This is a genomic window from Alteromonas sp. 5E99-2, assembly GCF_017368475.1.
Lineage (GTDB): Bacteria > Pseudomonadota > Gammaproteobacteria > Enterobacterales > Alteromonadaceae > Alteromonas_F.
Genome location: NZ_JAFNJE010000007.1, coordinates 1 through 57,671 on the forward strand (window position 1 = coordinate 1; position 57,671 = coordinate 57,671).

The 57,671-nt window shown below is 41.5% G+C and carries 52 protein-coding genes, 1 tRNA gene and 1 pseudogene (1 of these 54 running past the window's edge); 15 read left to right on the forward strand and 39 right to left on the reverse strand.

The features are described from left to right. The 15 genes and pseudogenes from J3L16_RS08715 to J3L16_RS08785 all read right to left on the reverse strand — a co-directional run. Positions 1-77, reverse strand: a pseudogene (locus J3L16_RS08715) (elongation factor Tu); the annotation flags it as partial. A 59-nt stretch (positions 78-136) separates the two neighbouring features. Continuing rightward, the gene (gene fusA, locus J3L16_RS08720; RefSeq protein ID WP_207612589.1) at positions 137-2,239 is read right to left on the reverse strand and encodes an elongation factor G; all 2,103 of its coding nucleotides are present in this window, start codon (positions 2,237-2,239) and stop codon (positions 137-139) included. A 27-nt stretch (positions 2,240-2,266) separates the two neighbouring features. Beyond that, positions 2,267-2,737 carry a 30S ribosomal protein S7 gene (rpsG, locus tag J3L16_RS08725; protein ID WP_207612590.1) on the reverse strand — a complete coding sequence of 157 codons (471 nt, stop codon included), beginning with the start codon at positions 2,735-2,737 and terminating at the stop codon, positions 2,267-2,269. 74 nt (positions 2,738-2,811) lie between these two features. Further along, complete coding sequence (rpsL, locus tag J3L16_RS08730) at positions 2,812-3,186, reverse strand: 30S ribosomal protein S12 (RefSeq protein WP_013786326.1); 375 nt, start codon at positions 3,184-3,186, stop codon at positions 2,812-2,814. A gap of 170 nt (positions 3,187-3,356) precedes the next feature. Continuing rightward, a complete protein-coding gene (gene rpoC, locus J3L16_RS08735) occupies positions 3,357-7,529 on the reverse strand; it encodes a DNA-directed RNA polymerase subunit beta' (protein WP_207612591.1) in 4,173 nt (1,390 codons plus the stop codon). An 82-nt stretch (positions 7,530-7,611) separates the two neighbouring features. Then, on the reverse strand, positions 7,612-11,640 hold the full coding sequence (gene rpoB / locus J3L16_RS08740) for a DNA-directed RNA polymerase subunit beta (RefSeq protein ID WP_207612592.1): 4,029 nt from the start codon (positions 11,638-11,640) through the stop codon (positions 7,612-7,614). A 280-nt stretch (positions 11,641-11,920) separates the two neighbouring features. Next, entirely contained in the window at positions 11,921-12,295 is a 375-nt protein-coding gene (gene rplL, locus J3L16_RS08745) for a 50S ribosomal protein L7/L12 (protein ID WP_207612593.1), read from the reverse strand. 57 nt (positions 12,296-12,352) lie between these two features. Next, complete coding sequence (gene rplJ, locus J3L16_RS08750; RefSeq protein WP_207612594.1) at positions 12,353-12,871, reverse strand: 50S ribosomal protein L10; 519 nt, start codon at positions 12,869-12,871, stop codon at positions 12,353-12,355. 225 nt (positions 12,872-13,096) lie between these two features. Further along, positions 13,097-13,792, reverse strand: coding sequence for a 50S ribosomal protein L1 (rplA, locus tag J3L16_RS08755; RefSeq protein ID WP_207612595.1), 696 nt, complete (start codon positions 13,790-13,792; stop codon positions 13,097-13,099). Positions 13,793-13,796: 4 nt separating this feature from the next. Next, positions 13,797-14,225: a 50S ribosomal protein L11 gene (gene rplK / locus J3L16_RS08760; RefSeq protein ID WP_207612596.1), complete on the reverse strand. Its 429-nt coding sequence runs from the start codon at positions 14,223-14,225 to the stop codon at positions 13,797-13,799. A 219-nt stretch (positions 14,226-14,444) separates the two neighbouring features. Further along, on the reverse strand, positions 14,445-14,978 hold the full coding sequence (gene nusG, locus J3L16_RS08765; RefSeq protein WP_207612597.1) for a transcription termination/antitermination protein NusG: 534 nt from the start codon (positions 14,976-14,978) through the stop codon (positions 14,445-14,447). Between the two features lies 1 nt (position 14,979). After that, the gene (gene secE, locus J3L16_RS08770) at positions 14,980-15,357 is read right to left on the reverse strand and encodes a preprotein translocase subunit SecE (protein ID WP_207612598.1); all 378 of its coding nucleotides are present in this window, start codon (positions 15,355-15,357) and stop codon (positions 14,980-14,982) included. 37 nt (positions 15,358-15,394) lie between these two features. Beyond that, positions 15,395-15,471 (reverse strand) — tRNA-Trp (locus J3L16_RS08775). 152 nt (positions 15,472-15,623) lie between these two features. Then, positions 15,624-17,465 carry an ABC transporter ATP-binding protein gene (locus tag J3L16_RS08780; RefSeq protein WP_207612599.1) on the reverse strand — a complete coding sequence of 614 codons (1,842 nt, stop codon included), beginning with the start codon at positions 17,463-17,465 and terminating at the stop codon, positions 15,624-15,626. Positions 17,466-17,483: 18 nt separating this feature from the next. Continuing rightward, positions 17,484-17,891, reverse strand: coding sequence for an MAPEG family protein (locus tag J3L16_RS08785; protein WP_207612600.1), 408 nt, complete (start codon positions 17,889-17,891; stop codon positions 17,484-17,486). A 126-nt stretch (positions 17,892-18,017) separates the two neighbouring features. Between J3L16_RS08785 and J3L16_RS08790 the strand changes: the two genes are divergently transcribed. Further along, positions 18,018-20,087 (forward strand): M13-type metalloendopeptidase, encoded by a 2,070-nt coding sequence (locus J3L16_RS08790; protein WP_207612601.1) that lies wholly within the window; start codon positions 18,018-18,020, stop codon positions 20,085-20,087. 65 nt (positions 20,088-20,152) lie between these two features. Here J3L16_RS08790 and J3L16_RS08795 read toward each other — a convergent pair whose 3' ends face one another. The 5 genes from J3L16_RS08795 to pyrC all read right to left on the reverse strand — a co-directional run bounded on the left by J3L16_RS08795 (position 20,153) and on the right by pyrC (position 25,525). Next, positions 20,153-21,121: an alpha/beta fold hydrolase gene (locus J3L16_RS08795; protein WP_207612602.1), complete on the reverse strand. Its 969-nt coding sequence runs from the start codon at positions 21,119-21,121 to the stop codon at positions 20,153-20,155. A gap of 65 nt (positions 21,122-21,186) precedes the next feature. Continuing rightward, positions 21,187-22,734: a polyamine aminopropyltransferase gene (locus J3L16_RS08800; protein WP_207612603.1), complete on the reverse strand. Its 1,548-nt coding sequence runs from the start codon at positions 22,732-22,734 to the stop codon at positions 21,187-21,189. A gap of 2 nt (positions 22,735-22,736) precedes the next feature. Further along, entirely contained in the window at positions 22,737-23,123 is a 387-nt protein-coding gene (gene speD / locus J3L16_RS08805; RefSeq protein WP_207612604.1) for an adenosylmethionine decarboxylase, read from the reverse strand. Between the two features lie 20 nt (positions 23,124-23,143). Then, entirely contained in the window at positions 23,144-24,487 is a 1,344-nt protein-coding gene (locus J3L16_RS08810; protein WP_207612605.1) for a DEAD/DEAH box helicase, read from the reverse strand. 3 nt (positions 24,488-24,490) lie between these two features. After that, on the reverse strand, positions 24,491-25,525 hold the full coding sequence (gene pyrC / locus J3L16_RS08815) for a dihydroorotase (protein WP_207612606.1): 1,035 nt from the start codon (positions 25,523-25,525) through the stop codon (positions 24,491-24,493). A gap of 140 nt (positions 25,526-25,665) precedes the next feature. Between pyrC and J3L16_RS08820 the strand changes: the two genes are divergently transcribed. Further along, positions 25,666-27,405, forward strand: a complete 1,740-nt coding sequence (locus J3L16_RS08820; protein ID WP_207612607.1) for a GNAT family N-acyltransferase — start codon at positions 25,666-25,668, stop codon at positions 27,403-27,405. Between the two features lie 4 nt (positions 27,406-27,409). On the opposite strand, the gene J3L16_RS08825 is transcribed toward J3L16_RS08820, so the two are convergent. Together J3L16_RS08825 and folE are read right to left on the reverse strand one after the other, a co-directional pair. Further along, complete coding sequence (locus J3L16_RS08825; RefSeq protein WP_207612608.1) at positions 27,410-27,925, reverse strand: DinB family protein; 516 nt, start codon at positions 27,923-27,925, stop codon at positions 27,410-27,412. Positions 27,926-28,159: 234 nt separating this feature from the next. Continuing rightward, positions 28,160-28,849, reverse strand: coding sequence for a GTP cyclohydrolase I FolE (folE, locus tag J3L16_RS08830; RefSeq protein ID WP_207612748.1), 690 nt, complete (start codon positions 28,847-28,849; stop codon positions 28,160-28,162). A 120-nt stretch (positions 28,850-28,969) separates the two neighbouring features. Here folE and folM point away from each other — a divergent pair, with 120 nt between their 5' ends. After that, positions 28,970-29,692: a dihydromonapterin reductase gene (gene folM / locus J3L16_RS08835; RefSeq protein ID WP_347564654.1), complete on the forward strand. Its 723-nt coding sequence runs from the start codon at positions 28,970-28,972 to the stop codon at positions 29,690-29,692. Positions 29,693-29,785: 93 nt separating this feature from the next. Further along, entirely contained in the window at positions 29,786-30,574 is a 789-nt protein-coding gene (locus tag J3L16_RS08840; RefSeq protein WP_207612609.1) for a hypothetical protein, read from the forward strand. A gap of 39 nt (positions 30,575-30,613) precedes the next feature. Here the strand turns inward: J3L16_RS08840 and ubiG are convergent, their stop codons facing one another. After that, on the reverse strand, positions 30,614-31,387 hold the full coding sequence (gene ubiG / locus J3L16_RS08845; RefSeq protein ID WP_207612610.1) for a bifunctional 2-polyprenyl-6-hydroxyphenol methylase/3-demethylubiquinol 3-O-methyltransferase UbiG: 774 nt from the start codon (positions 31,385-31,387) through the stop codon (positions 30,614-30,616). 105 nt (positions 31,388-31,492) lie between these two features. On the opposite strand from ubiG, the gene J3L16_RS08850 reads away from it, so the two are divergent. Beyond that, positions 31,493-31,855: a DUF2237 domain-containing protein gene (locus J3L16_RS08850; protein ID WP_207612611.1), complete on the forward strand. Its 363-nt coding sequence runs from the start codon at positions 31,493-31,495 to the stop codon at positions 31,853-31,855. A gap of 39 nt (positions 31,856-31,894) precedes the next feature. On the opposite strand, the gene J3L16_RS08855 is transcribed toward J3L16_RS08850, so the two are convergent. The 12 genes from J3L16_RS08855 to tsaE form a co-directional block, all read right to left on the reverse strand. After that, positions 31,895-33,328, reverse strand: a complete 1,434-nt coding sequence (locus tag J3L16_RS08855; protein ID WP_207612612.1) for an aldehyde dehydrogenase family protein — start codon at positions 33,326-33,328, stop codon at positions 31,895-31,897. 9 nt (positions 33,329-33,337) lie between these two features. Next, the gene (locus tag J3L16_RS08860; RefSeq protein ID WP_207612613.1) at positions 33,338-34,978 is read right to left on the reverse strand and encodes an acetolactate synthase large subunit; all 1,641 of its coding nucleotides are present in this window, start codon (positions 34,976-34,978) and stop codon (positions 33,338-33,340) included. 119 nt (positions 34,979-35,097) lie between these two features. Beyond that, positions 35,098-35,466, reverse strand: coding sequence for a DUF4112 domain-containing protein (locus tag J3L16_RS08865; RefSeq protein ID WP_242698766.1), 369 nt, complete (start codon positions 35,464-35,466; stop codon positions 35,098-35,100). Continuing rightward, the gene (gene hemH, locus J3L16_RS08870) at positions 35,463-36,542 is read right to left on the reverse strand and encodes a ferrochelatase (protein WP_207612614.1); all 1,080 of its coding nucleotides are present in this window, start codon (positions 36,540-36,542) and stop codon (positions 35,463-35,465) included. Before hemH ends, J3L16_RS08865 begins: the two co-directional genes overlap by 4 nt. A 125-nt stretch (positions 36,543-36,667) precedes the next feature. Then, complete coding sequence (hflC, locus tag J3L16_RS08875; protein ID WP_207612615.1) at positions 36,668-37,549, reverse strand: protease modulator HflC; 882 nt, start codon at positions 37,547-37,549, stop codon at positions 36,668-36,670. Positions 37,550-37,552: 3 nt separating this feature from the next. Beyond that, positions 37,553-38,698, reverse strand: coding sequence for an FtsH protease activity modulator HflK (hflK, locus tag J3L16_RS08880; RefSeq protein ID WP_207612616.1), 1,146 nt, complete (start codon positions 38,696-38,698; stop codon positions 37,553-37,555). 64 nt (positions 38,699-38,762) lie between these two features. After that, positions 38,763-40,052 (reverse strand): ribosome rescue GTPase HflX, encoded by a 1,290-nt coding sequence (hflX, locus tag J3L16_RS08885; RefSeq protein WP_207612617.1) that lies wholly within the window; start codon positions 40,050-40,052, stop codon positions 38,763-38,765. A 36-nt stretch (positions 40,053-40,088) separates the two neighbouring features. Continuing rightward, on the reverse strand, positions 40,089-40,337 hold the full coding sequence (gene hfq, locus J3L16_RS08890; protein ID WP_207612618.1) for an RNA chaperone Hfq: 249 nt from the start codon (positions 40,335-40,337) through the stop codon (positions 40,089-40,091). A gap of 84 nt (positions 40,338-40,421) precedes the next feature. Next, a complete protein-coding gene (gene miaA, locus J3L16_RS08895) occupies positions 40,422-41,363 on the reverse strand; it encodes a tRNA (adenosine(37)-N6)-dimethylallyltransferase MiaA (RefSeq protein ID WP_207612619.1) in 942 nt (313 codons plus the stop codon). Beyond that, entirely contained in the window at positions 41,360-43,063 is a 1,704-nt protein-coding gene (mutL, locus tag J3L16_RS08900; protein ID WP_207612620.1) for a DNA mismatch repair endonuclease MutL, read from the reverse strand. The genes miaA and mutL overlap by 4 nt, the downstream gene beginning before the upstream one ends. Positions 43,064-43,093: 30 nt before the next feature. Continuing rightward, positions 43,094-44,407 (reverse strand): N-acetylmuramoyl-L-alanine amidase, encoded by a 1,314-nt coding sequence (locus tag J3L16_RS08905; RefSeq protein ID WP_207612621.1) that lies wholly within the window; start codon positions 44,405-44,407, stop codon positions 43,094-43,096. A gap of 4 nt (positions 44,408-44,411) precedes the next feature. After that, positions 44,412-44,906: a tRNA (adenosine(37)-N6)-threonylcarbamoyltransferase complex ATPase subunit type 1 TsaE gene (gene tsaE / locus J3L16_RS08910; protein WP_207612622.1), complete on the reverse strand. Its 495-nt coding sequence runs from the start codon at positions 44,904-44,906 to the stop codon at positions 44,412-44,414. A 157-nt stretch (positions 44,907-45,063) separates the two neighbouring features. Here tsaE and queG point away from each other — a divergent pair, with 157 nt between their 5' ends. Continuing rightward, positions 45,064-46,206, forward strand: a complete 1,143-nt coding sequence (queG, locus tag J3L16_RS08915) for a tRNA epoxyqueuosine(34) reductase QueG (RefSeq protein WP_207612623.1) — start codon at positions 45,064-45,066, stop codon at positions 46,204-46,206. A gap of 1 nt (position 46,207) precedes the next feature. On the opposite strand, the gene hemE is transcribed toward queG, so the two are convergent. After that, a complete protein-coding gene (gene hemE / locus J3L16_RS08920) occupies positions 46,208-47,269 on the reverse strand; it encodes a uroporphyrinogen decarboxylase (protein WP_207612624.1) in 1,062 nt (353 codons plus the stop codon). Between the two features lie 53 nt (positions 47,270-47,322). Further along, positions 47,323-48,147: an NAD(+) diphosphatase gene (nudC, locus tag J3L16_RS08925; protein WP_207612625.1), complete on the reverse strand. Its 825-nt coding sequence runs from the start codon at positions 48,145-48,147 to the stop codon at positions 47,323-47,325. A 127-nt stretch (positions 48,148-48,274) separates the two neighbouring features. Between nudC and J3L16_RS08930 the strand changes: the two genes are divergently transcribed. Genes J3L16_RS08930 through J3L16_RS08940 form a run of 3 tightly spaced genes read left to right on the forward strand, consistent with a single transcriptional unit; the run spans position 48,275 to position 50,360 of the window. Next, complete coding sequence (locus J3L16_RS08930) at positions 48,275-48,721, forward strand: transcriptional repressor (RefSeq protein WP_207612626.1); 447 nt, start codon at positions 48,275-48,277, stop codon at positions 48,719-48,721. 1 nt (position 48,722) lies between these two features. Then, positions 48,723-49,187 carry a chemotaxis protein CheX gene (locus tag J3L16_RS08935; protein WP_207612627.1) on the forward strand — a complete coding sequence of 155 codons (465 nt, stop codon included), beginning with the start codon at positions 48,723-48,725 and terminating at the stop codon, positions 49,185-49,187. Between the two features lie 48 nt (positions 49,188-49,235). Further along, entirely contained in the window at positions 49,236-50,360 is a 1,125-nt protein-coding gene (locus J3L16_RS08940) for an OmpA family protein (RefSeq protein ID WP_207612628.1), read from the forward strand. Positions 50,361-50,406: 46 nt separating this feature from the next. On the opposite strand, the gene dnaB is transcribed toward J3L16_RS08940, so the two are convergent. Then, positions 50,407-51,786 carry a replicative DNA helicase gene (gene dnaB, locus J3L16_RS08945; RefSeq protein ID WP_207612629.1) on the reverse strand — a complete coding sequence of 460 codons (1,380 nt, stop codon included), beginning with the start codon at positions 51,784-51,786 and terminating at the stop codon, positions 50,407-50,409. Positions 51,787-52,104: 318 nt separating this feature from the next. Between dnaB and J3L16_RS08950 the strand changes: the two genes are divergently transcribed. The 6 genes from J3L16_RS08950 to J3L16_RS08975 all read left to right on the forward strand — a co-directional run bounded on the left by J3L16_RS08950 (position 52,105) and on the right by J3L16_RS08975 (position 56,578). After that, positions 52,105-52,521 carry a type IV pilin protein gene (locus tag J3L16_RS08950; RefSeq protein ID WP_207612630.1) on the forward strand — a complete coding sequence of 139 codons (417 nt, stop codon included), beginning with the start codon at positions 52,105-52,107 and terminating at the stop codon, positions 52,519-52,521. A 5-nt stretch (positions 52,522-52,526) separates the two neighbouring features. Continuing rightward, on the forward strand, positions 52,527-52,991 hold the full coding sequence (locus tag J3L16_RS08955; protein ID WP_207612631.1) for a GspH/FimT family pseudopilin: 465 nt from the start codon (positions 52,527-52,529) through the stop codon (positions 52,989-52,991). After that, the gene (locus J3L16_RS08960) at positions 52,982-53,386 is read left to right on the forward strand and encodes a prepilin-type N-terminal cleavage/methylation domain-containing protein (RefSeq protein WP_207612632.1); all 405 of its coding nucleotides are present in this window, start codon (positions 52,982-52,984) and stop codon (positions 53,384-53,386) included. Before J3L16_RS08955 ends, J3L16_RS08960 begins: the two co-directional genes overlap by 10 nt. Then, positions 53,386-53,901, forward strand: coding sequence for a prepilin-type N-terminal cleavage/methylation domain-containing protein (locus J3L16_RS08965; RefSeq protein ID WP_207612633.1), 516 nt, complete (start codon positions 53,386-53,388; stop codon positions 53,899-53,901). The genes J3L16_RS08960 and J3L16_RS08965 overlap by 1 nt, the downstream gene beginning before the upstream one ends. Further along, positions 53,901-55,778 carry a hypothetical protein gene (locus tag J3L16_RS08970; RefSeq protein ID WP_207612634.1) on the forward strand — a complete coding sequence of 626 codons (1,878 nt, stop codon included), beginning with the start codon at positions 53,901-53,903 and terminating at the stop codon, positions 55,776-55,778. Before J3L16_RS08965 ends, J3L16_RS08970 begins: the two co-directional genes overlap by 1 nt. A gap of 149 nt (positions 55,779-55,927) precedes the next feature. Next, positions 55,928-56,578, forward strand: coding sequence for a LiaF domain-containing protein (locus J3L16_RS08975; RefSeq protein WP_207612635.1), 651 nt, complete (start codon positions 55,928-55,930; stop codon positions 56,576-56,578). Between the two features lie 57 nt (positions 56,579-56,635). Here the strand turns inward: J3L16_RS08975 and J3L16_RS08980 are convergent, their stop codons facing one another. Further along, on the reverse strand, positions 56,636-57,671 hold the 3' portion of the coding sequence (locus J3L16_RS08980; RefSeq protein WP_207612636.1) for a TonB-dependent siderophore receptor. Its footprint extends 1,067 nt past the window's final position; only the last 1,036 of its 2,103 coding nucleotides appear in the window; the start codon falls outside the window, past its right edge; its stop codon occupies positions 56,636-56,638.

A 57,671-nucleotide genomic window follows, 5' to 3' on the forward strand; every position in this document is an offset into this window, starting at 1 on the left:
GTTTTACCATGGTCAACGTGTCCAATTGTACCTACGTTGACATGGGGTTTTGTGCGTTCAAACTTTTCTTTTGCCATTTCTCTCGTTTCCTAATGTTAAAAGTCCGACCCAAAACAGACCGGACCGAACCTTCAATTTAAACTCTAGATTCGATAATCGCCTTTGCTACTGCATTTGGCGTTTCCGAATAATTAAAAAATTCCATTGAGTATGACGCTCTTCCTTGCGTTTGTGAACGCAAATCTGTGGCATACCCAAACATTTCAGACAATGGTACTTTCGCACGTACAATTTTTACGCCGGCAATACCATCTTCCATTCCATCTATCATACCGCGACGGCGATTTAAGTCGCCAACAACATCACCCATCCAATCTTCTGGGGTAGTGACTTCCACTTTCATGGTTGGTTCTAATAAAACTGGATCAGCTTCTGCTGAACCTTTTTTAAAGCCCATCGACCCCGCGATTTTAAACGCCATTTCAGAAGAGTCAACATCATGATACGAACCATCGTACAAAGTAACCTTTACATCTAGAACAGGATAACCTGCTAACACGCCGCTACGCATCTGTTCTTGAATGCCTTTGTCTACCGCAGGAATGAATTCTTTTGGCACCACACCGCCAACGATATCGTTAACAAACTCGTAGCCTGCGCCTTCTTCTTGAGGTTCAATCTTAAGCCACACATGACCAAATTGCCCTCTTCCTCCCGACTGACGAACAAATTTACCTTCAACTTCAACCGCTGAACGAATCGTTTCACGATAGGCAACTTGAGGCTTACCTACGTTACATTCGACACTAAATTCTCGTTTCATTCTGTCGACAATAATATCAAGGTGTAGCTCACCCATTCCAGAAATAATTGTCTGACCGGTTTCATCATCTGTTTTAACTTTAAAAGAGGGGTCTTCAGCAGTTAATTTTCCTAGCGCAATGCCCATTTTTTCTTGATCTGCTTGAGAGCGAGGCTCTACCGCAATAGAAATTACAGGATCTGGGAATTCCATACGCTCAAGGGTAATAATATTACTTGGGTCACATAGTGTGTCACCCGTAGTAACATCTTTAAGACCAATAGCTGCGGCAATATCTCCCGCACGAACTTCTTTAAGCTCTTCTCGGTCTTTAGAATGCATTTGAACAATTCGCCCAAAACGCTCTCGTTTTCCTTTCACAGGGTTGTATATAGTGTCGCCGGTTTTCACCACACCCGAATAACAACGGAAGAAGGTTAAGGTTCCAACGAAAGGGTCTGTAGCAATTTTAAATGCTAATGCAGAGAAAGGTTCATCATCGCTTGATTGACGTTCTGCTTCAGTTTCATTTTTATCGTCTAGTACACCCGTGATTGCTTTCACCTCTGTAGGCGATGGCAAAAACTGAACAACAGCGTCGAGCACCGCTTGAACACCTTTGTTCTTAAATGCACTACCGCAGGTCGCAAGCACAATTTCGTTATTTAACGTACGTGTTCGCAAACCTTCAATAATTTGTTCTTCGCTTAACTCTTCGCCTTCCAAATAGGCGTTCATTAAGTCGTCATTTGCTTCCGCAGCTGCTTCTACAAGCTCGGTGCGGTATTGCCGCGCATTTTCTAATAGCTCAGCAGGAATGTCTTCATAGGTAAATGTCATACCTAAGTCTTCAGCATTCCAATTAATTGCTTTCATCTTGATAAGGTCGATGACACCTTGAAACTCTTCTTCAGCACCAATGTTTAGGTGAATAGGAACACAAGTCGCCCCTAATCGCTTGCGGATTTGCTCCACAACACGCTCGAAGTCAGCACCTGCTCTGTCCATCTTATTAACGAACACTAAACGAGGTACTTCGTATTTATCGGCTTGACGCCATACGGTTTCAGATTGAGGCTCTACACCTGAAGAACCGCAAAATACAACAACCGCACCATCTAAAACTCGCAAAGAACGTTCAACTTCAATAGTGAAGTCTACGTGTCCTGGAGTGTCAATAATGTTGATGCGGTGTTGGTCGAACTGTTTCTGCATACCTTGCCAAAAGCAGGTAGTAGCAGCCGAGGTAATAGTTATGCCTCGCTCTTGTTCTTGCTCCATCCAATCCATGGTTGCAGCACCGTCGTGAACCTCACCAATTTTGTGAGATAAACCTGTATAGAACAAAACACGCTCTGTGGTCGTGGTTTTACCCGCGTCCACATGAGCAACAATACCAATATTGCGATATCGTTCGATAGGAGTTTTACGAGGCATAGCGGTTTCTTATTCCTTAAACCTTGATTACCAACGGTAATGCGCGAACGCTTTGTTCGCATCAGCCATACGGTGAACGTCTTCACGTTTCTTAACCGCAGAACCTTTGTTATCCGCTGCATCGAGCATTTCTGCAGCTAGGCGCTGAGCCATTGATTTCTCACCACGTTTACGCGCAGCTTCTACTAACCAACGCATACCTAACGCGTTACGACGAACTGGACGAACTTCAACTGGTACTTGGTACGTTGAACCACCAACACGACGAGATTTAACCTCGACAGTAGGGCGGATGTTGTCTAGTGCTTCTTCGAACACGTCAAGATGGTCTTTGCTAGTTTTTTCAGCAACTATATCAAGCGCACCGTAAACGATTTTTTCAGCTGTGGACTTTTTACCGTCCAACATAACAACGTTCATAAATTTAGCTAGTAACTGTGATCCGAACTTAGGATCAGGTAGGATCTTTCTTTGACCTACGACTCGTCTTCTTGGCATCTTAAATCTCCGTAGACTTTCAGGTATAACCCAAAACAATAATTATTCAGTTTGGCCTTACTAACGGAGTACCGTTAAGACTTAGGCTTCTTCGCACCGTATTTAGAACGGGCTTGTTTACGATCGTTTACGCCAGCGCAATCTAATGTGCCGCGTACGGTGTGATAACGCACACCTGGTAAGTCTTTAACACGACCACCACGAATTAGTACAACACTATGCTCTTGCAAGTTGTGGCCTTCACCACCAATGTATGAAGAAACTTCAAAACCATTGGTTAGACGCACACGACATACTTTACGCAGTGCTGAGTTTGGTTTCTTTGGCGTAGTAGTATATACACGAGTACATACACCACGACGTTGTGGACAAGCTTGCAATGCAGCTACGTTGCTTTTTTCAACGGGCTTTTTGCGGGGCTTGCGCACTAACTGGTTAACTGTTGCCATTAACTAGCTCCTGATTAAAAAACTACAAAAACCCAACATTCGTCGGGTCATTCACACGGTTTTTTGCTCGACCTTTATATATAAAGAAAAACCGCGACCAAAATTTGGTCGCGGAATATTAAAGATCAAGTACCGCTGTGTCAAGAATTATACAGTCTCCTGTACAATAATTACTCTTGACCGTCTTGCTCTACTTCAGCATTTAATGCTTCAGATAGAGCTTGCTCTGCTTCTTCCGCAGATACAGACATCTCAGCCATTTCAGATGCGCGCTGCTCTGCACGTTTCTGATGGTAAGAGAAACCAGTACCCGCTGGAATAAGTCGACCAACGATTACGTTTTCTTTCAGACCACGTAAATCATCTTCTTTACCTTGAACCGCTGCTTCCGTAAGAACACGAGTGGTTTCTTGGAAAGAGGCCGCAGATATAAACGACTCAGTAGACAGTGATGCTTTCGTAATACCTAGTAGCTGTGTTTCATACAAAACAGGTAGCTTGCCTTGGCGTTCTAATTCTCGATTCGCTATCTTAACTGCTGATACTTCAACTTGTTCACCCTCAAGGAAACGGCTGTCTCCAGGAGCAGTAATCATGCACTTACGAAGCATTTGTCTAATAACAACTTCGATATGCTTATCGTTAATTTTCACCCCTTGTAGGCGGTAAACTTCTTGTACTTCATTAACGATATAGTTAGAAACGGCACTGATACCACGTAGACGTAATATGTCATGTGGAGACTCAGGACCATCAGCAATAACTTCACCTTTTTCTACCGACTCACCTTCAAATACGTTTAGTTGACGCCACTTAGGAATCATTTCTTCGTACGGATCGCCGTCTTTAGGTGTAATAACTAGACGTTTCTTACCTTTAGTTTCTTTACCGAAACCAATGGTACCCGATACTTCAGCTAATATTGCAGGCTCTTTAGGCTTACGCGCTTCGAATAGATCGGCAACGCGAGGTAGACCACCCGTAATATCACGAGTTTTCGAACTCTCTTGAGGAATACGTGCTAATACATCACCTGCATTTGCAATTTTTCCATCAATGGCTTCGATTGTCGTAAAGCTTGGTAAACGAATTTCTTGTAAGCCATGCTCATCGCTATCAAGAATAAGCTTAGGCTCTTTAGTGTTAACCTTAGCAAGATCTTTAACTACAACACGGGTCAAACCAGTAAGTTCGTCTTGTTGCATTTCTGTGTTGCTGTCATCTATGTCAGCAAAACTGATCTTCGCTTCTCTCTCAAGAACGATTGGGTGACTATGTGGGTCCCAGTTAGCAACAATGTCGCCAGCTGATACGCTTGCACCATCATCAATAGTAAGGATGGCACCATAAGGCACTTTATAACGCTCACGCTCACGACCTTGACTATCAATCATAGTCAATTCAGTTGAACGAGAAACAATAACAACTTTGTTATCAGAGTTACGTACAAACTTCGCATTATGAAGTTTTAAGTTACCATCACTCTTAACCTGAACACTGTTTTCAGCAGACGCTCTTGATGCCGCACCACCGATGTGGAATGTACGCATGGTAAGCTGTGTACCTGGTTCACCGATAGATTGTGCTGCAATAACACCAACCGACTCACCCATACCAACGATATTACCGCGGGCTAGGTCACGACCATAACAGTTAGCACATACACCGAAGTCGTTATCACAAGTGATAACAGAGCGTACTTTCATTTGGTCAACAGAGTTTGCTTCAAGCATATCAACCAGCGCTTCATCTAGAATCTGGTTACGCTCTACTAATACTTCATCAGTACCAGGTTTAACAACGTCTTCTGCTACAACTCGACCCAACACACGTTCGCGTAACGGTTCAACAACGTCACCACCTTCAATAAGTGGAGTCATTGTTACACCTTCAAACGTGCCGCAATCAGCTTTAGTAATAACTAAATCTTGTGCAACATCAACTAGACGACGAGTTAGGTAACCCGAGTTAGCAGTTTTCAATGCGGTATCGGCCAAACCTTTACGAGCACCGTGAGTAGAAATAAAGTACTGAAGTACGTTTAGACCTTCACGGAAGTTTGCTGTAATCGGTGTTTCAATGATTGAACCATCTGGTTTCGCCATCAGACCACGCATACCCGCCAATTGACGAATCTGTGCAGCACTACCACGAGCACCTGAATCGGCCATCATGTAAACTGAGTTGAATGAAGATTGCTCTTCTTCTTCACCGTCACGGTTGATAACTGTTTCTGTTTTCAAGTTATCCATCATGGCTTTTGCGACCTTTTCGTTCGCATTTGACCAAATATCGATAACTTTGTTGTATCGCTCACCTGCAGTTACAAGACCATTTTGGAATTGCTCTTGAATCTCGATAACTTCGGCTTCAGCCTCGTCGATGATTTCTTTCTTGGCAGCAGGGATAACCATGTCGTCAATACCTACAGATGCACCCGCAATCATTGCGTAGTGGAAACCTGTATACATAACTTGGTCAGCCGCGATAACCGTATCTTTCAAGCCCAAAGTACGGTAACAAGCATTCAGCAATTTAGAAATTTGCTTTTTACCCATAGCTTGGTTAATGATTTCGAACGGTAACCCTTTTGGCAGGATTAACGAGAAAATTGCACGTCCAACGGTAGTATCCGTTAAGGTAACTCTTTCAGACTTGCTGCCATCTTCAGCGATATCATATTCAGTGATACGAACTTTAACCCGTGAATGCAGCTCAGCATTACCTGTACGGTACGCTTTTTCTGCTTCATGTGGGCTGGTGAAAAGCATGCCTTCACCGCGTCCGTTCACTTTATCACGTGTCAAATAATAAAGACCTAATACAACGTCCTGTGAAGGTACGATGATCGGCTCACCATTTGCAGGTGAAAGAATGTTATTGGTAGACATCATCAAAGCACGAGCTTCAAGCTGAGCTTCAATAGTCAAAGGTACGTGTACAGCCATTTGGTCACCATCGAAGTCGGCGTTATATGCCGCACAAACGAGTGGGTGAAGCTGAATTGCTTTACCTTCAATTAGGGTAGGTTCAAACGCTTGAATACCCAAACGGTGAAGTGTAGGTGCACGGTTAAGCATAACTGGGTGTTCACGAATAACATCGTCGAGTACATCCCAAACTTCCGGCGCTTCACGTTCAACTAATTTCTTAGCCGCTTTAATGGTAGTTGCAAGACCACGCCCTTCTAATTTACCGTAAATAAATGGCTTGAATAATTCCAATGCCATCTTCTTCGGTAAACCACACTGATGAAGACGTAATGTAGGACCAACAGTAATAACTGAACGACCAGAGTAATCAACACGCTTACCTAGTAAGTTCTGACGGAAACGACCCTGCTTACCTTTAATCATATCGGCAAGAGATTTCAATGGACGCTTGTTGGAACCCGTAATCGCACGACCGCGACGACCGTTATCAAGTAGGGCATCAACCGCTTCTTGTAACATACGCTTTTCGTTACGTACGATGATATCTGGTGCAGCAAGGTCTAGAAGACGCTTAAGACGGTTATTACGGTTAATAACACGGCGATACAAATCGTTAAGGTCAGACGTTGCAAAACGACCACCATCCAAAGGTACTAATGGACGTAAATCAGGTGGAAGAACTGGAAGCACTGTTAGGATCATCCACTCAGGCTTGTTACCTGATTGTTGGAATGATTCAAGTAACTTCAAGCGCTTAGTGATCTTCTTACGTTTTGTTTCAGAGTTGATCGAAGGCAACTCTTCACGCATAGACGCAACGTCGCCGTCAACATCCAATGCTAGTAACAATTCAAAAACTGCTTCTGCACCCATTTTGGCGTCGAATTCATCACCGTGCTCTTCAAGTGAATCCAAATATTCTTCTTCAGTAAGAAGTTGGCTTCGCTCTAGGGTAGTCATACCCGGCTCAGTCACTACATAGCTTTCAAAATAAAGCACGCGTTCTATGTCACGCAACGTCATATCTAGCATTAAGCCGATACGAGACGGTAGTGATTTCAAGAACCAAATGTGAGCAACTGGGCTTGCCAGTTCGATGTGACCCATGCGTTCACGACGCACTTTAGTTAACGTAACTTCAACGCCACATTTCTCACAAATTACACCACGGTGCTTAAGTCTTTTATATTTTCCACACAAGCATTCATAGTCTTTTACTGGACCAAAAATACGCGCACAAAAAAGACCGTCACGTTCTGGTTTGAACGTACGGTAGTTGATCGTTTCAGGTTTTTTAACCTCACCAAATGACCATGAACGGATCATATCTGGTGATGCAAGACCAATTCGAATATTGTCGAATTCTTCAGTCTTATTTTGTTGCTTTAGAAACTTAAGTAAGTCTTTCACATTTTTCTCCCAGCGGAGTCAGTTTCTTAAGGCTTAGTAACCTATCGATTACCAAGCCCCCTGTCTTATATCGTACTTCGGCTTAGTTTTCTTCAAGCTCGATGTTGATACCCAATGAACGAATTTCTTTCAACAATACGTTGAAAGATTCAGGCATGCCTGGTTCCATTCTATGGTCTCCGTCTACGATGTTTTTATACATCTTAGTACGGCCGTTAACGTCATCCGACTTAACAGTCAACATTTCTTGAAGTGTATACGCAGCACCATATGCTTCAAGTGCCCACACTTCCATCTCTCCGAAGCGCTGACCACCGAACTGAGCTTTACCGCCCAGAGGTTGCTGTGTAACCAAACTATATGAACCTGTAGAACGCGCATGCATTTTGTCATCAACCAAGTGATTCAGTTTCAACATATACATGTAACCTACGGTAACTGGACGCTCAAAAGAGTTACCAGTACGGCCGTCAAACAAGGTAATTTGTCCACTTTCTGGAATATCACCTAGTTTAAGTAGGTCTTTAATTTCACGCTCAGTTGCACCATCAAATACTGGTGTTGCAACAGGTAGTCCTTTACGTAGGTTTTCAGCAAGACGTTTTACTTCGTCATCGGTAAATGACGCAATATCCACTTCTTGTCGTGAATTACCTAACTCGTATACCTCTGTAAGGAACGAGCGCAATTTAGCCATTTCTTGCTGCTCTTTAATCATGGCGTCAATTTTCACACCAATACCACGAGCTGCCATACCTAAATGCGTTTCAAGGATCTGACCAATGTTCATTCGCGACGGAACCCCTAGTGGGTTCAACACGATGTCAACAGGTTCGCCGTTATCATCGTATGGCATATCTTCTACCGGTTGAATAGCAGAGATAACACCTTTGTTTCCGTGACGACCAGCCATTTTATCACCAGGCTGGATATGACGCTTAACCGCTAAGTACACTTTTACAATTTTCAATACACCCGGTTGTAAATCATCACCTTGTGTAATCTTACGACGCTTGATTTCATACTTCTTATCGAAGTCGGCTTTAATTTCACCGTGCTGTTCAGCAATTTGATCAAGTGCTTCTTGTGCACTTATTTCTTTAAGTGGAATATCAAACCACTTCTCGCGAGGCATAGACTCTAGTTTACCCAAGTCAACACCAGCCTGAACCATTAGGCTTTGAGCGCGAGCGAAAATACCATCAGCTAAAATATTAAATTCGTCACTTAGGTCTTTCTTCACTTGGCGAAGCTGCATATCTTCAATTTCTAGCGCGCGTTTGTCTTTTTCAACACCGTCGCGAGTGAAGACCTGAACGTCGATTACTGTACCGTGTACGCTGTTAGGAACACGTAAAGAAGTATCTTTAACGTCAGATGCTTTTTCACCAAAAATGGCTCTTAATAGTTTTTCTTCAGGCGTAAGTTGAGTTTCACCTTTAGGTGTCACTTTACCTACTAATATATCGCCGCCTTTAACTTCAGCACCAATATATACAACACCTGATTCATCCAATTTACCCAGTGCAGATTCACCAACATTAGGGATATCTGAACTGATTTCTTCTGGACCTAGCTTAGTATCTCGAGCGATACAGCTTAGTTCTTGAATATGGATGGTTGTGAAGCGATCTTCTTGAGCAACACGCTCAGAAATAAGGATTGAATCCTCGAAGTTGTAACCATTCCAAGGCATAAATGCGATACGCATGTTTTGCCCTAGTGCCAATTCACCCATATCTGTAGACGGGCCATCAGCTAGAACGTCACCCACAACAACAGGCTCACCAACGTTACATGTTGGACGTTGGTTAATACAGGTGTTCTGGTTAGAACGGGTGTATTTAGTTAGATTGTAGATATCGATACCAGCTTCACCAGCTGCCATTTCGGTTTCATTAACCTTAACAACAATTCGGCTCGCATCTACGTAATCAACAACACCACCACGTTTAGCAACAACGGTTACACCGGAATCAACCGCTACGATTTTTTCCATACCTGTACCTACTAACGGCTTATCAGCACGTAGTGTTGGCACAGCTTGACGTTGCATGTTCGATCCCATTAGGGCTCGGTTAGCATCATCGTGTTCAAGGAATGGAATTATGCTTGCTGCAATCGATACGATCTGCTGAGGGGAAACATCCATATATTTGATGTCATCAGTTTGCATCAATGTTGTTTCACCGCGGTGACGACATGGGATAAGCTCATCAACCAACTCATTGTTTTCAGTCAAGGCTACGTTCGCCTGAGCGATTGCGTATTGACCTTCTTCAATAGCAGATAGGTAATCAATTTGATCGGTAACAACACCATTTTCTACACGGCGATATGGCGTCTCTAGGAAGCCAAAGCTGTTTGTACGTGCAAAACTTGATAGCGAGTTAATCAGACCAATGTTTGGACCTTCAGGTGTTTCGATAGGACATACACGACCATAGTGAGTCGGGTGTACGTCTCGAACTTCAAACCCGGCGCGTTCACGAGTTAGACCACCCGGGCCTAAAGCAGAAATACGACGTTTATGAGTTACTTCAGACAATGGATTGTTTTGATCCATAAACTGAGATAACTGACTTGAACCGAAGAATTCCTTAACCGCGGCAGAAATCGGTTTAGCATTAATAAGATCTTGAGGCATGATTGCATCAAGGTCGCCTAAGCTTAAACGCTCTTTTACTGCTCTTTCCACGCGAACAAGACCAACGCGGAATTGGTTTTCAGCCATTTCGCCCACAGAGCGAATACGACGGTTACCTAAGTGATCGATATCATCGACGTCATCTTTACCATCACGGATCATGATAAGGCGTTTCATTACTGAAACTATGTCGTCTTTATCTAGAATACCTGCACCTACAAGTGCTTCACGACCTAATCGACGGTTGAATTTCATTCTACCTACTGAAGAAAGATCATATCTATCATCAGAGAAGAATAAATTATCAAACAATGTCTCAGCAGCATCTTTTGTAGGCGGCTCTCCAGGACGCATCATGCGATAAATTTCTACAAGCGCTTCAAGGCGATTTGTAGAACCATCGATACGTAAGGTATCAGACATGTATGAACCGTGATCTAGTTCGTTAATATATAGAATTTGGAACTCTTTGATGTTCGCATCAGAAAGCGCTAATAGGTTTTCTAACGTTACTTCATCATTAGCATTAACGACGATCTCACCTGATTCTTCATCAAAATAAGTAGCAGCGTAAACACGACCGACTAAATAGTCTGCAGGTACTTCTAATTCTTTAACACCTGCTTTATCAAGAGCGCGAGTATGACGTGCAGAAATTCTTCTGCCACTTTCAACTAGTACGTTCCCGTCGTTATCTAAGATATCGAACTGCGCCGTTTCGCCACGAAGACGATCAGCCGTAACTTCCATCTTCAATTTGTCGTCATCAATGCGCACGCCGACTTTGTCAAAGAAAACGTCTAAGATTTCTTCAGTAGTCATTTCTAGCGCACGTAAAATAATAGAAGCAGGTAATTTCCGTCTTCTATCTATACGAACAAACAAGTTATCTTTAGGGTCAAATTCAAAGTCTAACCAAGAACCACGGTAAGGAATAACGCGAGCGTTATACAACACTTTACCCGAAGAGTGAGTTTTACCTTTGTCATGATCAAAGAACACACCTGGTGAACGGTGTAATTGAGAAACAATAACACGTTCGGTTCCGTTGATAACAAAAGTACCATTGTCTGTCATAAGTGGAATTTCACCCATGTAGACTTCTTGTTCTTTGATATCTTTCACTGTACCAGGGGCCGCTTCTTTATCAAACAACACTAGGCGTAATTTAACCCTAAGTGGTGCTGAATAAGTTACGCCTCTAATTTGACATTCTTTCACGTCAAATACTGGCTCACCCAAGCGATAGCTCACATATTGAAGTTCACTATTACCCGAGTAACTTTTAATCGGAAAAACAGAACGGAATGCCGCCTCAAGGCCATATTGTCCTTCGGGGTCTGCGTCGATAAATTTTTTAAATGAATCTAGCTGAATTGAAAGAAGGTATGGAATTTCCAATACCTGTGGGCGCTTGCCAAAATCCTTACGGATACGTTTCTTTTCGCTATAAGAGTAAACCATGGGTTCCTCAGCCTGCTGATTTTTGACCCAACTTGCTGTCTACATTTTGTAAACAACAAACTTCCCTTGCCTTTTTTAAGGCAATTCTACCAACCATACACCAATTTATTAATAAATATTAGTTAAGCATTTGGTTTTATTGGCAGAAACATTCGTTTTTTCTTTAAAATTCGTGGCTCGAGAAACTGGTATAAAACTCGAAACGCCACAGCGCAAAAAGGCTGGGGGCTAAAAAACCACCAGCCTATGCCTGTAAAGGCAAGCAACTGACAAAGTCAGATTACTTAAGCTCTACTTCAGCGCCCGCTTCTTCAAGCTGCTTCTTCAGCTCTTCTGCTTCTTCTTTAGTAACGCCTTCTTTAATTGCTTTAGGTGCAGACTCAACTACTTCTTTAGCTTCTTTCAAGCCAAGACCAGTTGCGCCGCGAACAGCTTTGATAACTGCAACTTTGTTTCCACCGAATGAAGTCATTACAACGTCAAATTCAGTTTTCTCTTCTGCAGCAGCTTCGCCAGCAGCTGGACCAGCAGCAACAGCTACAGCAGCAGTTGCTTCAACGCCGAATTTTTCTTCAGCTGCTTCGATTAGCTCTACCAATTCCATAACTGGCATTTCAGCAATCGCGTTTAAAATATCTTCTTTAGTTAGAGCCATGTTCTCTAAACTCCTGGGTTTAAAATGTTAAAAAATTCAATATTACAAAAACGGGAATTACTTCTCGTCTTTGATTGCCGCCAATACACGCACAAATTTGGAAGGAACTTCGTTGATAGTTTGAACGAATTTCCCAACCGGTGCTTTGAAGGTTGCAAGTAGTTTCGCAAGCGCTTCGTCGCGAGTAGGTAGAGAAGCAACTGCATCCAATTTTTCTGGACCCAATAAACCACTACCAATTGAAAGTGCAGTAACGTTAAGTTTGTCATTGCTTTTAGAGAAGTCTTTAAAAAGACGTGCTGCACCACCTGGTGCCTCTAAAGAAAAGCCATAAATAAGCGGGCCAGTTAGCGCGCTATCCATGTCTGCAAACTTAGTTTCTGACAATGCACGTTTCGCTAATGTGTTTCTTACAACGCGTAAATAAACGCCTTGTTCACGAGCTTTAACGCGAAGGTCAGTCAGTTCTGCAACTTCCATCCCACGGTATTCAGCAACGGCAACGGATAGAGCTTGAGATGCAACATCACTTATTTCTGCTACGATCTCTTTTTTTGCTGCTAAGCCTAGTGCCACTGAGTTCACCTCTTAAGTTCTGATGTTTATCTTTCGACTTACATCAGTGTTCACAGATTGATGCAACACTTTCGTATTGCACCGCTCTACGGTGTCTTTTCCCCAGAGAGTCTGGTTCGAACCACCGTCTGCGCAGGCTGTTACATTAAGTAGTGCTTACGCACCGCACCTGCGGTCTTGGACGGGAACGATATTCGAAAACATCGCCCCAACCCACATTCTTTACTACTGACCTAAAGACGCTTTGTCTACAGTCACGCCAGCACCCATAGTGGTGCTTAGGCTAATCTTTCCGAAGTACGCACCTTTAGCAGAAGACGGCTTAGCTTTCTTAAGCGCTTCTAGCAATGCATCCAAATTCTCTTGAATTTGATTTGCTTCAAATGCGATTTTACCAATGCTTGCGTGAATGATACCGTTCTTGTCGTTTCTATAACGAACTTGACCCGCTTTAGCATTTTTAACTGCTGTCGCTACGTCTGGAGTTACAGTACCCGTCTTAGGGTTAGGCATTAAGCCACGAGGACCTAAGATTTGACCTAGTTGACCAACCACACGCATCGCGTCTGGGCTAGCAACAACAACGTCAAAGTTCATTTCGCCTTTCTTAACTTGTTCAGCTAAGTCTTCCATGCCAACAACATCAGCACCAGCTTCTTTAGCTGCGTCAACGTTTGCGCCTTGAGTAAATACAGCAACGCGAACATCTTTACCTGTACCATTTGGCAACACTGTTGCGCCACGTACGTTTTGGTCAGATTTCTTAGCATCAATACCAAGATTGATTGCTACGTCTACACTTTCTGCAAACTTCGCTGTGCCAAACTCTTTCAACAAAGCGATTGCTTCATTGATTTCGTATTCTTTAGTTGCGTCAACCTTCTCGCGGATGGTCCGCATGCGTTTAGTTAATTTTGCCATGCGATTAGCCCTCTACGTTTAAGCCCATGCTGCGAGCAGAACCCGCAATGGTGCGTACTGCTGCATCTAAATCTGCAGCGGTTAAGTCTGGTTCTTTCGCTTTTGCGATGTCTTCTAATTGAGCGCGAGTAACTGTACCCACTTTCTCTGTATTAGGACGACCAGAACCACTTTTGATACCTGCTGCTTTTTTCAATAAGAATGAAGCTGGAGGCGTCTTAGTCTCAAACGTGAATGAGCGATCTTCATATACGGTAATTTCAACCGGAACTGGAGCGCCTTTTTCAAGACTTTCTGTTTTTGCGTTAAACGCTTTACAGAATTCCATGATGTTCACACCGTGTTGACCTAGAGCAGGACCAACCGGAGGACTTGGGTTTGCAGCACCCGCTGCAACCTGTAGCTTAATTAAGCCAGTTACTTTTTTAGCCATTTTTCTTCTCTCTGTTGTGGGTCTAACGCCTTGCAAATACGAGAATATCTGCTCAAACGGCTTCCCTTTCCATAATTCAGGGCCGCGAAGTATAGGGCATGATTAAATGTTGTGCAAGGGATAATTTACGTTTGTTTTTTAAAGGATAAAAACGAAAAATGGGATGCTTAATTAATAAGCATCCCATTTTAAACCATTCGTAAAAAATTAAAGTAATCTTTAACCTTTTTCTACTTGTCCGAATTCTAGATCGACTGGCGTAGAACGTCCGAAAATAAGTACCGACACTTTTACGCGGCTTTTTTCGTAATCAACTTCTTCAACAACACCATTAAAGTCTGCAAACGGCCCGTCAGTAACGCGAACCACTTCACCCGGCTCAAACAATGTTTTAGGCTTAGGCTTATCAACATTTTCTTCTAGGCGATTCAGAATTGCGTCAGCTTCACGTTGTGTAATTGGCATAGGTCTATCAGAAGTACCACCAATGAAGCCTAGCACTCTAGGAACACTCTTAACCAAATGCCAAGAGTCTTCGTTCATATCCATTTCGACTAACACATAGCCTGGATAAAATTTACGCTCAGACTTGCGCTTTTGCCCTGCACGCATTTCGACAACTTCTTCAGTTGGAACCAAGATTTGCCCGAAATGGTCTTCCATTTCATGCATCTTGATATATTCTTCCAACGTTTTCTTAACTCGCCCTTCGTATTGCGAGAAAGCTTGTACCACATACCAGCGCTTGCTCATATTAGGCTCCTATTCCTGTAATCAAACCAACGCCCCACACTATGACAAGGTCAAGAAGCCATAGAAGTAAACCCACAACAATCGTTGCGGCTATGATAACAAGGGTTGTTTGCGTTGCTTCTTGTCTACTTGGCCAAACGACTTTACGTACTTCTGTACGGGAATCTTTAGCAAACAACAAAAACTGAGCGCCTTTGCTTGTCGATGCGGCAATAAATCCTGCAACCACTACAGCAGCTACTGCACCTAATGCGCGATACAATACTGACACGTCACCATATAAATAATTTGCCGTAACCACGCCCACTAATAGCGCAATCGCAACTACCCATTTTATTACGTCTAATGGGTTTGACGCATTTTCAGTCTTTTCACTCATGATCGTTTCCGGCCTTACCCGATTATTCTCTATAAGTTGGCAGGGGTGGAGGGACTCGAACCCCCAACCATCGGTTTTGGAGACCGCTGTTCTACCAATTCGAACTACACCCCTAAAGTCGTGCTGCTAAATAAAATCAATAGCAATACGCGTTAAATAGTTACACTTCCTTTGTGGTTTCAAAGAGATAAACACTGGGAAAACGCAAAGGAGGGACGCGTATTATACTTAAGCGTTTGCTCCTTACAAGCGCTTTTAACAGTGGATTATTCTAAACCGAGAAATCCACCGGTTTGATGTTCCCATAATTTGGCATAAATCCCCTGCTTCTTTAACAAATCTTGATGGGATCCTGATTCAACTACTTCACCGTTTTCAATTACAATGAGTCTATCCATTTTGGCAATAGTTGATAACCGATGTGCTATTGCCATTACCGTCTTATTTTCCATTACCTTATCTAGACAAACTTGAATAGCCGATTCAACTTCGGAATCCAATGCAGATGTCGCTTCGTCTAACACTAAAATAGGCGCATCTTTAAGTAATACCCTTGCAATGGCAATACGCTGTCGTTGTCCGCCAGAAAGTGTCACACCTCGCTCGCCAACATGTGCGTCATACCCGACTCGGCCTTGTTTGTCAGATAAGGATAAAATAAATTCATGAGCTTCAGCTTGTTTCGCTGCCGCCATCATTTCGTCGTCAGTAGCATTTTGGCGACCATACATAATATTTTCCCTTACAGAACGATGCATTAGCGAAGTGTCTTGGGTAACCATACTAATATTTTGACGCAGGTTTTCTTGTTTGACGTCAGTGATATCTTGCCCATCAATAATGATTTTTCCGCTCTGAATATCGTAAAAACGCAAAAGAAGGTTCACTAAGGTAGACTTACCCGCTCCAGAACGCCCAACTATCCCCACCTTCTCGCCTTTTTTTATACTTAGGTTCAATGAGTTAAACACTTCGATACGCTGGTCATTTGGGCCAGGGTAACAAAATTGAATTTGCTTAAATTCAATGGCTCCGCCATTGACTATTAAGTCTTTAGTTATAGGCTTGTCTTTAACCTCTACTGGAGTAACCAAGGTATTCATTCCATCTTGTACGGTTCCTAAGCTTTCAAACAATGACGACACTTCCCACATGATCCAATGAGATATACCGTTTAAACGCAAACATAAGCTTACTGCAATGGCGATATCCCCAGGTGTAATTGTGCCTTGAGTCCAAAAAAAGACCGACAGCGCACCAACACAAAAAATAAGTAAGCCGTTAACTAACTCTACAACTGATTCGAGTACAGTAACCAAACGCATTTGAGGGTAAACCGTGTGCAAAAATCCTTCCATGCTTTCTTTGGCATAATCCGCTTCTCTTTGGCTATGTGAAAACAATTTTACGGTAGGAATATTGGTGTAACTATCGACTATTCGACCTGTCATTAATGATCTTGCATTCGCTTGCTCTTGAGACACGGCTTTAATTCGCGGCACCAGTATTCTCAATATACTGACATAGACAATTAGCCACACCACTAACACTGTCGCTAAACGCCAATCAGCACTAAACAACAAGACTAAGATACTAATAAAATACACACCTACATACACGGCTAAATCGAGAATTTTAGACACTGTTTCTCTGACCGATAGCGCAGTTTGCATTACCTTTGTTGCTACCCGACCTGCAAATTCATTTTGGTAAAACGACAGAGACTGCCCTAGTAAATACCGATGGGCTTGCCAGCGTATCGCCATTGGAAAGTTTCCCATTAGCGATTGCTGTTTAATCATTGAATGGAAAAACACAGCCGTTGGAATAAGTACAAGGGCTACCCCTCCCATTGTAATTAACGTCCATTTTTCTTGCGCTAATAAAGTGTTTGGATCTCGCGATGCGAACCAGTCGACTAACTTACCTAAAAAGCCATACAAGCCCACTTCCATCATTGCGATTACAGCACTTAAAAAAGAAACTAAAAAAAGCGCTGGCCACATTCCTTGCGAATAATACAAGCAGAATGCCAATAAGCCTTTTGGTGGCTGCTTTGCTTCGCGTGATGGAAATGCGTCAGTAAAACGTTCAAAAAATCCAAACATATAGCGTTAATAAAACCTTTAAACTAAGAAGAAACGGTAAATCCAAAAAGAAACAATGCCGATTTGCGTAAGAAACAAAACAAAGCGGCCTTGTATCGCAATATCAGATGTGGAAACCAAATGCACAAGTGATTGCCCAACACGAGCGGCCAATAAAATAAGCGCTAAACTGTCAGTGATAACCATGTTATTTGTGGCTAGGGAATAAAGTAATGTGCCACCAATGAACACAAAGCTTTCAGAACAATTTGCTTGTGCTCTTGTGAGCCTTTCGCCAAAGCCTTGTATGTCACTGCCGTCAGAAGCAAATTTTAACGTCGCCTTTTTCTTGGTTTGCACCAAGGCGGTACGATAAACAGCCATCGCTACCAATAACGTTAGTGTCCAAATAATAAAGCCTAATAGAGCTAAGCCTGTGTGAGTCATAAAACACCTCAATTTTGTTGATTTTCTTCAAGTATATCAGCAAAGTTGTTACAACATATGTTCCATCTCTACCCTTTAAGTACTATCTCGTGGTATTTAAAGATAAGACTACCAAGAGAATCAAATATGAAAAAAAATATACTATCATCAAGCATTACTGCAGCTCTATCTATTATGGTTTTTGCCGGTTGTGCACCAACATCGCCTACGCAACAGGAAACAAGCATTAGTGCCCCCAAAACGGTACAATCATCGGGCGTAGTACTTGCCAACATGAATCAGGATATTCACCCTGGTGACGACTTCTTTTCTTATGTGAACGGTACATGGTTTGAAAACTTTGAAATTCCCGCCGATAAATCTCGCTACGGCGCCTTCACAAAATTAAGCGACGACTCTCAAGAAGACGTTCTCGAAATTATTGAAGCTACGGCAGCCGGCGACTTCCCGAAAGGAAGTGATGAGCAAAAGGTAGGTGATTTTTACCAGTCATTTATGGACATTGATCAGCGTAATAGTCTTGGCCTATCGCCAATAGAAGCCCCATTATCTCGAATCGAAAACATAAATAACCACAAAGACTTAGCATCCTATTTAGCCTACGCGAACAAATATAACTTAGGAGGCTTGTTTGCACTGAGCCAATTTGCCGACTTTAAAGATCCCGATTATTACATGATGCTATTTTGGCAAGGTGGGTTAGGCTTACCTGAAAGAGAGTTTTATTTCAAAGACGACGAAGCATCCAGTCGAATTAGAAATGAATATGTTGCCCATATTGCCACTATTCTTGCCCTAGCCGGAGACAAAGACGCTACGGTAAAAGCAGAAAAAATCATGGCCCTTGAAACTAAGGTAGCCAATATTCATATGAAGAAGGAAGACACTCGAAATTGGGCGGTTAATTACAACAAGGTGCCGACTTCAGACCTTAAAAACATCATGCCTAACTTTAATTGGCAAGCCTATTTGACAGAAGCCGATATCGCCGATGTGGACAACATCGTATTACTGCAAACCGATTACCTTAAACAGCTCGATGCTGTAATTACTGATACGCCAATAGAAATGTGGAAAACCTACCTTCGTTGGCATGTGCTTGATCAATCTGCATCTTATCTAACTCAAGAATTTGCTGATGCCAATTTTAACTTCTTTGGCAAAGTAATGAGTGGCGTAGAGCAACAACAACCAATGTGGCGTCGTGGAGTCAACTTGGTTAATAGTTCTGTAGGCGAAATCATAGGTAAAGTGTACGTTAAACAACATTTCCCTCCTGAGGCTAAAGCCCGTATGGAAGTTATGGTGGACAACTTACTAAAAGCCTACAAAACAAGCATTACAGAATTAGATTGGATGACAGATGAGACCCGTCAACAAGCCTTAGATAAGCTGTCTAAATTTACGGTGAAAATTGGCTATCCCGATACTTGGAGAGATGATGGGAATCTATCCGTTGATAGTAAAAGCCTCATTGGCAATTTACAAAACTTAGCCGAAGTTCGCTACGCCGAAATGTTAGAAAAACAAAAAGGTAAAGTACGTAAATGGGAATGGGGCATGACTCCTCAAACGGTAAATGCGTATTACAATCCCACCGCAAACGAAATTGTTTTCCCAGCTGCAATTTTACAGCCTCCTTTCTTTGATATGGAAGCAGAAGACGCGGTTAATTACGGCGGCATTGGCGCAGTTATCGGCCATGAAATCGGTCATGGCTTTGACGATTCTGGTAGTACGTTTGACGGTGACGGGGCATTGAGAAATTGGTGGACCGATGATGACAGACATGAATTTGAACAGCGCACCAGCCAGTTAGTAAATCAATACAACAGCTTTGAAGCTCTGAATGGCTTGTACGTAAATGGCCAGTACACACTAGGTGAAAATATTGGAGATTTAGGCGGTATTAGTATTGCGCTAAAAGCTTACCAGTTGTCTTTAGGAGAAAAAGCCTCTCCTGTACTTGATGGTTTTACTGGAGAACAAAGGGTGTTTATCGGCTTTGGCCAAGTTTGGGCGGCTAAATATCGCGAAGAAGCTGTACGTTCGCAAATCAGTACTGACAGCCATTCACCGCCTCAATTTAGAGCGAATGGCACCCTGCGAAATGTACCTGAGTTCTATGAAGCATTTAATGTGACAGAGGACCACGCGTTATTCTTACCAGAAGAAAAGCGAGTTAAAATTTGGTAAGTAACTAACATAATCTTGTGGAATAACTCAAACCACTCTGAGTTATTCCACACAAAGGTGTTTTATTAATGATTACCTAAAAATTCAACAATATGCTCGCTAACTTCATCAGGGGCTTCTTCTTGTAAAAAATGTCCAGCGTCGACTATATGCACATCTGATTCTTTTATATTCAACACCGACATTACATGCTCACTCTGTTCAGGCCAATGTAATATTCCATCATCATTTCCCCAAATTACCGCGACTGGCACACCATCTAATTTAGTCAAAACAGGCTCAAAATCGGGCAAATGATTACACGTATTGGTAAAAAATTGATACATGCCTTTGGTTTTCCCTTCTAATAATGGTGTTTGAAAACCAGTAAAGCTCACATCGGTTAAGGTATTACCTTTCAACCCTTCTTTAAAAAGTTGGTTAAGTAACGGTGTAGAGGTGCTCTCCTCTGTGTAAAGCGACATCGCTAATTTTGCAGCAGGACCTTGACTCATTTTAACAGGAGGGTTGAACCCTTCATTAAAAATTATGGTGTTCAATATCACTAAATTATCAAACTTGTTGGGTGCCATATCAACTAATGCCCATGTCCACACACCACCTGCGTCATGCATAACATGAGTCCAAGTATCAATATTCAATGAATCCATTAGTGCTAAAATACGTTTTGCATGTTGTTCTGGCGCATAGACATCATAACCATCTGGGTTGTCGCTATTGCCAAAACCCAGCATGTCTGGTGCAATAACCCGATAACCGTCGGCGACTAAGTTATCTATCATCTTGCGATACAGCCAAGACGAACTAGGCACGCCATGCAATAACAAAATCACCTTTTCGCCTTCACCGGCATCAATGTAGCTAATTTTGCCATCGCTAGATTGAAAGGCATCTTGCAGCTCCCGAAACTCAAGGTAGGTCTGGGCATCGTGAGTCTCTACTACGTCTACAGACTCGCAGCCAGTCAATACTAAGGCTGATGCAACTGCCCAAAACACAATAAAACGATGAAATATCAATTTAATCACTTGCATAAACTCACATAAAGAAGAAAAAAAGTAAGCAACAGTGTAAGGGGAAAATAGGAAAGAGTGAACAGCTAGTATCCGTGACTTCGCCAACCTTCTAAATAGTAATCTAGCAGTACAGGCCTGTCGAGGCGGTTAATCTTTGCAGAAAGAAACACAATATCTTTTGGAAACACTGTCATTGTAGGTATCGTCTCTTCCGTTACAAATTGAGTTTCTACTGTGAGTTTTGAATTTTCGAGCAACGCTCCATGTGTTTTCACTGCCATTACAAATCCCCAATCACCAAATGCTGGCACTTGCGCGTGATAAGGAATAACGTACTTAAATTGCGCGCTTTCAATTGTGTTTACGATACTCCAAAACGCTTTAGTCGCGTAATAAGGGCTTGTTGCTTGAGTAACAAATACACCGTCATCGGAGAGGTTTTGACGGGCGAGGTGATAGAAGTATTTGCTGTATAATCGCGTTAACGACAAATTATTAGGATCGGGTAAATCGGTCACAATCAAGTCGAATTTGACTCGATTATTTTCTAAATAGACGAGGGCATCCGACGCAATTGTAGTGACTCGTTCATCGTAAAGACTGCCATTATTGAGCTTGTGAAGATGCGGGTTCGTTTTTGCAATTTCCACTATTTTGGGGTCTAAATCTACCAATACAATTTCGTCAATTTTTGGGTACTTCAATAGTTGTTTTACTGCAAGCCCATCGCCGGCGCCTAATAATAAAACACGGCGCACACTTGTGCTTTTATAAGCAATAGGGAAATGGATCAAAGCCTCGTGATATCGATACTCGTCCACTGAGGAAAACTGGATATTGCCATTAAGGTATAACCGTATATCGTCTTCGTTTTTCGTAATAATGACTTTTTGATAATGTGTTTGTTCAGCATGGACAATCCTGTCATTAAATAGCGATTGATCCCATCGTTCCAATAAGGTTTGAGACAACACAATACCCAATAACAAGATAGCAAAAACAATGAATAGACCACTTTTAATCAAATGTGCCAAAGCCAGTTTTCGACTTTTAAAACAAATAAACACAATCATCACAATGGACAAATTAACCACCCCCAGTATTAGAGATGATAAATAGTTACCAAATACCGGAAGTAGAAAGAATGGAAAGGCAAGTGTTGCTATTAACGCCCCTACGTAATCAAGGGATAAAATATGGGCAATATTCACCTTTAAACTTTGAAATGATTCCATTAAGCGCGTTAAAAAGGGAATTTCCATACCAATTAAAAATCCAACCAATAGTGTTGTAACAACATAGGTTGGCATAAATAATCCACCATAAGTGTATGCGAGATATAGCAGCGGCACACTCAAGCCACCAATCGCAGCCAGCAAAATCTCCAATAACAAAAAGTAGTCTACGAGTTTTTCGCCAATAAACTTAGAACAAAACGACCCCCCGCCCATTGCCGCCATATACATGCCGATAGTCAAAGAGAAATAAGTAACGCTGTCGCCAACGAAATAAGACACTGTGGTCGCAATGAGTAGCTCATAAACAATAGAGCACAATCCTGCAACGAAAGCGGCGTAGACAAGAGCTTTACTTTGTTTTTTATAGTCGGCGTCCCGTTCCAGCTCATCCATTTTTATTTGAGCGCCTTCTCACTATTTCCCACCGTTCCTCTATGAATACAGGTGACTTCAATTCGTTTTGCTTCGAATGCGGCTTCTAACGGTGCTACTGCGTTTTCAGGGTCACAATCGCCGCACATGAATACATCAATCGCGGCAAAACCGTTTTCTGGCCAAGTATGTATACTAATATGAGACTCAGCCAACATAGCAACACCAGTCACACCTTGGTTTTCACCAAAACTATGAATATTTATATCCAGTAAAGTAGCACCACAAAGCCTTACCACTCGTTCAAGCTGTTCTTCAATATAAGTACAACTAGTAAGGTGTTTCGCTTCATATAAATTAATGAGCAGGTGCTTTCCTTTGACCGATGCTTGTTGTGACACTAGGCGCATTCCATTGTGAATTAATTAAACTAAAATCGGTTCGCCAAATAGCGACGACCTTTTATTTTCCCTTCACGAAACTGCTGTAATGTGCGCTTAACGCTGCGTATTTTCACTGCAATAAAGGTGGTTTTAGCGTTTAAAATAATATCGCCTATATCATCTGATGGAATACCGGCTTCTTTAATTAACGCACCTACAATATCGCCTTTGCGCAACTTGTCTTTTTTTCCGCCTCGAACCTCAATCGTTTGGTACTCCGCTTCCTTCACTCGGTTAGCGTGAAATCGCAAATGCTCAACACCAGAGGGCTTGGGTATATCCGATCCTTTGCAGCGGCTTTTTGCTACTTCAAGCTCACTTGGAGTAGCAAACATAAAGGCCTTACCTGAACGGCCAGCTCTACCAGTACGACCAATTCTATGCTTATGAGTATCGTCACTTTCACTTAAATCAAATGACACCACTAAATCAACTGCAGGCAAGTCTAACCCTCGTGCTGCTACGTCAGTAGCCACCAGTACATTTGCAGCCCCAACCTTAAATTTAGTTAACGCACGTTCGCGCTGATATTGTTCCAAATCACCGTGAATAGTAATGGCCGAAAAACTTTTGTCTTTCAATTCTTCAAATAAGGCTTGAGTGCCTTTTTTCGTTTGCACAAATACAATCACTTTTTCAGGCTGCTCTTCGGTTAACAAAGCACATAACCCATTCACTTTTTGCTTCCCTTCAGCCAAAAATATTCTTTGTTCTATTTTCGGTTCTGTAGTTCCTTCTCTCACGTCGATTCGAACAGGCTTCGACAACCAACGCTGACAAAGTGCCTCTAAATGATCTGCAAAAGTTGCTGAGAAAAATCCGGTTTTACTTGAATCAGGCGTAGTCGATAATATCGCCTCTACATCATCAATCATGCCCATTTCTAACATTCTATCGGCTTCATCTAGAACGCGAGTATGCACGGCTGAAAGATCAAGGCGACGTTTTTCAACATGTTCACGGACACGTCCAGGTGTTCCAACAACTATGTGGTTCGCCCCTTTCAACGATTGAATCTGCGGTCCCATGGCGTCTCCACCAATCAAGCAGTTCACATGCAAATTAGGGATAATCTGGCTTGCTTTGCGAATTTGGTCAGCCACTTGGCTAGCAAGTTCTCTGGTTGGGCAAAGCACCAAAAACTGTGTTTTAAATGATGCCATATCCATAGACATCAAAGTCGGAAGCGTAAACGCCAATGTTTTACCACTTCCAGTAGGAGACAAAGCAATAATATCTTTTGTATCTTGCCACTTTTCTATGGCTTGAGACTGAATGGGGGTAAGCTCTGAAATACCTAAGTGAGTGAGAAAACTATCTATTGAATTCATAAATTATACGTCTAACTTCCAGTTAAGGGTTTGCCCAGCATAAAACGGGACAATAGGGTTACCATTAGGTAACGTAATTTCTTGAGGCACATCCCAAGATTGTTTCGATAAGGTAATGGTATCTTGGTTAACAGGTAAGCCATAAAATTGGGGTCCAAAAATACTGGCAAAGCCTTCTAACTTATCCATTGCACCGAGTTGTTCAAACACTTCTGCATAAAGCTCAATCGCACTCCAAGCACTATAACAGCCAGCACAGCCACAAGCGCTTTCTTTTGCGTGCTTTTCATGAGGTGCGGAATCCGTGCCTAAAAAGAACTTTTCTGAGCCCGCGGCTACCACAGCTCTTAACGCTTGTTGATGCGTATTGCGTTTCAGCACAGGTAAACAATAATTATGAGGCTTAACTCCCCCAACAAGTAAATCATTGCGGTTCAACAATAAGTGTTGAGGTGTAATTGTTGCCGCCACATTGACTGAACTTGCTAATACAAAATCGGCTGCGTCTTTTGTTGTTATATGTTCAAACACAACTTTTAGTGTTGGAAATGCATCGACAATTTTACTCAAGTGTTGATCGATAAAGCACTTTTCTCTGTCGAATATGTCGATATGAGAATCGGTCACTTCTCCGTGAATTAAGAGTAAAACACCTTCTTCTGCCATTGTTTCAAATACAGGATAAAGCGCTTCTATTCCTTCCACAGCCGCGGCAGAATTGGTCGTTGCTCCTGCTGGATATAATTTACACGCAACAATTCCTGCTTGTTTAGCTTCGCGAATATCCTGACTTGTCGTATTATTCGTTAAATACAAGGTAACTAGAGGCTCGAAGTCACTCCCGACGGGACGAGCATCTAAAATGCGAGAACGGTAAGCCAACGCCAATTCAGTGGTAGTCACTGGAGGTACTAAATTTGGCATAACAATAGCGCGTTTAAAGCAACGAGCGGTAGCCGGAACGGTTTCAGACAACATATCATTGTCGCGAAAATGAAGGTGCCAATCGTCTGGGCGTAAAATCGTAATAGTCTGCATAACAACAAAAACCAATGAATTGTGTGTAAATTATGACAGAAACCCGTAAGTGTCGCATTATAATAGCGCAATTCAGTTCGCTGAAATAACGTAAACTAAGCTCCGGTCTTATGGCCGCTAATAAAAAATGAAGTAAAAACATGACAATATCGACCGAACCCTTTTTATCATCGCCCCAATCTCCCTTAATGCGGCGTATTGTTGCTGGCACCCTTGATCGCCTTCTAGGCATAAAAAAAATGGATGCTATGTTCAAAGACTTTGGGTTGGACCAAACTAGCGGCGATGACTTTCTTGCAAAGTCTATGGAGAAGATGAATTTAGACCTCAGCGGCATTGAAGAGCTAAAAGCATCCATCCCCAAAACAGGGCCCGTCATTATTGCGGCAAATCATCCCTTTGGAGGCTTAGAAGGGGTAGTCATGCTATACGCAATTACGCAAGTAAGGCCCGATGTGAAGGTGCTTGTAAATGCTGCACTATCGCTAATTCCTCAAATGCAAGATTGGAGTATTTTTACCAATCCTCTAAAAGCCAACAACCCTAAAAATGCGCCTTCTTTAAGGGCATGCAAGCAGCATCTCGAGAAAGACAACGCACTATTGCTCTTTCCTGCTGGTAGAGTGTCTTATTACCAAAAAGACAGAGGTCGTATTGCTGATCACGATTGGAATCGCATTGTCGCTAAATTCGCAAAAATACCAAATGTGCAATATTGCCCTGTGTATATTGAAGGTGAAAACAGTAAATTATTCTATCGTTTAGGCCGAATATGGCACCGCTTTAGGTTATTGATGTTAACAAGAGAGCTAACTAACAAAGCAAATTCTAAAGTGGCATTACACGGGCAAAATACAAATGAGTTAGCCAAAACACTAGATAAAATGTCAGACCTTGAAGGAGCAAGTTTTTGTAGGGCATTAACCTATTTGAATCACCCTAAGTATATTGAACCATGGGCACCAACAGAAGCGACAACTTTCGAACCTTTAGCCGAACAAACACCAGTTAATTTAATATTGGAAGAAGCCAATGCTCTGCCGCTAGACAACCAACTATTCACGCAAGGCAATTTAACTGCTTTTTTTGCTCAGGGTGCCCAAATCCCTAACACATTAAATGAAATTGCACGACGAAGAGAACTCGTATTCAGAATGCACGACGAAGGCAGTGGCAAGCCTTTAGACACAGATAAGTTTGATATGACATACACACACTTGTTTGTAGTCGATATGACAACAGGTGACGTGGCCGGTGCATATAGAATGGGCCTAACTGATGTCCTATTAAAATCAGGCGGGAATGACGCACTGTACTTGTCGCAAATGTTTTCATTTGGTTCAGAGTTTTTAAACCAAACAGGGCCTGCTTTAGAAATGGGCCGTTCATTTTTAATGCCTCAGTATCAAAAATCTCGTTTAGGTTTATTTATGCTTTGGCGTGCAATTGGCGAGTTTGTTGTGCGCTTTCCTCAATACTCTACTTTGTATGGCACAGTATCTCTTAGCAAGCTTTATGATAAGCGCAGTATAAAGCTAATTGAAGAGCTAGCCATTACACCGACGCCAAGTGTGCAAGCCCATAACCGATTCGACTTTCAATTATCGCCAGAAGTTGAACGCCACATAAAACAATTCCCAATTGAACCTTGCAATTCTATAGAGCGGTTAGATGCTTGGTTGTCATTTATCGAGCCGGATAAAAAGAAACTGCCGGTATTACTTAGACAATACGCAAGCTTAAGTGGAAAATTTCACTGCTTAGGTGTTGATAAGAATTTTGCAGATACACCAGGATTGTTACTTAGTGTGGATTTAACGAAGTCACCCGAAAAACGCCAAAAGCAGTTTCTCGGGCCAAATTACAAAAAGATAATGTAACAGATTAGTTATTTGCGGCAGTTTCGCGGAGGTTTTTAAGCGTAGCTGGCGCAACGCCTACATCGCCAGACAATGCAATATTGAAATGAGCGCAAAGCTGCTTCATAAATGCAAAGTGGTGTACTGCGTGACTGCTTACAAATGAAAGCTCTCTTCCAACTGAAGATTGAACATTTCCATGTTCAGTAATCACATCAAAGGTTTTTTTCAGTGTATCTTCCGAGAAAGTGTTCAACCATTCTCTCACTTGAATCCAGCTTTCTTTTGCTAAATTCATATCTGTTTCTGTAGCCGATTGTCTTGTACGCTGATTGTAATCAACACGCCCTGCATCTATGCCAAGCATCAATGCTTGATAATGATCAAGTATATGCCTCATATGTGCGCCAATACTGCTAGAGAATGGACCTTGCGCTTTGGCTTGATAAATATCTGACGTAAGTTTATCTAAAAACTCAAGTGCATCGTTAATAGGGTCAAAAAATAATCCTGATAATGTATAATTTTCAGAGCTCGTCACGCGCCACGTTTCCTCTATTTTTTACTTAGTAAATAGTTATGCTGACTACAAGACCGAACATATTCCAAATCGATTTCAGCAAACCATTAAATTTACAGGCGCTACACTGCCACAAATTTTACTAAATGTCATGTGTAACTCGTTTTTATACACTTTTGTAATAAAATATAGTCTTACTAAGGCAATACTCTACGTCAAGATATCGGTTTTTCAACCAAAAATTCACATTACCCGTTAATTCTGGTTAAAAAATTCTGCTCGTAATTGCCTATCAGAATTAAACATCCCGCCTAATGCACTGGTTTTAGTATATGAGTTTGTGTCTCGAATACCTCTAGCTTTCACACAATAATGAGTTGCATTAATACTAACAGCCACATCATCGCTACCAGTCAATGCTTGAATAGCCACCATTACTTGTTGAGTTAAACGTTCTTGAACTTGCGGTCGCTGAGCAAAAAAACCAACCAGTCGATTTATTTTTGATAAACCTAATATTTTATTTTTTGGAATGTACGCGACGTCAGCAGTGCCATCGATAGTTACAAAATGGTGCTCGCAGGTACTAGTCAGGCTTATCGCCGATACGTGTACAGGTTGAGATAACGCCATCTTGTTCTCGATTTGCGTAATCTTGGGAAACTGACGGTAATCTAAACCAGAAAATATTTCATCCACATACATCTTAGCAATACGAGAAGGCGTATCGACCAAGCTATCATCACCCATATCCAGCCCTAGTGTTTCCATGATGTCTTGCATAGAGGCTTGGATGCGTTCTCGTTTCTGCTCGTTGCTTAAATGGTTTTCCACCATGGGCGTTTCCAGCCCTTTGCTAATTAAAGCATCACGCACTAAAAGTGCTTCATTGGTAAGTAATGTATTCTGTTGAGAGTGCATTACTATGGCTTTTTTAGACAACATTCGTTCTTCCAATGATGGGCTTCGCTATTGCTACGAAAAACATCATGCTTTAGGTTTAATCAATATTCGGATTTTTTGTGCTATAAATATGCCGCATAATAACAAATAGGACATGCTGTAGTGTTGAACAATACACTTACACACCCAATATTAATTACTGGCGGAACTCAGCGTTTAGGTTTAGCTATCGCCGAAGACCTTATAAAACAAAATCAAAGTGTAATCATAACATATCGAACACACAAACCGGCAGTCGAATATTTAAGCACCTTGGGGGCGCACCTAATCCACACAGATTTTGAAGAAGAAAGTTCTGTTGCTAATCTACTTTCCCAAGTAAAAAAAAGAGCGCCTAAGTTAAAAGCCATTATCCATAACGCATCGGATTGGGACGCAGAACTCAGTGATGAATCAGATATAGATACCTTAAACAAAATGATGAAGATACATGTATCTGTACCCTACCAGTTAAACTGGGCTTTGAAAGAAAACCTTTTTCAAACCTCAGGCTTTGCTGACATAATTCATATGACCGACTATGTGCAAGACACTGGCAGTGCCAAATACATTGCATATTCTGCCAGTAAAGCTGCATTGCATAACTTAACCTTGTCTTTTGCTAAAAAATTAGCGCCTAAAGTGAAAGTGAATAGTATCGCCCCCGCCTTAGTTATGTTTAACGACGAGGACACTGAAAACTACCGCATTGAATCTTCTAAAAAATCACTATTACAACAAGTTCCAGGACCACAAGAAGCAGTTAAAGCGGTAAATTACCTCTTAGATAGTAACTACATTACTGGTCAAACTCTGCACTTAAATGGCGGCAGACACTTAAAATAGGCTATAAAATCACCTCTTGTACACACCCTAGTGTTAATTTGAGTAGTTTTCCTCTAACCTAAACAAGGTTGAATTTAAATTTAAGGACATAAAATGAAAAAGTTTCTTCTGGCAGCTTTAGTCTTAGTACTCGTCATTGTAGCTGCAGCAGTTTATACGTTAAACGATGCTGGTAGCTTAATTAAAACTCAAATAGAAAAACACGGCTCTGCGTTTTTAGGCACTACAGTTGCAGTAAAAAATGTCGATTTATCACTTTCCGAAGGTCGTCTAACTATTAGCGGTACTCAAATTAGAAACCCACAAGGCTTTAGCGATGATAACGCATTTGCCCTTAGCGAAATTACATTAGATTTAGGTTCAATAAGCAGCGAACCCTATACCGTTCAAAATATAAACATCGACGCTCCTGAAGTCTTATACGAAGTAGATGCGTCGGGTAAAGGTAATTTATTAGTATTGAAAGACAATTTAACAGCAAACCTTCCCGAGTCTGAAGGAGAAACTGCACCGGCATCTGAAAGTAGCAGTGAACCAGGCCCTCTTGTCATCGTTGAAAAAATGACGGTTAGCAACGTGAAACTTCGTCTTAACTTTGATGCACTCGAAACAGGTGATCTAGACATAAAGCAAAAATCTTACGATGTAACCTTGCCTACTTTTACTGCTAGTGGTATTGGAAAACCAAATGGCTTGCCAGCAGAGCAAATTGGAGCAGAAATTGCGAAAGTAATGCTAGACAACATCCTTGAACAAGCAAAAGCAGAAGCCAAGAAAAAACTTGAAGAAGCTGCGAAACAAAAACTTAAAGACGCAGTAGAAGAAAAATCAGATGAATTGAAAGACAAAGCGAAAGAAAAGTTGGGTAGCTTATTTAATTAAACAATAAAAATGTATTGCCGCTCCTCTTTGGGGCGGCTATTAATTTACCTTCCTAAAGCACAAACAATAATTCACCGATTTATTTGTACTGTAATGCCATTTACCCGAGAGTGGGTTATAAGACATTCCCGTTTCACCAGATAATTCAAACCCTCTATTTTCAATCCAATGATATAGCGTCTTCGGTTTTACGAAATAGCGCCAATCATGTGTCCCAATAGGTAAATACCTCAATACATACTCAGCCCCTAAAATTGCCACTACATAAGCTTTTAACGTTTTATTGAGTGTAGCCACAATTAATAGCCCACCGGGCTTTACAAGCTTACAACATTCATCAATGAGCATTTCCTGATCAAGTACGTGCTCTATCACCTCGGCATTAATCACAACGTCGAATGTTCTACCTTGTTCAACGAGGTCTTTGGAAAGTGTATGTTCATAACTCACGTTAGTCGTGGCAGTTTGTTTCGCATGACGTCTAGCAACTTCAACGCTAACGGCACTGGCATCTATGCCTTTTACTGTTGCGCCAAATTGCGCTAAAGACTCACTGAGCATTCCTCCGCCGGAACCGACTTCAAGTATATCAAGCTGACTCCAACTTGTTATATCATCTGATGCCATATGAAAATGTATACAAATCTCAGATTGAATATAGGCAACTCGAGCTTGGTTAAATTTGATAGCAGATTTCATCTTGCCATTTTCGTCCCACCACTCTTTCGCAAGACCATCAAACTTTTCAATTTCTTGTGGATTTAAGGTAGTGTTTTCAGCTATTTTCGCACTTAGCTTGCTTTTATCTAACATGGCTTCAGATTTACACCTTTTTAAAACCGTCTACGGCAATTCATTGAGATTTTCTCTATTTTAGCGATACTCTTATACACTCGCGATGTTTTATTTGGTGATCCAGTGGCAAACGAAGTCAACGTATATGATAAACCTTTAATGTTGTGCTGTGGAAATACGGGGTTTACTCGAGAAGGGTTTTGTTATGTCCCAACTTCTGATCTGGGGAATCATTCTGTTTGTGCAATTATGACTCTCGACTTTTTACACTACGCTTATTCCGAAGGTAATGACTTAATTACCCCTATACCGGAATATGCTTTTGCAGGACTAAAAGCGGGAGAAAAATGGTGCTTATGTGCAAGTATTTGGTTACAGGCTTTTCATGCAGGGCTTGCACCGCCTGTGGACTTAAACGCAACAAACAAACGTGCGTTACAAATAATTCCTCTAGAAATACTTGAGCAATTTGATATTCATAAATAAAAGGCACCTCAGGTTTTATTTTGAAGTGCCTTTTTTAAATTACCCGTTCGGATTTCGAATTACCAGTAACCGTGTTTCTGTCATATCTTCTATGGCGTATTTAATGCCTTCTCTTCCCAAGCCAGAATCTTTGACACCACCATAAGGCATGTTATCGACTCGCCAGCTAGGCACGTCGCCAATCACCACGCCACCTACATCGAGTACATCCCACGCTTTTTGGATTTTATAAATATCTCGAGTAAAAATACCCGCTTGCAAACCAAACTTACTGTTATTAACCGACGTTAACGCCTCATCAAAGTCAGAAAACTTACTCAACACAGTCACAGGACCAAAAGCTTCTTCTTCATTTATCGCAGAATTAGCGGGAGCATTTTCTAACACTGTTGCTTGCAACATAGCGCCGTCACGCTCGCCACCAGCCAGTAATGACGCTCCAGCTGCTACAGCTTCATCAACCCAAGTTTTTAACCGTACAGCCTCAGATTCTGCAATCATGGGGCCAATAAAAGTATCACGATTTTTCGGGTCACCAGATTTCAATGCTTTTACTTCTGCGACAAAACGTTCTTTAAACTCATCGTATAACGATTCGTGAACGATAATCCGTTGAACACTAATACAGCTTTGACCTGATTGGTAATACGCACCAAAAATAATACGAGTAATCGCATCATCTAAATCCGCACCTTCATCAACAACACAAGCTGCATTTCCGCCTAATTCTAAAATAACGGGCTTTTTGCCCGCTTTCGCTTTTAGTTCCCAACCGATTTCAGGAGAGCCAGTAAAACTTAACAGCTTTAATCGCTCATCAACGGTAAATAAATCAGCTCCATCACGGCTACATGGAAGAATTGAAAACGCCCCTTTAGGTAACGTAGTTTCTGCCAATATTTCGCCGATAATCAGCGCGCCAATAGGTGTGCGTGACGCAGGTTTAAGTACAAATGTACACCCAGCTGCGATGGCAGGCGCAACCTTATGAGCTGCCAAATTCAACGGAAAGTTAAACGGAGAAATAAACGAACAAGGTCCAATTGGCACCTTTTTCGTCATGCCCTGATAGCCTTTTGCTCTCGGGGTGATTTCTAAATTCAACACTTCACCTTCGATGCGCACCGACTCTTCAGCCGCAATCTTAAAGGTGTCAATAAGCCGAGTCACTTCGCCTTCGGCGTCTTTAATCGGTTTTCCGGCTTCTAGGCATAGTGCTAAGGCGATTTCATCAAAACGCTCTTGAAAGCGTTTTACACAATGTTCCAACACAGCTTGTCGTTCATACGCTGGCATGGCCGTCATCGCAGGTTGAGCATCTTCAGCTGCTTGAATCGCTTTATCAATAACATCAGCACCTGCTTTTGCTACCGATGTTGCTACTTCACCGTTGTATTTATCAATAACCTTTAAATCTTGGTTCGCAAAAACAGCTTCATTAGCTAAATAATAGGGATATGCTTCTTTTAACATCTCAATACCTTATAGTTTTTCGCTGATTTCACGTAGATTATGGTTTAACGTTGCATCGTTAAGGCTGTAATCCACTGGGCAATCTATTACATGTACCGCCGGTTCTTTTAAGCAATGCTCTATACGCTCATGTAAACCTTCGACGGTTTCAATGCGCCAACCTTTAGCGCCATAGCTTTCTGCATATTTCACAAAATCTGGATTACCGTAATCCAAACCAAATTCATCAAAATTCATATTGGCTTGTTTCCACTTGATCATGCCGTAGGCATCATCGCGCATAATAACCACAACAATGTGTAGCTTGAGCCTCACCGCAGTTTCAAGCTCTTGGCTATTCATCATGAAACCACCATCACCACATACCGACAATACCGCTCTATCTGGGTAAACCAATTTTGCAGCCATAGCAGAAGGTAAACCAGCCCCCATCGTGGCAAGTGCATTATCTAAAAGTAAAGTGTTAGGCGAATACGCTGGGTAATTACGTGCAAACCAGATTTTATAAACGCCGTTATCTAACGTCACAATACCGTCGTCTGGCATCGCGCTACGAACATCTCGTACTAGACGTTCTGGAAGAATAGGAAAACGATCATCGGCTTGCGCAGCATCTCTATGGTCTGCAAAGGCATCATTTAAATCGTTGTAAGCGTCATTTTGCCAATGTGCTTGTGGTTCAATTTGTTCTTTGATTTGCCAGATACTGTTTGCAATATCACCCACCACTTCTAACTGCGGGAAATAAACAGGGTCAACCGATGCTGAATCAAAGTTAATGTGGATCACTTTCTGGCCACCTTCTTCCATAAAGAAAGGCGGCTTTTCCACAACATCATGGCCTATGTTAATAATAAGGTCTGCACGCTTTATTGCACGGTGAACAAAGTCACCATCAGACAATGCTGTGTTACCAACAAACAAGGGGTCATTTTCATTCAATACCCCTTTACCCATTTGCGTAGTTGCAAATGGAATACCGGTTTTATCAACGAATTCTCTTAACATTTTGGAGGTCAGTTTACGATTAGATCCTGCTGCAATAAGTAGTAATGGCGTTTGCGCTGCTTCAATCATTTCGACTGCTCTATTAATCGCTTTGTATTCAGCAATCGGACGTCGCGGTGTAGTAGGAGTCAAAATATTCGTGTCACTAGATTCCGCAGCAATATCTTCCGGCAATTCAATATGTACCGCTCCTGGACGCTCTTCTTGTGCTAAGCGGAAGGCTTCTCTGACTGCTGAAGGAATACGATCGGCGCTCACGACTTGCGTAGTATATTTGGTAATAGGGCGCATCATATCAACAACATCAATAACCTGAAAACGACCTTGTTTACTAGTCTTAATCGGCTTTTGGCCTGTAATCATCATCATTGGCATCGCACCTAATTGCGCGTACGCTGCGGGTGTCACTAAATTTGTTGCTCCGGGGCCTAATGTAGATAAACACACTCCTACTTGCCCGGTTAAACGACCGTATGTCGCAGCCATAAATCCAGCGCCTTGTTCGTGACGAGTCAAAATCAGCTTTATATTAGATTTACGAATAGATTCCAGTAAATCCAAGTTTTCCTCTCCTGGAATACCAAACACATATTGCACCCCTTCTGTTTCAAGCGCTTTAACAAATAAATCTGATGCTTTCATAAATCCTCTAATTTAGTAGATGTTTACCTAGTTACAGTATAGACCTAACTATAAGGTAATGAATTGCTAGTTGTCTTAGTTATTTAAGTTTTAAGTTACTTTAAAAATGTATAAGTATATCAGGTGGCTAGCTGGTTTTGTGTTAGCCACCACGTTTCCATAACCCTCACATTTCTCTGATTCGCAGTAAAAAATACATCAAGAATGTCCCCAATAAATGGAACCATACCCACAACTGTGTCAATAAGTGCATTTATCATCATCTTACGAATGAGTATTGTAGGCATGCCTAAAGCTTTACCTAAGACAACAATTCTTAGTGATAAAAGCAGCATAATGACATCTCCTATAAGAGGAATAAGCCCTAAGAAAAAATCTAAACCCAGTTTTACTCTTATTAAAGGTATAGTGATTGCGGTATCAAACAAATTAGCCAAATTTTGTGCTTGTACAATTTCAGGAGGTAAGCTTTTAGCAATGGTACTCAATCCTTTGCACCCATTTGGCAAGCTAATTCATGTCGAAGCTTGTTGTCTTTTTCTACATTCCAATCACTTAAATTGGTTTGGATTAAAGAAAAAAGCATATCAATATGGGCTTTGTCACTATTGAGAGATTCAATATATTCGTATCGCTCACCACCTGCTTCTAAAAAGTAATCTCTGTTTTCTATGCCTATTTCTTCAATGGTTTCAAGGCAATCAGAGCTAAACCCCGGACACATTACTTGCACGGATTTCACACCTTTTTCTGGTAAGCTCTTTAGTGTTTCGTCGGTGTAAGGCGTAAGCCACTCTTCTCTACCAAATCGAGATTGAAAGGTAGTCATGTATTCGTCTTTTCCTAACCCCAATTTTTCAGCAATAAGCCGACTCGTTTTGTGACATTCACAGTGATAGGGGTCGCCATTGGTAAGATAACGTTTAGGAATACCGTGATACGATAAAATTAATTTGTCAGCGCGGCCATGAGATGCCCAGTGGCTTTCTACTTTTTCAGCCAGTGCCTTAATATAGCCTTCATTGTCGCAATAATTGGATATAAACCTAAGCTCAGGCATCCATCGTCTTTGTTTGAAGTCGTTAGCAACGGCATCGAATGTCGATCCCGACGTAGATGCGCAATATTGAGGGTATAGTGGTAATACAACTAATTTCCTAACACCTGCGTTTAGCATCCGATCTAGCGTGCTCGAAATAGATGGGTTGCCGTAGCGCATAGCAAACTCCACTACAACATCATCTCCATAGGCTTTTTCACAGCGCTGCTTAAGCGCCTCTGTCTGATTTTTAGTATGAACCATTAGAGGAGACCCCTCTTCAGTCCAAACAGTGGAATAAGCATGCGCCGAGCGTTTAGGCCTAATATTGAGGATAACCAGATTAAGTATCGCCCACCATATAGGCCTTGGCACCTCTACCACTCTTGGATCCCAAAGAAATTCTTTTAAATATCGCTTTAGCGCTTTTGGCGTAGGAGCATCGGGCGTGCCCAAATTAGTGATAAGTACGCCAATTTTATCCGCTTGCTTGTGAGTAAATTGAGTTTGAGATTGATACTTCATAAAATTCAATGGACCTGTTAAATACGCATACCGGAACTATTACGTAATTCAAATGAAAATGGACTTAGTATTTTAGCCAATAAAAAAGCCAGCAAATGCTGGCTTCAATTTAAACCTTGATAGGTTTATTTTCCACTTTGCGTGTTCATAAATTGGAAAAACTCACTATCAGGTTCAACAACTAACACATCATTTTTGCTGCTGAAGCTATTTCTATAAGCATCCATACTACGCAAGAAGCTATAGAAATCTGCATTTTTAGAATAAGCATTTGCATAGATTTCTGCTGCTAATGCGTCTCCCTCACCTCGTAATTGACGAGCATTACGTTCTGCATCGGCAAGCATGATTGTGACTCGCGCATCGATATTAGCGCGAATTATCTCTGCTTGTTCTTGACCTTCAGAGCGATGTTCTCTAGCTACTGCGTCTCGTTCTGCACGCATACGTTGGAAAATTGAATTACTGATTTCTGTTGGCAAATTAATTTGCTTAACTCGCACATCAACAATCGCAATACCCAACTCATCTGAGCTACTCGATGCCTGCTCCATCGCTTGATCCATCAATTCTGAACGTTCTCCAGATACAATTTGAGAAATCGTACGGGCACCAAATTCAGAACGAAGCCCGTTATTTACCTTTTGCTTAAGTAATGCTTCAGCTTGGAGTTTGTTGCCACCAGTAGACAAATAGTAACGAGCAAAATCTTCGATTCTCCATTTCACATAAGAGTCAACGATAAGGTCTTTTTTCTCTGAGGTGACGAATCGGTCAGGCGCATCATCCAATGTTTGAATACGTGCATCCAAGCTTCTTACTGTATCGATAAAAGGTAACTTAAAGTGCAAGCCAGGTTCAAACACCCGGGTATCGCCCGTAGCAGAGTCGCGCTGTACTTTACCAAATTGTATCACGATGGCTTTATCGCCTTCTTTAACAACAAATAAAGAGCTAGAAAGTAGCGCGATGATTACAACTAAAATTATAAGTCCAATATTTTTCATTACTTAGTTCCTACCACTACTGAAACGATCAGGTCTGACACCTGTTGAAGTTTGCGTAGAGGGTACTCCTGTCACATCACGCGTGTTGCGTAAGCCTTCTAAGGTATTGCGCGTTGCTTTGGCTGCAGAATGTAGATTTTGACGCTCTAAGATTTTATCCAGAGGCAAATACATCATGTTGCTACTACTAGAGCTATCAACCATAATTTTCGATGTACTACTGAACACCTGTTCCATAGTTTCAAGATAAATACGCTGACGTGTAACTACTGGAGCAGCTTCATATTGAGGTAACAGCTCTTCAAATCGTGCAACCTCACCTTGCGCTTCCAAAGAAACCCGTTGCTTGTAAGCGGTCGCTTCTTCATTCATACGATTCACTTGGCCACGAGCTCTTGGTTCTATCTCTCGAGAATACGCTTCTGCTTCACGAATAAAGCGTTGTTCGTCTTCTTGGGCGGCAATAGCATCATCAAATGCATCTTTTACTTCTTCAGGAGGGCGCGCATCTTTAAAGTTCATATCAGTAATGGATACACCGATATCATAAGGTTCAATAATACCTTGAAGCTCTTCCCATACTTTTTGACGGGTGACTTCACGTCCATCTGTCAGCACATCATCCATAGACGAATGGCCTACCACATAACGAATCGCGCTATCTAAAGCCTGGCTTAAACTGGTCTCAGGGCTAGTTACCGCAAACGTCCATCGATATGGATCGACTACACGGTATTGCATTTCCATTTGCACACGTACAACATTTTCGTCTTCAGTTAACATTGAACCAGAAGAAGATTGGTCGCGAATAGACTGCACATCTACTGGGATAACAGTGTCGATAAATGTGGGCTTCCACCTTAAGCCTGGCTCTACTTGCTTGTTGTAATCACCAAAACGAAGCACAACGCCTCGCTCTGCTTCGCGAATAGTGTAAAAGCCACTCACAACCCAAACTACAACAAGTAAACCAACAATAAGGCCGACACCAGCGGAGCCCAGATTTTTACCTGACCCGCCATTTCCACTTTTATTAAACTTGGCAAATAATTTTTTCAACACATCGTCTAAATCTGGTGGCCCTTGTTCTTTACCACCACGATTTTTCCATGGGTCGTTTTTATCGCCACCCGGTTCGTTCCAGGCCATGCTGCTACTCCAAAAATTAATGTTTCGAGAATTATATACTTAAAAGTACACTTTTAATTGTTAGTTAATGTTGAATGACAAAATCAGACAACCCTGTTTCTAAATTTTTATCCAGTCGTTTCCAGTCTGCCTTAGGCATTCTTACATTCACTAGCCAGTCGCCATTGTCAGAATATGATTCTGAGTCGATACAGTTCAAACCGTAAAGCACTCCTCTCAAACGACTGAATGCGGGTGGAATTCGCAATGATTGTTGAACAATAGTTTTACTCAATCGCTCTGTTAGCGCTTGGTTCAATAAATCCATACCAAGGTTTTGCTTCGCTGATATCCATACCCGTTGTGGCACATTATCATGATCATAATCAATATGAGGCCTCACACCGTCCATATTATCAATTTTATTGCATATTATTAACTGTGGTATTTCAGAAGACTCTATTTCATCTAATACGCTATTGACTTCATCCATGGTTTCTTCGTAGTTATTCGCAGAATAATCTACCACATGAAGGAGTAAATCCGCTTCTTGTGTTTCTTGTAATGTTGCCTTAAATGCAGCGACTAAATCATGAGGTAAATGTCTGATAAACCCTACGGTATCGGCCAGAATGACGTTACCCACATCTTTCACATCAAGTTTCCTTAATGTTGGGTCTAGTGTTGCAAATAATTGGTCAGCCGCATATACAGCGGAATCTGTAAGGGTATTAAAAAGCGTTGATTTTCCCGCATTAGTGTAACCAACAAGAGAAACCGTAGGCATTTCTGCACGTTTACGTGCCCTTCGTCCTTGTTCTCGTTGCTTTTGGACTTTTTCTAAACGTTTCAATATGGTCTTTATACGACCTCTGAGTAAACGTCTATCGGTTTCAAGCTGAGTCTCTCCCGGGCCTCTTAAGCCAATCCCACCTTTTTGTCGTTCGAGGTGAGTCCAACCTCGTATTAAACGAGTAGAAATATGCCTAAGTTGCGCTAATTCGACTTGAAGCTTACCTTCATGTGTTCTTGCTCTTTGAGCAAAAATATCCAGTATTAATCCAGTTCTATCTAGCACTCTACATTTGCACAATGCTTCTAGGTTTCTTTCTTGAGACGGACTTAACGCGTGATTAAAAATAACCACATCAGCTTCATTTGCTTGCACTGCTGCGGCGATTTCATCAGCCTTACCTGTGCCTACAAAGTATTTTGGATGAGGTGCACCCCGAGATGTTGTTAATACGTCAGCCGCATCAACACCCGCAGAAGAAACTAACAGACTTAACTCAAACAAATCTTCTTTGCTTGATTCATCTGAAAAATCAACGTGAACCAATACGGCACGTTCACCGCCTTCATAACGATCAAACAACCAATCACCTATATATTAAAAGCGACAATCTGTCGCTCAATCAGATTTACCGCTATCGCCTTCAGTACCAGAAGGCATTGTAAATGCGCGGGCTGGGACGACTGTGGAGATAGCATGTTTATATACCATCTGGCTCACGGTATTTTTTAACAATATGACAAATTGATCGAATGATTCTACTTGTCCTTGCAATTTGATCCCATTCACAAGGTATATCGACACTGGAATACGCTCTTTCCTCAACGCATTGAGAAACGGATCCTGTAATGATTGACCTTTTGCCATCGTTTATCCTTCATTGTTGTTATTATTTACAAAATAAAACGTAATTTTCCATGATGGAGATTACGTTATACCACACCTTTTGGCTTAACGGGCTATTTTTGCCAGCAATTTTGCTAGCCTTTCGTCATCAAATGTATCCAACCATGTTAACGACGACCACCCCCGCAGCCAAGTCAACTGACGTTTAGCTAATTGCCGGGTCGCAATAATGCCTCGTTCAGCCATTTCAGTTTCATTCAGAGAGCCTTCTAAGTACTCCCAGACTTGTCTATAACCAACAGACCGGATCGCGGCCATGTTTCTATTCAAATCGGGGCGAGCAAAGAGTTTTTCAACCTCTTGAACTAAACCTTGTTCTAACATTATATGAAAACGTTTCGCAATTCGCTCGTGTAAATCACTTCTATTTTCTGGTGCTATAGCAAATTCGTACAATTTAAATGGGGCGATTTTAGGCGTTTGATCTTGCCACCAGCTCAAGGGTTTACCACTTATTCGATGTACCTCAATGGCTCGAGTTATACGCTGAGGGTCGTTAGGATGAATACGGTGCGCACATTCTGGGTCAATCGACCTTAAATATTCATGCATTGCGATCCAACCTTTTTTCGCAGCTTCTTCTTCAATGGCCTTTTTGACGTCCAAATCACCCTTAGGTAAAGACGCAATTCCCTTAACCAGAGCGTTAAAATACATCATAGTCCCACCAACAAGTATTGGTGTTTTACCACGCTGACGTATATCTTTAACTAAACGCAATGTATCGTCGAAAAAAGCAGACACTGAATAGGATTCAGACGGGTCATGAGTATCAATTAACCAATGAGGAATTCCCTCTTTCTCTTTTTCGCAGGGTTTTGCAGTTCCAATATCCATACCGCGATAAATCAACGCTGAATCAACGCTGATAATTTCCCCGTCCAGTTTCTTTGCAACTTCAATGGATAGTGCTGTCTTACCTGAAGCCGTTGGACCCATAATTGCTATTACGGGTTCTTCTGGAGTATTTTCTAACGACTCAATCATGTACCAATCCAATGAATAAAATTATCAACCGACTGTGTTTTTATTCCTCTAGAAGTCCATGCTTGTTGCTTTTCAAAAGGCAACGCCATAAACCACTGAAAACTCTGTTCGATTTCTGTATCAAATACGTCAATATGGGAAGCTAGTAACACTGATAAGTGTTCGACGGAATAGTTTTCTATCTTATTCAATGTATCAATCACATTTGGGAATAACCGCCCCCAAGGTAATTGACGTAATGTTGCAGGCACTTGCTTTAACATTATTTTATGCCCATTAACTGAAAAATTAAAGTGTGACTCTTCAAGTTTTTTATGTGCCAGCGCTTCCAATTTTTCACTGGATGTGACGCTTATGGGCATGAGTAACGGTTGCGCCATTGTCGCACTATTTAACTTTTCTTCTATCCACCATGCAATGCACTGCTGGGCAGGTAGCCATTCAAACTTATCATTTTTTACTTTCATCAACCCTTTTTGAGCGACTTTATAAAAACCACTTTCTGACTCTGTCATCAAATGTGTGTATGCCGATGTCGCAGCTTCAGTTGGTCTTATTGGGCGTTGAAAATGCCCTCCACCACTGCCTCCGCCATTAGAATGGCTAGTATAATTTGATACTGGCTGATTGGGTTCGCTACTACGTAAGGGCTGAATATAATCATGACTAGGGGCATAATCGGTTTGATGGTTCTCATCACTACCTTGCGCATCGCTTAACGCGTCTTGAAATGCTTTACACACCAAATCATGAACATGTCTTGCTTGATGAAAGCGCACCTCATGTTTGGCGGGGTGAACGTTTACATCTACTTCTGCTGGGCTTAAATTAAGGAACAGCACGTATGCTGGTTGTTCAAATACGTCGTATACCCCTTCATACGCCTGACGAATTGCGTGTAAAAGCAATTTATCTCGCATTGCTCTACCGTTCACAAAACTAAATTGCATATCTGTCGCACTGCGCATCAGCATGGCATCGCCGACCCAAGCATTCAGTGTAATCCCTTCATAATTCAACGATATGCATTTCGCTTGAGAAGCAAACTGATTGCCGCAAACTTGTGCAACTCTTTTGTTTTCATAATCAGTGTTAGCACTATGCCAACGTCTTATCACTTTACCGTTGTGTTTCAATACAAAGGATGTTCTGGGACGACTTAACGCAATGCGCTTTATAATGTCATCAATATGTTGGAATTCGGTCTTTTCAGCTCGCATAAACTTTTTACGAGCGGGCGTATTATAAAATAAATCACATACATCGATAGTCGTGCCGTTTGGGTGAGCAGCAGGTTGAATTTCAACGTCCATTTCTCGGCCATTTGCCAAGGCTGTCCAAGCATCAGTTTGAGTTGCAGGTTTTGACGTTAAGGTTAACCGGCTCACTGAGCTAATACTGGCTAACGCCTCACCTCTAAACCCTAAAGAGGCGATATTTTCTAAATCATCTAAACAGGCAATTTTGCTAGTCGAATGAGGAGACAGGGCTAATACAAGGTCATCATAATCAATTCCGCCTCCGTTATCTTTTATTCGAATGCGTTTGTGCCCACCTTTTTCGATATCTATTTCAACAGAGGTTGCTCCTGCATCCAGACTATTTTCAACCAGCTCTTTTACTACAGAAGAGGGGCGTTCAACCACTTCACCAGCGGCAATCTGGTTAGCTAATTGCACCGGCAGTCGCTTTATCGCCAATGTATTCTCCGTTTAGTAAATATCAAGGTGTTAAGTTTTGGGAATATTGAGAACCTGTCCAACACGAACAGTATCTGAGGAAAGAGCATTAGCATTTTTAATATTGTTAACTGTTACGTTATACCTCTGCGCCAATAGCGACAGTGATTCACCAGAACGAACTTTATGCGTACGTGTTTGGCCTTTTTGATTAGCCCACAGTGTACCATCTGGTGGAGCTTGTCGAAAATAGGTAGTAATCGCATTAAACACCGATGTAGCGAGTTTATCGCGATATTTAGACCAATTTAAATTCTTTTCTTCCTGCGGGTTGGAGATAAAGCCCAGTTCAACCAAAATTGAGGGAATATCGGGTGACGTCAATACAGCAAAGCTGGCCGACTGAGGCTGACTTTTATGCATTTTGGTTACTCCTCGCATTTGCTTTATAACAAGCTCGCTTAAGTCATAACTCGACGCCATTGAATGATCCATGGATAAACCCAAAATCGTTTCTGCTAAGTAGCGCTCACTTGTTTTATCATTGATAACTTCAGCAGCGCCACCGAGTAATTCTGAATGTCTTTCGGTGCGTTCCATCCAACGACCTAACTCACTGTCTGCCCTGCGCACAGATAAAACCCAAACAGAAGCGCCTCTAGGTTCTGGTTTGTGAAAAGCATCTGCGTGAATTGATACAAACAAATCTGCTTTTTTTGACCTCGCTATTTCAGGTCTGCGACTGGGGTAAATATAATAATCTCCCGTGCGTATCATGGTCGCTTTCATTCCCGGAGTCGCATCTACTTTACGCTGCAGCAATTTTGCCACACTTAATGTAATTTGCTTCTCATAGGTACCGCCGGGGCCAACAGAGCCTGGGTCTTTGCCTCCATGACCGGCATCTATGGCCACAACAATATCTCGTGACGCCGTAACTGTATCATTGAGCACGACTTTTGCTGGCGGCGCTTCGCTGTCGACAAAATCAATCACTAACCTGGGGTTTCCCTGGCTACTGCCTTCTAGGGCGAATAAGGTTGCTTCAGCTTCTCGCGTTAACTCAATAACAATACGAGAATCCGCTTTTGTTTTGGGCGATGAATAGCGTACTTTTTTAATAAGAGATGAAGATAAATTAAATGTACTCAAATCCTGACTTGGTAGTACATTTTTTAAATCTACTACAAGCCTACGAGGGTTCTTTAGCGAAAAATACGTAAATTCAGGAAGTTCAGACGTTTCCAATACAAGCCTGACTGTATCATCTTGCGCAGATAACCGAGCGCGATTAATACTATCAGCTTGTACTTGTGTACATGCAATGACAACAATTGATATAAGTATTCGCAAAAAATACGTCATAGGGCTATTTATTATTATTTCCCAGGTTACTGCAGCATCTTTTTGCTATTAATTCACCCAATTCGGTGTAGGCTTGAATATGTGCCGCGCGATTTTCATCCAAACTTAGTGTAATCATTAAATCTGCTGGGGCCAAGTAATTCAGCCCTTTTTCTGGCCACTCAACAATAGACAGCGTATTTTTAGAAAAATAATCTCTCACTCCCATGTATTCCAATTCTTCAGGGTCACCTAAACGATATAAATCGAAATGATGAACTTTGCCTTTTTCTAATTCATACGGCTCAACTAATGTGTAAGTAGGACTTTTTACATTACCAACATGCCCTAAACCTTGAATAATAAACCGAGACAAGGTGGTTTTCCCGGCGCCTAAATCACCTTCTAAATATAAAGTAATGCCTTGCTCCCACAACTCTTTAACCGCGTTTGCTAACTGCGAACCTAAGCGCTGTGTTTCATTTAACGAGTTCAATGAAATAGTAAACGTTGTAAACATAAGGCCTTTCAATCTCTTCTTGCTGTTTGATACTAAAGCTATTTTTTCATTGTACCAAGAGAACAACTAATTCCCCAGCCTACATAAACAGCTCGATTACTGCATTTAGGTTCCTATGATAAACTACTAAGAAAGTATAGCTGTATATTGTAAATAAATGACAAGCATCAACTGTGTCGATTTAAATCAACTCGCCGACGATATTAAACGCTGGGGTAAGGAACTTGGTTTCCAATACACAGGGATTGCCGACATTGATTTATCGAAGCACGAATCTCGCCTTACTGATTGGTTAGAAAAAGGCTATCACGGTGAGATGCACTTCATGGAAGAGCATGGACTGAAACGCGCTAGGCCCAGCGAACTTCTCCCTGGTACATTACGAGTAATCAGCGTTAGGCTTAATTATCTGCCACCTGACGCATCATTTGCGCAACATTTATCTGATCCCAATATTGGCTACATAAGCCGGTATGCGTTGGGACGTGATTATCACAAGGTACTTAGAAAAAAACTAAAACATCTGGGTAAAAAAATAGAAGCTCAGGTTCCTGGCATAGTGTTTCGGCCTTTCACAGACTCGGCACCCGTTTTAGAGCACGCCCTAGCTGAAAAAGCAGGTTCTGGTTGGACGGGAAAACATACTCTCACACTCAGTAAAGATGGAGGCTCTTGGTTCTTTTTAGGGGAATTATTTGTCAATTTACCCTTACCAACAGACACTGAAGTAGAAGAAAACTGTGGTGAGTGTACAGCCTGTATTACTATGTGCCCGACACAAGCTATTGTTGCTCCCTACACAGTTGATGCGCGCAAGTGTATATCTTATTTAACCATTGAATATGATGGTGTTATTCCAGAAGACTATCGCCCACTCATAGGAAACCGTATTTATGGCTGTGATGACTGCCAGCTAGTTTGTCCTTGGAATCGATATGCCCACATTACCGAAGAAAGTGACTTTTTTGCGCGTAAAACGCTGCACGGTCAAACGCTTTCAACCCTATTTTCTTGGGATGAAAAGACGTTTCTAAAAAATACAGAAGGAAATCCCATTAGACGCATTGGATTTCAGAAATGGTCGAGAAATCTAGTTATCGCCATGGGTAATGCGCCCTATTCAAAAGAAACCATACAACTGCTGGAAAACCGCCTTCACAACACTACTGAAATGGTTGCGACTCACATAAAATGGGCTCTAACACAACAACATAACAAAGCGAATCAGTACAAGGAAATGACTAGACATACGGGACGTCTAGTCAGAATTGTGGAAAAAGGCCTTCCTAGAGACGCTTAATTTATTTGTGAAAACGTGCGCTTTTTGCATGCACAGCGTTAACAAAGGTTCCCGCATTTTCTGGTGGTACATCTAAGTGAATACCATGACCTAAATTAAACACGTGCCCTGTTCCTTCGCCGTACGCAGACAAAATAGTCTCTACTTCTTCTTCTATGCGAGGTGCGGGTGCATATAACATTGAAGGATCCATATTACCTTGTAAAGCAACCTTATGACCTACTCGCTTGCGCGCGTCAGCAATGTCTACAGTCCAATCCAACCCAATCGCATCACAGCCAGTAGCGGCAATAGACTCGAGCCACGTTCCACCGTTTTTAGTAAACAAGGTTACAGGAACACGGCGGCCTTCGTTTTCACGAATGAGCCCGCTAACAATTTTTTCCATATACTGTAAAGAAAACAGTTTATAGTCTCGTCCGGATAACACGCCGCCCCAAGTATCGAATACCATCACAGACTGAGCACCCGCCTTTATTTGGGCATTCAAATACAAAATAACTGAATCTGCTAATTTATCTAACAATGCGTGCAATATCGCTGGCTCAGAAAATGCCATTTTTTTAATTTTGGTAAAGGCTTTACTGGAACCACCTTCAATCATGTAGGTTGCCAAAGTCCATGGGCTGCCAGAAAAACCAATAAGGGGTACATCGCCCTTTAACGCAGTTCGAATCGTTCGCACCGCATTCATTACATAACCCAGTTCGTCTTCAGGATCGGGAATAGGCAGTGCTTCAACATCGGCTTTTGATTGAATTGTTCGTTCAAACTTAGGCCCTTCATTTGTTTCAAAATACAATCCTAATCCCATTGCATCTGGAATAGTTAAAATATCAGAAAACAAAATAGCAGCATCTAACGGAAAACGACGCAAAGGTTGAAGAGTCACTTCACAGGCCAGTTCAGCGTTTTTACATAGCGACATAAAATCGCCGGCTTCGGCCCTTGTCGCCTTATACTCAGGTAAATATCGCCCAGCTTGGCGCATCATCCATACGGGGGTCATATCAACAGGCTGCTTCAATAGCGCCTTTAAATAGCGATCATTCTTTAATTGCATAAAATATTCAGACTTATAACGTTAAAAAAAGTATATCGGAATTACAGAACCGATTACTTGGAGTTTACATTCACAACTTGTTCAATTAAGCGCCCTGCAATACTAAATTTCGGAGGAATAACCGGTAAGTCATTCACAGAAAACCACTGCGCATCCAAAATCTCTTTTTCGTCAGGCTTTATTTCTCCTGACTCCCATTTCGCTACATACCCAACCATTAAAGCATGAGGAAACGGCCACGGTTGGCTATCGACATATTGAATGTCAGTGACTTTAACACCCACTTCTTCAAATATTTCTCGTGCAACCGCATTTTCTAAGCTTTCACCACTTTCCACAAACCCAGCTAATACTGAGTACATATTGCTACTTGTATGTCTTGCATTTAACGCGAGTAGTATTTCGCCTTTTCGGTAAATTCCCACAATAATGCAAGGTGAAACTCTAGGATAGCACCTATGCCCGCACGTTTTGCATTGAACAGCGGTTTCCCATGTCACTCGGGTGGTAGTAAACCCACACTGGCCACAATACTTATGTGTGCGATAAAAATGAACAAATTGCCAAGCTCGCCCAACGACATCAAAAGCGCCTTCTTCCACTGTCATCATTACTTGTCGTAAAGAGGTAAATTCCAATCCATCAAAACAGGGCTCTTCTGCGCCTAAATCAATAACAAAGACAGGTAATTTATTTCCATCCAAATCATGGAGCTGTTGAGCGTTAGATAGGTGTTCTTTAAGTTCAACTGATTGGGTAACCCAGTGGCCTGGTAGTTTATTCGAAGCTGTATCTACTAACACTAACTCTTTACTGAAAACGATCCATGAGATGCGGTCATGGTTAGACAACTCTTCTACCTTTACCGAGGACAACATTTGTAAACCTTTTTCATTCTTCTTCTATATCAAAATAGCATAGTTGGCAAAGATAATAAGGGAATAGTGGAAGAAATAATTGATCCCGCCTATTATATAGCGTTGGGAATAATGTAAACTTACGGTTATGACGCATTCTATATTGACAAAAGCTCGTGCATATTGCGAGCAACGAGGTGCAAGATTTACTCCATTGAGAGAAAAAGTCTATGCTCTAATGCTTGAAAAGCATGGCCCCGTGGGTGCTTATGAATTGCTTGATGAGCTGAAAGAAACTGAAACAGGTGCTAAACCACCTACAGTGTATCGAGCTTTAGACTTTTTGCTGGATATTGGCTTCATACACCGACTAGAATCAAGTAATGCATTTGTTGCATGCCACCATTTTGGTTGTGCGCACCCAGTACAGTTTTTAATTTGTGATAGCTGTGGCTTTGTGACTGAAATTCAGTCTGAAGGTTTAGAAGAAACCCTCACAGCCCAAGCAAGCCAACACGGATTTAAAATATCGAAACAAACAATAGAAGCACATGGTTTATGTGCTGAGTGTCAACAAGATATAAAAGGACATTAACTTGAACGCAAATTTTATCAACCCATTCATAAGCGGCCTGTTAAACGTACTTGAAACCATGGCGCAAACAAAACTGACACCAGGTAGGCCAAAACGAAAGCAAAATGATGTGGCAAAAGGTGATGTTTCTGGCCTAATCGGAATGATAGGTCCTGAAACTAAAGGCTCATTTTCCATTACCTTTGATGAAAATCTCGCATTGATCATTATGGAACGTATGGTTGGTGAAAAGATTGAAAAAATAGACGTCGAAGTCTGTGACATGGTAGGTGAGATTACAAACATGATCGCTGGCAGTGCCAAAAACGAACTATCGGATCAAGGCTTCGATTTTGGCATGGCGACGCCTATCGTCGTGTCAGGCACAGACCATACAATTAGTCACCAAGTAGATGGCCCTAAAGTAATATTGCCATTTATGTGCGAAGAAGGTAGTGCTCATATGGAAATATGCTTCGATAAATAATGAATTTTAAAATACATATAGTTTAAACACCGTTAAATAGGATAGAAGATGATAAAACGCACACTTGCAGCTTCAATATTATTGGCACTTGGAAGCCTTCCCGCACTAGCAGATGAAGCTGGTAAAAATTGGGTTGGTGCTTCAGCCCTATACTACAATGCTGATCACGATAACATTTCAGAAGAATTTTTAGACGATGGTTTTGGCGTTAGCATTGAAGCTGGCTTCAGATTTTCTGCTAAGTGGGCAGTAAGATTAGAATTAGCACACCTAAATGTAAGAAGTGATAACGACCTTTTAGGTGACGATCAAACCGGTCAACTTTTTGGTGTTGATGCCCTCTATTTCTTAAAAGACGACGTTGCTTACCTTTTTGGTGGTATAAAATCACTTAATTTAGTTGAAAATACCTCTTTGTTTAATATTGGTGTTGGTAAGCACTGGGAGCTAAACGACAAATTAAACCTGATTACAGAAGTTGCTAACTACCGAGATTTCGGCAGTGACTTCAATGATTTCGGTGTAAAATTAGGCTTAGCATACACCTTTGGTGATGTTAAAACTCCAGCCAAATCGACTAAATCTAATGCTCTCGTAGATGGCGACTCTGATAAAGACGGTGTTCTTGATTCAAAAGATCGTTGCCCAGGTACAAAAGCGGGAACCACAGTTGACATTAATGGCTGTGCCTTAGTGACTGAAAACGACAGTGACCAAGACGGCGTTGTAAACTCTGCTGACAAGTGCCCTGACACGCCAATTAATGATTTAGTAGATGCAAATGGGTGCACACGTTTTGGAACAGAAACTGTATCTGAAACCGTTAGCGTTCTTTTTGCCAATAACAGTGCTGAAATTACAAATAAAAGAGCAGCTAATATTGTAGATTTTGCTGCCTTCCTTAAGCGTTACGGAAATACCGATGCAATTATTGAAGGTCACGCATCTGCACCTGGCGCAGCTGACTACAACTTGAAGCTTTCTTCTGATAGAGCAGAAGCATTTAAAACGCTTTTGGTTGAAGAGTACAATATTGATGCGTCTCGTTTGAAAGCAGTAGGTTATGGTGAAACTCAGCTTATTGATAGTTCAAACACAGCAGCAGCGAATAGAAAAAATCGCAGAATTGTTGTTAATGTATCAGAAACGATAAAAGTTAAATTAACTAAATAATTTAATAAACGTGAAATAAAAAGCGGTTGAAATTTCAACCGCTTTTTTAATAATCATCCGGTCTAGCTGGCCCTGCATAATTATCAAATCTAGAAAATTGCCCTTGAAACGTTAATCGACTTGTTCCAATAGGGCCATTCCGTTGTTTACCAATGATGATTTCGGCAACGCCTTTGTCTTCACTGTTTTCGTGATACACCTCATCTCTATAAATAAACATAATCAAATCGGCATCCTGCTCAATAGAGCCTGATTCACGCAAATCAGAGTTAACCGGGCGCTTATCGGCTCTCTGCTCCAAACTACGATTCAATTGTGAAAGCGCAACCACAGGCACTTCTAATTCTTTTGCCAAGGCTTTAAGTGAACGAGAAATTTCAGCAATCTCTAAGGTTCTATTATCTGATAATGATGGCACACGCATAAGCTGTAAGTAATCAATCATGATCATACTAATGCCTCGCTCTCTAGCGAGTTTTCTAGCTCGTGAACGCACATCCATTGGCGTCAGACCTGAAGAGTCATCTACAAATAAATTATCTTTTTCCTTAAGGTTTGCCATGGTGTTGGAAATCCGCGCCCAATCTTCATCGTCCAATTGTGCGGTTCTGATTTTGGTTTGATCCACACGACTCAAAGACGCAAGCATCCTCATCATAATTTGCTCTGAAGGCATCTCTAAGCTAAACACGAGTACAGGTTTACTTTCAGTCATCATTGCGTTTTCACATAAGTTCATCGCAAAAGTTGTTTTTCCCATTGATGGACGTGCCGCAACAATAATCAAATCAGAAGGCTGTAAGCCACTGGTTTTTTTATCTAAATCTGTATATCCACTGGATACGCCTGTAACCTCTCGATTATCTTTAAGTAGTATTTCGAGCCTGTCGATAGTTTTACCTAAAACAGACTCAACGCTCTGTGGCCCTTCATTTTGTCCGGTACGGCTTTCCGCAATTTCAAAAACTTTGCTTTCTGCCATATCGAGAATATCTGCGCTATCCCGACCTTCTGGGTTATACCCAGCTTCTGCAATCTGGTTTGCAACACCAATCAACTCTCGGGTAATGGCCCGCTCTTTAATAATTTGGGCATAAGCTGTTACATTAGCTGCACTAGGTGTATTTTTTGCCAACTCGCCCAAATAAGCAAAACCGCCGGCATCACTCAGCTCGTCATGGGTTTCTAAGTCTTCAGACACTGTGACTAAATCCACAGGCATGTTTTCTTTCAACAAGCGAAGTATGGCTGCAAATATGATTTGATGAGAACGGTTATAAAAGTCGTTATCAGATACCAGTTCCGTTACCTTGTCCCACGAGTCGGGTGCTATAAGCATACTCCCCAACACTGATTGTTCGGCTTCAATACTGTGAGGTGGTATTTTTAGTTTTTCAACAACATTGTCAGATTCTAGTTGCGCCAAAAGGTTACCTTTAAACCACGATTATTTAATACTAATTATGCGGTAAACCCACAATAAAAAATAGACTTGACCGTTTTCTATTTTAATAGGAACTGTTTTTTTGTATAAAATGACTTAAATTAAATAAAAACACGTGTAAAAGACTATTTTTGCAAAAAAGCACACGCTTAGGCGTTTAATAAGAATACAATCATGTCGCTTAAGTATGAAAAACGATAATATTCGTCGTATCTTAATAACTTTGTAATACGTCATTATTCTTAGTGCGATGATATAATTTCAAAGCTGACTTTAACTTTCATTAACGAGTACAGGTAAATGAGCAACGCTTCACCTAAGGGATTCACATTAATCGAGCTTATGATCGTTGTTGCTATATTAGGTATTTTATATACTATCGCACTGCCTGCGTACAGTAGCTTTCTTGCACGGGGGCACAGAGTTGAAGCACAACAAGAAATGATTCAAATTGTCTCTATTGTCGAGCGTCAGTATTCCAGAAATGGCGGTTATCCCAACGACTATGTAGAACCATTATCAGACTTATATACATACAGTTATACCCCCAATAATGCTCAAGCTGGTGAAATTTCTGTATTTTCGTCAACCTCGTTTACGTTAACCGCCACCCCCAAATCAGGTACACCGCAAACTACAGATAATTGCGGCACCTTGTCTGTCACTTCAGCGGGTGTCTATACCGCAACTGGTGGCGCAGATTGTTGGGACAGTTAATTACTATGACTAAATTACCACATTATCAACAGGGGTTTACTTTAATAGAGTTAGGTATAGTCTCTGCTATTGTGGTTATTATTTCTATTTTAGCAGCACCGTCTTTTGCCCAATTCATCAAGCAAGACCGCCTTGTTACCAATGCCAATCGAGTTCACAGTTTAATCAAGTTTGCACGAAGCGAAGCAGTGAAAAGAGAAACGCAAATTAATTTAAGAGCCAACGGCGATGTTTGGGAAGTTGTTGAAGATCAAGGGACCACTGACGAAGCAATCATCAATAATTTTAATAAAACAACCAATACTGTAACTATAGTTTTCCCTACCGTTTCCATATCACCCACAGGGGAATTTGGTAGTGCCCTGAATATCAGTATCACGGACGGAGACTCATCTACAAACGACTTCCTTCTGTGTGGTTTAATCAGTGGCCAAACATGGTTACTTGAAGGAGCCAGCGGATGTGGGTAACACAAAAACGACAGAACGGATTTTCTTTACTCGAAGTTATGGTATCCGCGGTAATTGCCGTTATAGCGCTTCTTGGCCTTGCTGCGGCTCAACTCAAAGCCTTGCAATTCGCCACAAGTAGTTTTCAATATACTGTGGCGACCATTCAAGCTAACAATGCCGGTGAAATTTTATGGCCCGATTTGTGTGACGCTATAGATGAAGACAAATATGATGATGTACTTACGAAACTTAAAAATAGCTCAGTCCAAGGTTACACATTAACTGCTCTCGACGAATTCGATACCGACTTCGAGATTACAGTAGAATGGGTTGACGAAAGACTAGATTCCTCAATTGCGCCGTCTGTGAGTATTTATCCTCAATACCCAACGCTAGTAGCAGGTGATTGCTAATGAATAAAGGTTTCACCTTAGTAGAATTGATGATAGCCATTGCTATCTCTTCTTTCTTGGTACTTGCTGTTAGTCTTTCCTATAGCAGCATTAAGACCATTACAAATACTACAACAGAATTAGAAAACGCACAGGAAGTGCTTCGTTATACGTCACAAATCTTCATTCGAAGTATGAAACAAACTCAATCAGATCCCACAGTTGACGCAAGTGGAGAAACAATAACCGTACAACAAAGTGCTAACAGCTTGTCTTGTATTGGTACCACACCAACAACTGATTTTACCGAGACATTTACTTTATCGGGAGATAACCGATTAACATGCGATATTGGTGCAGGAGCACAGGACATTTTGAGAGGGTTAACTCAAATATCCTTTAATTATAACAACGCCACTCGAATTTTGACGGTGAATGTATCACCAGAAGGATTGCCGTTAAATTACGGAGGCAGCGTAACAATTAACATTGCGGCCTCAACGCTTTGGCTTAATGACTATTTTGGAAATATATAATGAAAATTCAACAAAAAGGCTTTTCGTTAGTTGTCGTGCTTGCGCTCACTGCGCTAGCAAGCGTGGTTGTATTCGCATCGCTAAGAGACACCGTAATTCAAGAACGCCTAAGCGGTAACTTTCAAAAATCTCTTAATGCTAGAATGGCCTCGGAACGTGCGGCTTTCAGTCAAATCGATGCAATTATAGCCGAACTTGCTGCTAACCCAAACTCTTCTATTGAAGATCTGGTTAACAATATTGCAGATATTAATGACCAATCTGCACATGCTACTGACCTCAGACACACTAGCTCACTAGTACAAGATTCAAATGGCGACTTAGTGATAGAAGGCTATGGTGAACGCTACAACGGAGATTCTGTTGCCAATTTGTTTATTAACTTTGGCTTTCAAAGTAATGGTACTCAGGCAAGTTCACCATTTGACTCTGCTATTGTCGGTTGTGAAGGTGTACAGAATGTTGCTGGCGGCACGATTGATAGTTACGATTCTTCTCTAAACGGTGGTGAATATTCTGAATCAGACGCCACTGCCGAGGCAGACGTAAGAACTATAGTACAAAATTCCGATATCACCCTAACAGGAGCAGCTACAATTGCAGGAGACGTTTTATCAACGCGCAAAATTACATTAAATGGGAGTGCCTCTATTTCTGGCAGTGTTCGTTCTAATGGCGATATATTTATAAATGGTGGTGCAGTTATCTTGGGTGACGTACTTACAAGAGGCATATTCACACTCGAAAGTGGTGGGTTTATTGGTGGTGACGCCCATGCACATGGTAATATTACAGTAACCGGTGGTAGTGGTTTTGTTCCATCTGGTTTCCCTTCTAGTACCCGTATTAACGGTGATTTACTATCAGGAGGTGACGTTAAATATCAAGGCGGGTACATTAACGGGGTGTTAAGAGCTCACGGTACTGTTAAATTCACTCCTACTTTCGGAATTAGAAACCTAAATAACGAAGGGGCAGATCTCTTATCTCGTGGCGGTGTTACATCCAATGCCATAAGTATAGATGGTGAAACCTATGCGGATGATAGCTTATATCAAAACTCATCTGTCACTGTAGGTGAAGTAGAAGAAGTATTTGCCTCAGATCCAGACGTAGAAAGTTTAGACCCAACCGACCCAGAAGCTAATTGTGACCCATTACTCATTGCTGATGAAATTGCGGATTTGTCTTCAAACAGTATAAGCAGTGGCCTGTCTCTTTTATCTGGCAGTCCAGTTGCTTCCTTCGGTAACTCATCGGGTACTCAAGGGGATACCACATTCTCTCCCTTGTCAGCCACTATTTTTGGCGTAAATTATAATTCTGTTTATTTTCTTGAAGAACTAAACATCAACGGTAGTACGTTAACTATAACGGGCGACGTAACTATCTATGTTTCTGGAGATTTTACGTACGGTACAAGTACCGAAGGTAGTCTTAATATTAAACCAAATTCCAGCCTTACACTTATTGTAAGAGGTAAAAGCAAAATTCAACAGCCTGTTAATTTTGAGAATGAGGCAGGTCTATCTCGCACACACGCTCCCCTTACTTCTTCAGGTCTTCCTCCATTTTCACTTTTTTCGGGCTACTCTAACGATAATGTGGAGACGAATTGTCATGGTGGTGATGATTACGGCGTAATATTATCTGACACGGCAAGTACATATTTAGCTCTATATGCTCCGTTCAGCGACGTTGCCATTAGAGCTTCTGGGCAGTTATTCGGCTCAGTAAGAGGAAGAACCGTTCAAGTGTGTGGAGCTGGTGACATACACTATGATACTGCCTTACAAAACTCCAATGGCGCTGGTGGTAGCGCTGGTGGAGGCAGTACATCACTTATTTTTAATGGCCTACAATTTAGTGGTGGTTAATTAAATTTCTATAGAGAACTGCATTGTTGTAGTTCTCTATTGTGTTTATAACTTCTTACATCTTATCTACATTCAGTTACACTTTATCTCTTTTCAACTTTCTATCTATCGTTAATACTTATTGGTAAATTGTCGCTAGGTAAGCCAATATGCAAATTAACGCTTCAGACCGCCCTATAGAAATAGTCAAAGAAGAAGTGATAGAAGTACTTATTTATAATTACAGTCATGGAAACATTAACGAGGAAGCCTTTGAGCGTCGATTAGATGTAGTTGTAGACAGTAATGACGCTGAAAAAATCGTTTCTCAAGTCGCTGATTTAGATCCTCTCGCTTCCGATATGACTAAAGATTTCAACGCGCCAGACATGAGCATTCAATATTCCACCGAAGAAACAACTGACGCCGAAAATGTAGTTTGTATTTTCGCAGGGTCTGATCGTAAAGGCCCTTGGTTGGTTCCCAGTAAAATTAATGTGATTACCGTCTTTGGCGGTGCAAATATAGATTTAAGCCAAGGGATTTTCACCTCTAAAACCGTTACATTGAAAGTATTCTGCATGTTTGGTGGAATCAATATCAATGTTCCAGAAGGGGTTAGGGTGTCAACATCTACAGTAAATATGTTTGCTGGTATTAACAATAAAATCCGGTCGTCTGCGGATTACGATGGGCCGATTTTACGGGTGGAAGGGCTTGTATTATTTGGCGGTGTCGACATAAAAATCAAGCAAACAATCAAAGAAAAATTCACAGAATTCGCGAATCAGATGAAATCTATGTTCGATTCAAAAATTTGATTTTTTTCAAAAAAAGCCAACTTTAACGTTGGCTTTTTTGACAAATCAAATCACTAACTAGAACTTACCTGTTAATGTCAATGTTGCATTAATTGGGGCTCCAACAGTAACTTGGTTTGCTGCATGAGCATTAGGGAAGTACAAGGTGTCAGTTAAGTTTTCAATGTTTAGCTGTACTCTCATAGTATCAGACACATCATAGAAAGCCGCTGCATCAACACGCACATAGCTAGGAATAGATGCTCTTACACCTGAACTATTTGGACCATTAACAATAAAGCTTTCATCTTGGTAAGTCGCTCCAATTGAAAAACCAAAAACGTCATTCAATTGTACATTGTTCCATACAGAGAATGTGTGTTTAGGCAATTCTCGTGGCGTTAGGCCTGTTGAGCCATTTTCACCTTCGAGGAAGCTATAATTGGCATTGATTGACCAAGAATCTAACACCTGACCTATCGCTTGTAATTCAAACCCTGATATTTCTGATTCAATTACGTCGAAACGACCAGCGTCATCATCAGATACCGCTAGCGATGTTTGTTCGTTTTCAAAAATTGCAGCCGTTAAGCTTAAACCTTCACTAAAGTCCCATTTAATGCCAATTTCACCAGTTTCAAATACATCAGGGTCTAGTTGATTGTTGTCACCATTAATATTGGCAAATTGCTCTCCACTTCTAGGCAAGAAAGATTCACTGTAGCTGGCATAAATAGAAATGTTTTCCTGTGGCTTATATATCAAACCAACACGAGGAGAAATCTCATCATCTGTGCGTGAACGGGTTTCATCGGCAACAACGTTAAATACTTCGATATCAAAACTATCGAATCGCACACCTAGCACCAAGTCTAAGTGTTCAGAGATAGCAATTTCGTCTTGAATAAAGAAAGAGTACACATCTAGTTCAACACGAGTATCGTCATTGATATCACTAAACGCAGACGTAGTCGTAATACCACTTGCGTTAACCCCTGAAAAACTTCTGAATGAAAGCGGGCGAGACACGTTAAAGAACTCAACATCGTCATCGGTTTGATCAAAAAGCGAATTGAAGCGGTTTTGGTCAGATGACGTAAAAATCGCTTCTGCG

Coding starts and splice junctions, on each gene's coding strand:
- fusA (WP_207612589.1), bottom strand. CDS start 2,239: ATGCCTCGTAAAACTCCTATCGAACGATATCGCAATATTGGTATTGTT.
- rpsG (WP_207612590.1), bottom strand. CDS start 2,737: ATGCCAAGAAGACGAGTCGTAGGTCAAAGAAAGATCCTACCTGATCCT.
- rpsL (WP_013786326.1), bottom strand. CDS start 3,186: ATGGCAACAGTTAACCAGTTAGTGCGCAAGCCCCGCAAAAAGCCCGTT.
- rpoB (WP_207612592.1), bottom strand. CDS start 11,640: ATGGTTTACTCTTATAGCGAAAAGAAACGTATCCGTAAGGATTTTGGC.
- rplL (WP_207612593.1), bottom strand. CDS start 12,295: ATGGCTCTAACTAAAGAAGATATTTTAAACGCGATTGCTGAAATGCCA.
- rplA (WP_207612595.1), bottom strand. CDS start 13,792: ATGGCAAAATTAACTAAACGCATGCGGACCATCCGCGAGAAGGTTGAC.
- rplK (WP_207612596.1), bottom strand. CDS start 14,225: ATGGCTAAAAAAGTAACTGGCTTAATTAAGCTACAGGTTGCAGCGGGT.
- nusG (WP_207612597.1), bottom strand. CDS start 14,978: ATGAGCAAGCGCTGGTATGTGGTACAAGCTTTCTCGCAATACGAAGGG.
- secE (WP_207612598.1), bottom strand. CDS start 15,357: ATGAGTGAAAAGACTGAAAATGCGTCAAACCCATTAGACGTAATAAAA.
- J3L16_RS08780 (WP_207612599.1), bottom strand. CDS start 17,465: ATGTTTGGATTTTTTGAACGTTTTACTGACGCATTTCCATCACGCGAA.
- J3L16_RS08785 (WP_207612600.1), bottom strand. CDS start 17,891: ATGACTCACACAGGCTTAGCTCTATTAGGCTTTATTATTTGGACACTA.
- J3L16_RS08790 (WP_207612601.1), top strand. CDS start 18,018: ATGAAAAAAAATATACTATCATCAAGCATTACTGCAGCTCTATCTATT.
- J3L16_RS08795 (WP_207612602.1), bottom strand. CDS start 21,121: ATGCAAGTGATTAAATTGATATTTCATCGTTTTATTGTGTTTTGGGCA.
- J3L16_RS08800 (WP_207612603.1), bottom strand. CDS start 22,734: ATGGATGAGCTGGAACGGGACGCCGACTATAAAAAACAAAGTAAAGCT.
- speD (WP_207612604.1), bottom strand. CDS start 23,123: ATGCGCCTAGTGTCACAACAAGCATCGGTCAAAGGAAAGCACCTGCTC.
- J3L16_RS08810 (WP_207612605.1), bottom strand. CDS start 24,487: ATGAATTCAATAGATAGTTTTCTCACTCACTTAGGTATTTCAGAGCTT.
- pyrC (WP_207612606.1), bottom strand. CDS start 25,525: ATGCAGACTATTACGATTTTACGCCCAGACGATTGGCACCTTCATTTT.
- J3L16_RS08820 (WP_207612607.1), top strand. CDS start 25,666: ATGACAATATCGACCGAACCCTTTTTATCATCGCCCCAATCTCCCTTA.
- folE (WP_207612748.1), bottom strand. CDS start 28,849: ATGTTGTCTAAAAAAGCCATAGTAATGCACTCTCAACAGAATACATTA.
- J3L16_RS08840 (WP_207612609.1), top strand. CDS start 29,786: ATGAAAAAGTTTCTTCTGGCAGCTTTAGTCTTAGTACTCGTCATTGTA.
- ubiG (WP_207612610.1), bottom strand. CDS start 31,387: ATGTTAGATAAAAGCAAGCTAAGTGCGAAAATAGCTGAAAACACTACC.
- J3L16_RS08855 (WP_207612612.1), bottom strand. CDS start 33,328: ATGTTAAAAGAAGCATATCCCTATTATTTAGCTAATGAAGCTGTTTTT.
- J3L16_RS08860 (WP_207612613.1), bottom strand. CDS start 34,978: ATGAAAGCATCAGATTTATTTGTTAAAGCGCTTGAAACAGAAGGGGTG.
- hemH (WP_207612614.1), bottom strand. CDS start 36,542: ATGAAGTATCAATCTCAAACTCAATTTACTCACAAGCAAGCGGATAAA.
- hflC (WP_207612615.1), bottom strand. CDS start 37,549: ATGAAAAATATTGGACTTATAATTTTAGTTGTAATCATCGCGCTACTT.
- hflK (WP_207612616.1), bottom strand. CDS start 38,698: ATGGCCTGGAACGAACCGGGTGGCGATAAAAACGACCCATGGAAAAAT.
- hfq (WP_207612618.1), bottom strand. CDS start 40,337: ATGGCAAAAGGTCAATCATTACAGGATCCGTTTCTCAATGCGTTGAGG.
- miaA (WP_207612619.1), bottom strand. CDS start 41,363: ATGATTGAGTCGTTAGAAAATACTCCAGAAGAACCCGTAATAGCAATT.
- J3L16_RS08905 (WP_207612621.1), bottom strand. CDS start 44,407: ATGACGTATTTTTTGCGAATACTTATATCAATTGTTGTCATTGCATGT.
- tsaE (WP_207612622.1), bottom strand. CDS start 44,906: ATGTTTACAACGTTTACTATTTCATTGAACTCGTTAAATGAAACACAG.
- queG (WP_207612623.1), top strand. CDS start 45,064: ATGACAAGCATCAACTGTGTCGATTTAAATCAACTCGCCGACGATATT.
- hemE (WP_207612624.1), bottom strand. CDS start 47,269: ATGCAATTAAAGAATGATCGCTATTTAAAGGCGCTATTGAAGCAGCCT.
- nudC (WP_207612625.1), bottom strand. CDS start 48,147: ATGTTGTCCTCGGTAAAGGTAGAAGAGTTGTCTAACCATGACCGCATC.
- J3L16_RS08930 (WP_207612626.1), top strand. CDS start 48,275: ATGACGCATTCTATATTGACAAAAGCTCGTGCATATTGCGAGCAACGA.
- J3L16_RS08940 (WP_207612628.1), top strand. CDS start 49,236: ATGATAAAACGCACACTTGCAGCTTCAATATTATTGGCACTTGGAAGC.
- J3L16_RS08950 (WP_207612630.1), top strand. CDS start 52,105: ATGAGCAACGCTTCACCTAAGGGATTCACATTAATCGAGCTTATGATC.
- J3L16_RS08955 (WP_207612631.1), top strand. CDS start 52,527: ATGACTAAATTACCACATTATCAACAGGGGTTTACTTTAATAGAGTTA.
- J3L16_RS08960 (WP_207612632.1), top strand. CDS start 52,982: ATGTGGGTAACACAAAAACGACAGAACGGATTTTCTTTACTCGAAGTT.
- J3L16_RS08965 (WP_207612633.1), top strand. CDS start 53,386: ATGAATAAAGGTTTCACCTTAGTAGAATTGATGATAGCCATTGCTATC.
- J3L16_RS08970 (WP_207612634.1), top strand. CDS start 53,901: ATGAAAATTCAACAAAAAGGCTTTTCGTTAGTTGTCGTGCTTGCGCTC.
- J3L16_RS08975 (WP_207612635.1), top strand. CDS start 55,928: ATGCAAATTAACGCTTCAGACCGCCCTATAGAAATAGTCAAAGAAGAA.